Origin of the sequence: Saccharopolyspora shandongensis (genome assembly GCF_900106995.1) — a bacterium.
Lineage (GTDB): Bacteria > Actinomycetota > Actinomycetes > Mycobacteriales > Pseudonocardiaceae > Saccharopolyspora > Saccharopolyspora shandongensis.
The window spans coordinates 1-56,319 of record NZ_FNOK01000003.1 but is presented as its reverse complement, the minus strand read 5'-3'; the positions used below and the strand labels follow the sequence as shown (position 1 = coordinate 56,319).

Below are 56,319 nucleotides of genomic sequence, written 5' to 3'. Positions count from 1 at the left end.
GGCGCGGAGATCCCGGTCCGGCGGGAAACTGCGGTCACGGCGAGCGCCCCGGCGAGCAGGGCCATCAACGCGGGTAGGTCGTGCATGCTGTCTCCGGTCGAGGGCGCCTGCGGAATCCGCAGCCGGTGGCTTACGTTCGACAGCACATTGTCCTTCGAGCCGCAGACGCCGCGCTTCCGCATCGCGTTTTAAGCGGCGGCAGCCGCTTGTGGTGCGGGACTCAGCTCGCACCGCCGCGGGTTCTCAGGCGTCTTCTCGCGAGGACAGCCCCGGCGTGGTGAATTGGCATTCATGATGTCGGGGATCCCACAGCGAGAAGGCGCCTGAGGTTCCGCCACCGGAACCGCTACGCAAAATGAGCTTGGAAACAGTCCCTTGGAGGTTCTGATGAGTTGTGCGCACTTGCAGGAGGCGGCGGTCCTCGCGCCGACGCCCAGCCGCGAGGACGGTTGCGAGGACTGCCTCGCCGTCGGCCAGCACGTTTGGTCGCACCTGCGGATCTGCACGGCGTGCGGGCACGTGGGGTGCTGCGACTCCAGCCCCAACCGGCACGCCACTGCCCACTTCCACCGGACCGCCCACCCGGTGGTGCGCTCCTTCGAGCCAGGTGAGTCCTGGGCCTGGTGCTACGTGGACGAGCGGCTCGGCTGAGGTCAGCCCTCCCCGGCGGTCTTCTCGGTGCTCTCGGCCTTGCCGAGCCTGCTGTGCCTCCTGCTGAACATGAAGTAGACGACCAGGCCGATCAGCATCCAGATGCCGAACCGGATCCACGTCCAGCCCACCAGGTTGAGCATCAGGTACAGGCAGGCCGCCGCGGCCACGATCGGGATCACCGGCACCCACGGCACCCGGAAGGCCCGCGGCAGGTCCGGCCGGGTGCGGCGCAGCACCAGGACGCCGATGGACACCAGCACGAACGCGAACAGGGTGCCGATGTTGGTCATCTCGGCGAGCACGTTGATCGGCGTCAGCGAGGCGATGGCCGCCACCACGATCCCGGTGATCACGGTGATCCGGTACGGCGTCCGGAACTTCGGGTGCACCTTGGCGAACCACACCGGCAGCAGGCCGTCCCGGCTCATCGCGAACCCGACCCGGGCCTGCCCGAGCATCAGGATCAGGATCACCGTGGTCAGGCCGGCGATCGCGCCGAGCGAGACGAGTCCGGCCGCCCACGGCGCGCCGATCGCCTGGAACGCGGTGGCCATCGGCGCCGCGGTGTCCAGCTGGTCGTACTTGACGACGCCGGTCATCACCAGCGACACCAGCACGTACAAGATCGAGCAGACGGCCAGCGAACCGAGGATGCCGATCGGCATGTCGCGCTGCGGCTTGCGGGTCTCCTCCGCGCCGCTGGCGACGATGTCGAAGCCGATGTAGGCGAAGAACACCAGCGCCGCGCCCGCCACCAGGCCGCTCAGCCCGAACGACCCGGTCTGCCCGAAGAACGCGTTGACCAGCGGCTCGTCCAGCGGTGCCGCCACGGCGCCGGGCTCCGGCGGCTGGTGCGGCGGGATGAACGGGGTCCAGTTGGACGCCTTGATGAAGAACGCGCCGAAGATGATGAAGAACAGCACCACGGCGAGCTTGATCGCCACGACCACGTTGGTCACCGCGGCGCTGAGCCGGATGCCGATCACCAGGACGGCGGTGAGGATCAGGGCGATGATCGCGGCGGGCAGGTTCACCACGCCGCCGGCGCCCGGGGCGGCGGTCAACGCATCGGGCAATCCCAGGCCGATCGTGTCGAGCGCCGCGACGAAGTACCTGGACCAGCCGACGGACACGGTGGAAGCGCCGAGGATGAACTCCAGCATCAGGTCCCAGCCGATGATCCAGGCCAGGAATTCGCCCATCGACGCGTAGGAGAACGTGTACGCCGAGCCGGCCACCGGCACGACCGACGCGAACTCGGCGTAGCAGAGCGCGGCCAAGCCGCACGCGAATCCGGAGATGACGAACGAGATCGCGATGCCCGGTCCGGCATCGGTGGCCGCGGCGACACCGGTCAGCACGAAGATGCCGGTGCCGATGATGGCGCCGATGCCGATGCCCAGCAGATCGACCGCGCGCAGCACGCGGCGCAGGCGGAATTCCGGGGCCTCGGCATCTCGGATGGATTGTTCGACCGACTTGACACGCATGATTGACATGGGTGGCCCTCCTCACCCAGGCGCCCGGGCGGACCGTCGGCCCGCTCGCGCCACATCGGCGTACCTGAGGACAGGATTGTGTCTCAGGTCACTCTCGGCAAGATGTGTCGACTCATCGTGAGGCGGCCGTGATCAGGGCGGCGGCGCGGGCGCCGGATCCGGCGCCCGCGCCAAATCCGAGCACGGCGTGCTGCTGCCGATCCGCTGAGCCGGGGAGCGGCTCAGCGGATCCGCGGCGTCAGGCGATCCGCACGCCGCGGGTGAGCCCGCGAACCGGCGTGCGCAGCCGGTTCGCGCTCAGCCACAGCGCACCGGCCCCGAGCAGCACGTTGAACCCGAGCCCGTAGGGCCACACGGCCGGGCTCGCCGCCAATGCGTCCTTGTCGTAGTTGTCCTGGTCCGCCCGCATGCTGCGCGCCATCAGCCCGATGGTGCTCAGCGGATCCATCTCGATGATCGGCTCTTCCTCGCCGGTGCGCGGGTTGATCCGGCTCGGCGGGGCGGGGGCGGCGTCGCCGAGCACGACGAACGGGTTCGGCGCCATCAGCCACCAGACGTACTGCGGCTGCGGCGCTTGATAGGTGTAGGGCTCGCCGCCGTAGGAGGCTGCCTCACTGGTCGGCGTGTACGTCTTCTCGTGCATCGTCAACGACAGGGACAGGCCGAAGACGATCACCGTGCCCACGGTCAGGGCGAACACCAGCAGGTAGGACATCAGCGTCGAGGTGATCCCGCGCGCGAACAGCGCCGAAAGGCCCTGCGCCATCGCGCAGATCACGCCGATCAGCAGCGCGACGACCGCGAGCACCGCGAGCGCGCGCAACGGCCCGACGCCGCCCTCGAACAACGCCCACACGACGAACGGCAGCGTCAGCCCGAGGAAGACCAGCCCGGTGATCCAGGCGGCCGCGAACTTGCCCAGCGTGATCTCCCACGCAGACAGCGGCGTCGCCTGCACCGTGGCGAGGGTGCCGCGCTCGCGGTCGCCGTTGATCGACTGCGCCGTCAGCGCCGGCGCCACCAGCAGCGCCAGCGCGAGCACGAACAGCATCACGCCGCCGAACAGCGGGATGCCGGTGTTCCCGGCGGCGATGTCGGAGTCCTCGCGCACGACCGCCAGCGAGTACCTGAGCAGGGCGGCGAAGTCCGCGACGACGACGAACCACGCGGCCAGCAGCCACCGCCACCGGCCGGTGCGCAGCCGCACCCGGAACTCCTGCTTGGCCACGATCTTGATGCCGCTCAAGGTCATCGGCGCTCCTCGGTGTAGGCCAGGTAGGCGGATTCCAGGTGGTTGCCGGTCGGGGCGAAGCTCGACACCTGCACGCCGTCGGCGACCAGCCGCGCGAGCAGTTCCGCCGCGGCCTGCTCGGAAGCCACCTGCACGTCGGCCCCGGCGGCGTGGGCGGCGTGCTCGATCCCGTGCCGTTCCAACGCGGCGACCAGGTCGCCGGAGAGCGCGCGCACCCGCCACACCGCGCGGTGATCGAGCTCGTCCATCCGGTGCTGGCCGGCGGTCCGGCCGCCGTTGACGAACACGACCCGGTCCGCGACCTCGGACAGCTCGCTGAGGATGTGGCTGGACACCAGCACCGCGGTGCCTTCCGCCGCCTGGGCGCGCAGCAGGTCGCGGAGCTCGACGCGGGAACGCGGATCGAGGCCCGACGCGGGCTCGTCGAGCAGCAGCACCGACGGCCGGTGCACGAGCGCGCGGGCGACCGCGAGGCGCTGCTTCTGCCCGCGCGAGAGCACGTGCACCGGTTGGTCGGCGAACTCCGCCAGGTGCACCAGTTCGAGCAGCTCGGCCATCCGGGTCCGCGTGTCGGCGGCCGGGAGGCGGTAGGCCGCCGCGAAGAAGTCCAGGTATTCGCGGGCGGTCAACTGGTCGTACACGCCGAAGGCGTCCGGCATCCAGCCGAGCCGGCGGCGCACCGCCAGCGGATCCGCCACCGGGTCCAGGCCGGCCACCCGCAGCTCGCCCGAGTCGGGCGCCAGCAGGGTGGCCAGCATCAACAACAACGTCGTCTTGCCCGCGCCGTTCGGTCCGACGAGCGCGGTCACCTCGCCGTAGGGAACGTCGAGGTCCAGCCCGCGCACGGCTTCCACCGGGCCGAATCTGCGTCGCACGTCCCTGGCTAGGACTGCGTGGTCCTGCGTAGCCATCGTGGCACTCCTGGTTGTGGATCTTGCGTCCGTAGGACGCGGCGGAGTGCGTTCAGGTTGCGTGCGGTCGGTCGCGGATCAGACCTGGCGGGTCGACCGGTCGTCGCTCCACTTCTCGTCGAGCGCGTCGAGAGCCGAGGTCTTGGTCTCCTGATCGACGGACTTGGCGGCGTCCATCGAGGGCTGGAGCAGCGTGTCCGACGGCGGGGCCGCCACGGGTTCGAGATCGGGCCGGGTGCGCTCGCGGGGCGGCAGCGGGATCCGCGGCCGCGACTCCAGCGGCGGTCGCGACGGCTGCCGCGGCGGCGCGGCCGGCTGGTCGGCGCTGATGTAGAGGGATTCCAGGATCAGCACGATGACGCCGACGGCGAGCGCGCCGATCCCCAGCCACAGGCCGCTCGGGTCGCCGCCGAACCACCACAGCCCGCCCGCTATGCCGCACGCGGCACCGGCCGCGATCGCCAGCAGATGGAACAGCAGGTGGACGGTGTAACCCCTCACGACCCGATTACCTCCCCTGATAATCGCGGCCCGCAGACGATCCCGGTGCGAACAGCGGGCCGCTGTGGAACACGCGCGCCGATCGCGGCGGGTTGCCCGGCGCCGAGCCTTCTCGCGCGCCGGGTGCCGGCGGTGGCCGGACCGTTTTCGATGGTAGCTCCGGTTCCACGCGTTTTGCCCGATCAAGGACTGTCCGGCCGATCACGTCGGGCCCGCCGTCCGGTGCCCCGGCGAACCTGATCACTTTTCACCTGTTCGGGCGAGTGGGGCGGTTCACGCCCGGCGGTCATGAAAGTCCCGAATTACGGTGAATCTCCAAGGGCCACAGCGAAAACGGCATTGGTGCGGTGCCGTTTCGCATCGACGGCAACGTCGCTGGAACCGGTGGCCCGCTGCGGCGTGGGGGGTGGTGCCGGTGATCAATTCGCTGGCAGGGTTCACATGGGCTGCCTCGATCGGCATCGGAGCGATCATCGGCATGCTGATCGCGATGTCCTGGGTGGAGCGCAAGATGCTCGGTTCCGGCGTGCCGCGCCGCGAAACCGCGCGCGGCCGACATCGCGAGACCGGCAGGCTCGTCGCCGAGTACCGGCAGCGAGCGGTGCCGGGCGGGCGACCCCGGCGCAACGCCCTCGCCGCCGTGGTCCTCGCGATGCTCCGGACGCCGGCCGAGGCGGTCCGCGGCCGGGACGCGGCACCTGCCGGCGGTCCCGGCGCGATGCGCCGCCCCGGACCCCGGCACTCCTTCGACCGGCCTACAGGACGCGGAAGTCGGCGAAGTCGAATCCTGGCGAAACAACGCAGCTGACCAGTGTCTCGGCCGTCGCGGCGGCCTGTGCGCACTGCCAGGTCCCGGCCGGGACCACGGCCTGCGGCGCCTGGCCGGCGCCCGCGCCGAGCACCAACCGCTCCGGTTCGTCGACCGGGCGCGGCCCGTCGCCGCCCAGGCTGAGGGTCAACGGCCCGCCCCGGTGCCACAGCCACAGCTCGTCGGAGGCGACCGTGTGCCAGGCGGACAGCTGGCCGGGCGGCAGCAGGAAGTAGATCATCGTCGCGCTCGACCGCGTGCCGCCGTTGTGCTCGATCCGGACCGGCCCGGCCCAGGTCTGCCGGTACCAGCCGCCCTCCGGGTGCGGCAGCAGGTCGAACTCCTCGGCGGTCCGGCTGCGCGTCTCCAAGCTTAGGTAGCGGCCCGCCGCGTCGCGCCGGGCGTAGCGGACGCCGATCACCGCCTCCCGCTCCAGCGGCCCGTAGACGTGCGGGAACAGCGCATCCGACGGCGTGCCCGCCGGGGGCGCCGGGATCGGTTCCTCCCAGCGCACCGGCGCCGACAGCTTCGCCGGGTCCAGTTCCAGCGCCACCATCGGTTCGGTCGTTTCGCGGTACAGGGTGTTCGCCACCGCGAGCACGGTGCGCTCGTCCGGCGAGCAGTGCACGAAGCCCTCGGTCTCGAGGCTGGCGGATCTGACGGGGGAGTCCCGGTCGGCGTGGAAGGTTTTCAGCGGCAGCAGGTGCAGCAGCGTCGATCCAGTCACGCCGACAGTCTCTCCTGCTCGAACCGCCCGACGCGATCGAGTACCGCCCGTCCTGGTGCGGGGGAGCCCGGACGAGTTGCTCCGTCGTGACCAGCCGAACGCGCAAATGGGGCACTGAGACGGCTTCGGTCTGGATGTGAATTCGGTCTTGACGAGAGCAGAGACGCACATCACAGTCGTACCAACCGGTCGGTCTGAAAGTGATCTTGGTCTCCAGTCACCAAGCCAAGGGAGTCTGTCGATGACTGCGAGTGACCCGACGACGCACGCCAACAGGACCCCCAAGAAGCTGATGATCGCGGCGCTGATCGCCAGCTCCATCGAGTGGTACGACTTCTTCATCTACGCGACGGCCGCGGCCCTGGTCTTCGGTCACCTGTTCTTCCCCGGCGCCAGCCCGCTGATCGGCGTCCTGCTGTCCTTCGCGACGTTCTGGGCGGGTTTCATCGCCCGGCCCGTCGGCGGCCTGATCTTCGGGCACCTCGGAGACAAGATCGGCCGCAAGCCGGCGGTGGTGACCTGCCTGATCATGATGGGCACGGCGACGTTCCTGATCGGCGTGCTGCCGGGCGCGGCCTCCATCGGCGTGTTCGCGCCGATCCTGCTGGTGACGCTGCGGTTCCTGCAGGGCATCGCGGTCGGCGGGCAGTGGGGCGGCATCGTCCTGCTGCTCACCGAGAACGCCGGCCGCGGCCGGCGCGGGATGGCGGGCACCTTCGGGCAGATGGGCGTGCCGTTCGGCGTGATCCTCGGCAACATCACGTTCCTCGCCGTCGGCGCGGCGCTGAGCCCCGAGGCGTTCCAGGCGTGGGGCTGGCGGATCCCGTTCCTGGCCAGCGCGGTGCTGGCGCCGGTCGTGCTGTACATCCAGATGAAGATCGAGGACACCCCGGTGTTCCAGGAGCTGAAGGAGCGCAAGGAGAAGGCGGACGCCGAGGTCGTCAAGGCGCCGCTGATGGAGGTGCTGCGCTCCAGCAAGCGGACCGTGCTGCTGGGTGCGGGACTGCTTTTCGCCACCAACTCGATCTTCTACATCAGCATCTCGGGCCTGCTCGACTACGGCACCCGCGAGCTGGGCATGCCGCGCCAGTCGCTGCTGGCGGTGACGCTGGTGTCGTCCGCGGTCGGCATCGTCGTGATCTTCGTCAGCGGCGCGCTGTCGGACCGCTGGGGCAGGCGCCCGCTGATCGTGGCCGGCGCGGTCCTGCTGGCGGTGTGGGCGTTCCCGTTCTTCTGGCTGGTCGACACCGCGTCGATCGCCGGGGTGGCGATCGCGGCGACGGTGGGCAGCATCGGGTCGAGCCTGACCTACGGGCCGCTGGCGGCGTACCTGAGCGAGCTGTTCGCGCCGCGCGTCCGCTACTCGGGCGCGTCGCTGGCCTACCAGTTGGCCGCGATCCTGGTCAGCGGCGGCACGCCGTTCATCATGACCGCCCTGCTGGCGGCCACCGGCAGCTCCGCGTCGGTGTCGGTGTACCTGCTGCTGATGGGCCTGTGCACGCTCGGTTCGGTGCTGCTGCTGCGCGAGACCAACAAGGCCGGTTCGGCAGAGCCCCAGCACGCCCGCGAAGCGGTGGCGGAAGCCTAGGTTTCGGCCTGGTCGGGCCCCGTGAGCGCGTTGGGTTGCTGTGGCGCCCCAACGTGCTCACGGGCTTTTCGCCTGCGGAAACGCCTCAGTCGGGGGCGACGTCGAGGAGCCCGGCGATCTCGCGGAACGCCTCGGCGGGATCCCGGTCGCGCGCCGCCGCCGGGAGGTTGCCGGTCAGGCGGAGCGTCGCGAAGCCGTGCGCGATGGACCACGCCGCGAGTGCGGCCCGGTCGGCTCCGGCGTCGTCGAGCGCCGCGGGCAGGCCCGCCCGCAGGGCGTCCCAGGCCTGGGCCTTCGCGGCGAGCAGGTCGGGATCGTCGGGGTGGCACCGGTCCGGCTGGTGCATCACGTCGAAGTGGCACGGGTGCGACACCGCGAAGCCGACGTAGCGGGCGCCCAGCTCGATCAGCGTCAGGTCGTCGGCCAAGGCCTCCGCGAGCAGCCGGTAGCCCTGCGCGGCCAGCGCGGTGAACAGCCCGGCCTTGTCCTTGAAGTGGTGCCGCGGCGCGGCGTGCGAAACGCCGGCGCGCCGGGCCAGGTCCCGGAGGCTCAGCTGCGCCGGGCCGTGCTCGGCGATCATCTCGACCGCCGTGTTCAGCAGGGCCTGGCGGAGATCTCCGTGGTGGTAGGGCCGCTCCGTGCTCATGCATACATCTTGCCATTGACAAGATGAGGCTGGCAGGGTCAATCTTGTCAGCGACAAGATTGGGGAGGGGTCATGGCTGACGAACTGGGCCTGGCAAGGCGGATGTGGTGGTTGCTGGAGCCCGTGCACGCACTGCTCTACTACGCGCCCGAGGCGTTCGAGCAGGCGGAAGAGCTCGGCTACCGGATCGACGAGCGCTGGCCGAGCTACTTCGCCTGGCGTTCCGCGCCGCTCGGCGCCGCCGGCGCGGAACTGGTGGCCGCGGCGTTCTACAGCTTCGATCCGCAGCTGGTCCGCGAGCACGTGCCCGCGGCCTGGGAGATCGCCTCGCCGGAGCGGGTCCTCGCGGCGCGCGCGAGCGCGATGGACCGGACCTTCCGGCGGCTGCTCGACGGCGTTCCGGTGGCCGAGGCCGCGAAGCTGGCCCGGCGCGCGGCGGAGGCCGTCGACACCGCGGGCCGACCGCTGGCGGCGGCGAACGCGGGGCTGCCCTGGCCGGACGAGCCGCACCTCGTGCTGTGGCAGGCCGCGACGATCTTGCGGGAACACCGGGGCGACGGCCACGTCTCGGCGCTGCTGAACGCCGGGCTGGATCCGGTCGAGGCGCTGGTCTCGTTCGCCTCGGTGGGCGCGGCGCCCGCCGAGGTGTTCGCCAGCCGCGGCTGGAGCGACGAGCAGTGGTCCGCCGCGCGGGAACGCCTGCTCTCCCGCGGCCTGGTGGACGCCGAGGGGGCGGCGACCGAGAGCGGGCGCCGGCTGCGCGCGGAGGTGGAACGCCGGACCGACGAGCTGGCCGCCGGCCCCTGGCGAGAGCTGGGGGAGGCGAGCGCGGGAGCGCTGGCCGAACTCGTCGAGCCGGTCTTCGGCAAGGCCATCGGCTCCGGCCTGCTACCCGCCCGCAGCACGCTGGGAGTCGGAATGCAGTTCGCCTGAGGCGCGAGCTACCGATCTTCCCGCAATTTCAATGGAAACTGCGGTCCTCCGGCGTGTCAGACCCCGACACGCCGGAGGCGGAACCTCGATCAGGCGTCGGTGGCGAGCTGCTTGACCTGCTCGATGAGCTTGGCCCGGCCGACCGCGTCGCCCGCCAGCGGCGTCACGTTGAGGGTCGTGACGCCCGATTCCTTCAGCGCCGCCAGCCGCTCCTTGACGTGGCTCACGGTGCCGACCAGCGAGGTCTTCTCCAGCAGCTCGCGGGGCACCGCCGCGGCGGCCTCCTCCTTCTTGCCGCTGAGGTAGAGGTCCTGGATCAGCTCAGCCTCGGCCTCGAAGCCGTAGCGGCGGGCCAGGTTGTTGTAGAAGTTCTTGCCCTTCGCGCCCATCCCGCCGACGTAGAGCGCCACGTGCGGCCGCGCGAAGTCCAGCAGGTCGTCGAGCCCCTCGCCGATGGCCAGCGGCGCCTGGGCGACCACGTCCAGCGGCGGCAGCGACGCGTCGCGCTTGGCCTTGCCCGCCGCCAGCGGCTCGCCCCACACCTCGGCCGCCCGCTCCGGCAGGTAGAAGATCGGCTGCCAGGCTTCGGCGATCTCGGCGACCAGCTCGACGTTCTTCGGGCCGATCGCGGCGATCATGATCGGGATCCGGTCGCGCACCGGGTGGTTGATGATCTTCAGCGGCTTGCCCAGCCCGGTGCCCTGGTCGGCGGGCAGCGGGATGCGGTAGTGCTTGCCCTCGTGCTGGACCTTCTCGCGGCGCCAGACCTGGCGGCAGATGTCGACGATCTCGCGGGTCCGGCCCAGCGGCGCGTGGTACGGCACCCCGTGGAAGCCCTCGATGACCTGCGGCCCGGACGCGCCGATGCCCAGGGTGAACCGGCCGTCGGAGACGAAGTCCAGGCCCGCCGCGGTCATCGCGGTCAGCGTCGGCGTGCGGGTGTAGATCTGCAGGATGCCGGAGGCGATCTCCAGGCGTTCGGTGCGGGCGGCGATGAAGCCCATCTGGCTGACCGCGTCGAACGAGTACGCCTCCGGGACGTACACGATGTCCAGTCCGGCCTTCTCGTAGGTGGCCAGGTCGTCGACGGTTTCCTTGAACCCTCCGCTGTAGTTCAGCGGCATCCCGATGCGCATTGGCCGAACCCTTCCGGTCTGTGGCGAGCGGCGAGGCCGGGGCGTCGGCCACGCCGCCGAGGTAGCCCAGAGGCTACCGCCGAGTAAGTCGCGCCGGGAGACGGCGCCCGACCCCGGGAATGTGACACAACTCTCAATAAAACCTTGGTGTAGCGGGATTTTCGGTCGAAATGACCCCGACAATGGGACCATGCCGCCGATTACCTCCACCACGCCGCGCCACGAGCCGCGTGGTCGGGCGGTCGCGGCATGAAATTGGCTCTGCTGGACATCGGGTCCTCTGCTGCGCGCCTGGAGATCGTCGACCTCGATCGGTCCCGGATGCCGCGCGCCGACTGGAGCGTGAAGGCCCGGACCAGGCTCGCCGAGCACACCGGCGCGGACGGTCTGGTCACCGAGCTCGGCGTCGAGCACGCGGTGCGGGCGGTGCGGCACTGCGTGAACGCGGCCATCGACGAGAAGCCCGACGCGCTGATCGCGTACGGGACCTCGGCGGTGCGCGACGCGGTCAACGGCGCGGAGCTGCGGCAGCGGCTGAGCGAGGCGGCGGGCGTGCGCATCGGCGTGCTCAGCCCGCGCGACGAGGCCGCCGTCACCTACCACGCCGCCCGCCGCTGGCACGGCCGCTGCGGCACCGTCCTGACCATGGTGGACATCGGCGGCGGCACCATCGACGTGGCCACCGGCACCGGTGGCGAACCCGCCGACGTGGTCTCCCTGCCGTTCGGCGCGGCCCGGCTGACCAGGCAGTACCTGCCGGACGATCCGCCGCTGCCGCAGCAGGTCGACGAGCTGGTCGCGGCGGTCCGCGGCACCATCCCCGGCTCGCTGCGCACCTTCTCCGACCGCGACCTCGGACATCCGGTGGCGCTGTCCAAGGTGCTGCGGCAGCTGGCCGTGCTCACCGAGAGCTCGCCGGGCAGGATGGCCCGCCACCCCGACCGGCTGCTCCGCGCCAAGTTGCGCCCCTGGATCCCGCGGCTCGCGGAGCTGGACCAGAAGCAGCGGGCGGCGCTGCCCGGCGTGTCGCGCAGCCGCGCCCGCCGCATCCTGGCCGGGGCCATCGTCGCCGAGCTGATCCTGCGCACCATCGGCGTGGACGAGCTGGAGATCTGCCCCTGGGGCCTGCGCGAAGGTCTCGTCTTCCGGTTCGCCGAGGCGCACGACGACACCGACGGCGACGCCCTCCGGCTGATGGCGACCCTCTTCAACTGAACCGGAGATCACAACGCCGCGCGAGCGCGCGACGCCCGGACACCGGTAGCGTCGATGATGTTCGTGGCGGAAGCCGGCAGGGAGGGGCGCGTCGTGGCAACGCTGCTGTACATCCTGATCACCATGGTCGCGGTGTGGATCACCACCGCGCTGCCCGGCATCACGCTGGAGGGCGAGGACACCACGGCGAAGGTCCTCACGCTGCTGGCGGTGTCGGTGATCTTCGGCATCATCAACGTGGTGCTCAAGCCGGTCGCGAAGACGCTGGGCTGCCTGCTCTACCTGCTGACGCTCGGGCTGTTCGGCCTGGTGGTCAACGCGCTGCTGTTCTGGCTGACCAGCTACCTGGCCGGCGAGCTGCGGCTGCCGTTCCACGTCGACGGCTTCTGGTCGGCGTTCTGGGGCGCGCTGATCGTCACGATCGTCAGCAGCGCCCTAGCCGGCATCGTGCGCCGCACCCGACCCCAAGTCGAAGAACGCTGACACCTGTCGATCCCGGCCAAAACGCCGCGAAGCGGGCAGCGCCCCGGATATCCTGCCGCCCACAGGGGATCTTGATGGACCACGGAGCCGGCGATGCGATGCAGCCTGCGGGAGTTCGGCGGCCTGTTGCGCGAGCACGCGGTCGGGCCGGAGGTCGCGGCGTTCCTGATCGCGCGGCCGCAGACCGCGGACGAGCCGCCGGGCGGGCCCTGGGACGAGCTGGCCGCGAACCTGGCGCGCGCATCGGTGTTCGGATTCGCGCAGGTCGACGTCCCCGGTGAGGCCGAGCGGCGCGCCGTCGTGGCGGTCGGCAACGGACACGCGGTGCGGGTGCTGGTGCAGGACGGGTCGGTGACCGCGAAGGAGGTCCGCCCCGATGCGCCGTGGCCGGCGCTGGTGGGTTGCCTGCCGGACCGCGAACCGGCCGAGGGCTGCGAGGTCACCGTGCCGACCCGCGTGCTGGCCGAGGCGCGCGCCGACGCCGAGCAGCGCGGAGACCGCCAGGTGGACTGGCTGGCCTACGAGCTCAAGCGCCGCCGCGTGCCGCCGGAAGACGCGCACGCCATCGGCGACCTGCTGCGGCGCGCGGACGGGATGACCGCCCGCCTGACGGTGGGTTTGCGCGTCCTCTCCGGCGCGGTGCGCAACGGCCCGTTCGGGATCGAGGTGCACCACGCGCCGTCCGGCCGCTCCGCCGTGATCCCGGAGTCACCGGACGACACGTTCACCGTGGTCGCCCCGGCGGGCGCCTACCTGCTCGGCAGGACCCTCCAGCAGTACGTCGAGGACCTGTGGGCGGGCACCGGCGAGCGCACCCAGCCCCTGCCCCGCTGACCCTGTCCACTGTGGATTCCGTCGGGTCGGGATAGCCTGGCCTGGAGTTGTCCGATGGGAAAGAAGGCCGACGTGGAGTTGCTGCTGCTGTCCAGTTCGATGAAGCACGGCACGGGTTTCCTCGAACACGCCATGCCTGCCGTGACCGAGCTGCTGGCCGGTCGCGGGCGGCTGCTGTTCGTCCCGTTCGCCAAGCGCGATCACGACGGCTACGCGGCGACGGTGCAGGCCGCGGTCGCGCCGCTGGGCATCACCGTCGACGGCATCCACCGGGCCGACGACCCGGTGGCGGCGGTGCGCGAGGCCGAGGCCGTGTTCATCGGGGGCGGGAACACCTTCCGCCTGCTGTCCACGCTGCACCGGCTCGGCCTGGTCACCGCGCTTCGCGAGGCCGTGCGCGGCGGCACGCCGTACATGGGCGCGAGCGCGGGCACCAACATGGCCTGCCCCAGCCTGCGGACCAGCAACGACATGCCGATCGTCGAGCCGTCGTCGTTCGAGGCGATCGGGCTGGTGCCGTTCCAGATCAACCCGCACTACCTGGACCCCGACCCGGGCAGCACGCACATGGGCGAGACCCGCGAGCAGCGGATCGCGGAGTTCCTGGAGGACAACGACGTGCCCGTGCTGGGCCTCCGGGAGGGCGCCTGGCTGCGGGTCCGCGGCGAGCACGCCGAGCTCGGCGGCAGCACCGGCGCCCGGCTGTTCACCCGCGGCGCGGAGCCGCGCGAGCTCGGGCCCGGCGACGACGCCACGTTCCTGCTCCGCACCGAACCGCGCTACGACGCCTGACCGCGGGCAACGGTGATGAAACGTTTCCGTGTTTTCATGATCACCCTGTGCTAGTGTTTGGCCGCGCGACCGCCCGCGCTGGTGCGGGAGCGGGCTGGTCGCAGGGGGTTCGACATAGCGGAGCACTGTGACGCGGACGAGCAGTTCGGGTAGTGACTACAGGACGATCCGAGCCCGCCTGACGCGCATCGGCGTGGTGCCGAGCGTGATCCTGCTGGCCCTCTGGCTCGGATTCTCGTCGCTGACCGTGTACGACGGTTACAGCGCGAGGGTGATCGCGGTAGGGGTGAAGAACGCCTCGATCCCGGCGGTGAACAGCCTGGCGGCCCTGCAGAAGGAGCGCCAGTTGGCGATGGAGCGGCTCAGCCGCCCGGACATCGACCCGGCCGCGCTGATCGCGCAACGCGCGATGACCGACAGGGCCGTCGGCGAGATGCGCGCCAACCTAGGGCAGCTGGCCGAGGAGGCACCGTCGCGGATCGCGATCCGGGCGCGCGACCTCGATGCTCTGCTGATCCAGCTGCCGCAGCAGCGCGTCCGAGCGGATGCCGGGAACTCGTCGAAGGCCGAGACATTCCGCTTCTACAACCGGCTGCTCGACGCCGGCGTCAACCTGTTCGACACCCAGTCGCGGGTGACGCCGGACCTGGCCGTCAGCCAGGCCGCCCTGGTGGCGACCGACGTGTTCCGCGCCGCCGACCAGATGTCCCAGGCCGCATCGCTGGGTGGTGCCGCGCTGGTCGGCGGTGAGTTCAACACCGAGGACCACCTGTCCTTCTCCGCCCTGGCCGGCGCCTACCACTCCAGGCTGGAAAGCGCGGTGCCCGCCGCCGCACCGAGCACGATCGACATGTACCGGCGACTCATCGCCAGCCCGGACTGGCAGCGCCTGGTCGGCTTCGAGAACGCGCTCGTCGAGCATCCGCCGCAGCGCAGCGGGAAGTTCGCCGTTGACGAGGAGGAGTGGCGGCAGTCCACCAACGCGGTCGCCGAGGACCTGGTCGATATCGCCATCGAGCAGGCCAAGACCACGTCCGACCTCGGCCTGAAGAACGGGACCGACCGGTTCGTCCAGGTGATCGTGGGCAGCCTCGCGGCGCTGCTGGCCGTGCTGGTCGGCATCGTGCTCGCCGCGCGCAACGCCCGGCGGCTGGTCGACCGGACGCTGGTGACCAGGCTGGCGAAGCTGCGCGACGACACGCTGCGGCTGGCCAGCAAGCGGTTGCCCGACATCATGTCCGGGCTCAAGCGCGGCGAGCAGATCGACGTCGAGGAAGAGCTGTCCCCGCTGGAACACGGCAACGACGAGATCGGGCAGGTGGCGGAGGCATTCAACACCGCGCACCACACCGCGGTCGCCGCGGCGGTGCGGGAGAACCAGGCGAAGTCCGGCATCAACAAGGTCTTTCTGGGCATCGCCCACCGGAACCAGGGGCTGGTGCACCGCCAGTTCAAGGTGCTCGAGGAGTTGACGAGAGGGGAGGAGCACCCGCAGCGGCAGGACGCGCTGCTGCGGCTCGACCACCTCGCCACCCGAGCCCGCCGCAACGCGGAGAACCTGATCATCCTGGCGGGCGAGCAACCGGGGCGGCAGTGGCGAAAGCCGGTGCGGCTGGCGGACGTGGTGGGTGCGGCCGTGGCCGAAACCGAGCTCTACGACCGGATCCGGATGCACCCGATGCCCGAGGTCTCGCTGGTGGGTGCTCCGGTGGGCGACGTGATCCACCTGCTGGCGGAGCTGATGGACAACGCCACGTCGTTCTCCTCGCCGCGCTCGGAAGTCCAGGTGTACGGCAGCAACGAGCGGCGCGGTGTGCTGGTGCGGATCGAGGACGAAGGGCTGGGAATGCGCCCGGCGGACCGCGACGACGCCAACGTGCGGCTGTCGACGCCGCCGCGGTTCGAGGACATCACGTTGCGCGGCGATCCCCGGCTCGGGCTGTTCGTGGTGTCGCAGCTCGCCGCGCGCCGCGGCATCAAGGTCGTCCTGCAGGAGGCGACTGGGAACGGCACGGTGGCGACGGTTCTCCTGCCGACCGAAATCCTGGCGACCGAGCCGATGTTCGACACCAGGATGGATTTCACCCGCCCGGCGGATTGGGAGGAACTCGAGCCGAGATTGCCGACCCCGCCGAGAATTCGCCCGGATGCCCGCAATTCGGAGTCGGGTGACGGCGATTCCGGGCGTGCCGGGCACTCGCCGGAGCGAAGCCGTGGCAACATGGCCGCTTTCCAACGCGGCACGCGCGAGGCGCGGCAAGCGGAGGAACCGGAATGACCGGTCCGACGAAGGGGAAATGCGCGGATGACGGACAGGATCGGCCCCGATGGTGAGCTGAACTGGCTGCTGGACGACCTGGTGACGCGGGTGGTGGGAGCCCGTGACGGAGTGGTGCTCTCGGCGGACGGCCTGCTGATGGCCCGCTCGGCGGGTCTGTCCACAGCGGACGCCGAGCACCTGGCGGCGATGGCGGCGACGTTCCAAAGCCTGGCGAAGGAAACGGGAAGGCATTTCGGCGGCGGCGGAGTGCGCCAAACGCTGGTGGAGCTGGACCACGCGTTCGTCTTCATAACTGCGGCGGGAGCCGGAGCATGCCTAGCGATACTGGGAGAAGAAGAAGCGGACGTGGGAACGATCGCCTACGAGATGGACCTCCTGGTGACCAGGGTGGGAAATTACCTGAGCTCGGCCCCCAGAGCAGAAGTCCCAACCCAACAACAAAGGCCCTGAAAAACCCCACGAACCCCAACCGCCACAACAAGAACAGAACCAGCGCTGCTGCACGAAACCCGAAGCGCCCACAACGCAGACCAACCCGAGCGCACCAAAACGAACCCGGCCCAGAAGGGCCGAAGACGAAGCCACCGAACCAACCCATTGCCAAGCCTGCCGAGCCGCCCAACACGCTCCACGCTGATGCGAAGCGGCCGAGGGCAAGGGCTGGTCGGAAACCCAGGCCGGGAACGGCTCCCGACGCAAGGAGCCGATGAAACGGGCCACCGCATCGTGGGGGTGTGGGGGTTCGACCCCCACGGCAAAATACAAGTGAACCCTGTCTGCCAATGGCAGACAGGGTTCACCTATGAACGCGTGGGCGATACTGGGATCGAACCAGTGACCTCTTCGGTGTGAACGGAACACGAAACACCACGCTGACCTGCGAAAATACACTTCTGTGGGTCAGTGTGGGTACGTTCAAGTCAGTTGAAGTCCGTTCACAGCCGTTCAACGCACAGTGCTGCTCCCCATTTGCTCCCCGCCGTGCTCCCGCCAAACCATCGCAGGCTGTACCGCACCCAGACTCGAACCTATGGCCAGCGTCAACCGCGATGACGCAGGCCGCGCACACTCCGGTGTGCGTTCGTGCCCCCGGTGCGAGTCGAACAGCATTTACATGAACCATGGGAACCAACCACCCCGTTGCCGCACTGCTCGCGGAAGCCGACCCCCTGATGCTCTCGCTGCTGGCCGGTTTCGACATCGACACTGACGAACTCCAGCAGGCGCTCCTGGAAGACGTCCGCGGCCACGTTCGTTGACTTGCGTCCACACTCGACACGTCGGCTACGCGTGAACAACACGCCCTCGCCGCATAAAGTCCCGAGGCCCGGTCACGGTGCGGAACCTCGTTGTCGGCCACCACCCGCTGTGGCCTGGTACGCGGGCGCCAAGTCGATCACCACTCTGATCGCCTCACCGACCGGCCCGGTCTGCTGATGCCGCGGTACCTCCCCGTTGACGATCATGCTGAGGACCACCAGCGGATTGCTGTTGTCGTACGGCAGATGTCCTTCAGCAGCGCCGAACAGCGTCATCCCGAGGCTCCACAGATCCGCCGACGGCGTGGCCGGGGCCCCCGGCGACCTCCGGTGCGAGGTACGCGGGTGTACCCATCAGATAGCCGCTGCGGGTGAGGGTGGGGTCGACACCGTTGCGGGCAATGCCGAAGTCGCCCAGCTTGATCTCCCCGAGCTCGCCGACCAGCACGTTGCCCGGTTTGACGTCGCGGTGCACGATGCCGATCCGGTGCGCGGTCTCCAATGCCGCCGCGTCTAACGCGGGGATTTGGTGTTTCCCGTCCAGTCTGAAGCCGCTTTCGCCCGCGACGGGGGATGCTTGCGGTGCAAGGCACGCCAGTCGGTTGGCGTGCAGCCCAGGGCGTTGCGGAAACGGCGGGAGAAGTGCGATGCGTCGACGAACCCGCAGGCGCGGGCCACCGCGGCGATGGTGAGGTTCGGCTGCGCGAGCAGGCGTCGCTGAGCGATTTCTAGTCGCAGCTGCATGATTGTTTCGTTGAGGGAAAGCGGTTGGGACTGCCACAGCTGGAACAGCTTGCGGACCGAAATTGCGTGAGCTGCAGCGATCTGGTCAGGGTTGATGTCCGGGTCGGCGGCGTGCATGCGCACGTAGAGCGTGACCCGGCCCAGGAGATGGTCGTGGACAGCGGCGCGGCGTTGGTAGTCGTCCTGTGATGTGCTGGCCACCAGTCCCTTCAGCAGGGTGACGGTCGCTTCAGCGGTGGCCTCACGGGCCTGGTGGCTGGTCAGCAGCGGGGCGTAGGTGGCCAGGGAAGCCAGGTGATCGTGGACCACGCCGTACAGGGGGCTGGTCGCGAGACGGTGGTCGGCCGAACGGATGGTCTCCACGCTCGCTTCCAGTTGGGAACGCTCGACCTGGATGCTAAAGCCCGTGCCGGTGCCCTGACAGCTGTAATTGAATGCAGCGTTCAGATCCGTGAGGAAGAGATTGCCGCGACGCAACGGTCGGTGGTAACCGTGGTGCTCGTAGTAGCCGGGCGCACCGTCGAACAGGACGAACGCGATCCGGTCTGGTCCGGTCCGGTTCCGGTGTTCCTCGGCACGTTCGTGCACGGCACTGGTGTGGACGGTATGTACCAGCGTGACATTGCGGTGGAGTTGGGTCCCAGATACACGGGCTTGAATGGACGCCGGGTGCTCGGTGAGGAACCGGACCCGGGTTGGTGATACGGCACTGGCGAACGCGGCCTCGAAAGCCGCGGCGCGATCCTTCGGGGCGAATTGCCCAGCGTCGAAGAGGATTTTCATGTGCCAGTCTCCATTAGGCGCAGCAGTCGGCAGCTGCTGCGGATGCCTCCCAGCTTCGACCGAAACCCTACGGGCGCGCGGCGCACAGAGCGATACTCTGTGCGCGCTCCGGGTCTCGGCAGAGTCACCCAGCTTGGGTCAGGTGGTGATGTGGAGGGCTGCGTGCAGTGTGGCGGTGGCTTGGTTGATGGCGGCATCGGCGGCGTAGGTTTCGCGTAGGGCGTTGAGCATCACGAAGTCGTGGATGATGCCCTGGTAACGCGTGGCGGTCACCGGGACGCCGGCCTGACGCAGCTTGTTGGCGTATGCCTCGCCCTCGTCGCGGAGCACGTCGGCCTCGCCGGTGATGACCAGCGCCGGCGGCAGGTTTTTGAGTTGCTCGACGCTTGCGCGCAGCGGGCTCGCAGTGATCTCCGCTCGCTGCGCGGGGTCGGTGGTGTACTGATCCCAGAACCAGTACATGGCGTCGCGGCGCAGGAAGTAGCCCTCGGCGAATTCGTGGTACGAGTCGGTATCGAAGGCTGCGTCGGTGACCGGGTAGAACAGCACCTGTTGCACCAGCGGCACGTCGCCGCGCTCCTTTGCCATGAGCGTCAGGGCAGCGGACATGTTGCCGCCCACCGAGTCGCCGGCGACGGCGATGCGGGTGGCGTTCAGATCTTTGCTCGCGCCGTCGGTGACGATCCAGCGGGCGACGGTGTAGTTCTGCTCGATGGCGACGGGGTAGCGGGCCTCGGGGGAGAGGTCATACTCGGGGAAGACCACGGCCGCATTAGCGCCGACGGCGAGTTCGCGGACCAGCCGGTCGTGGGTGTGGGCGTTGCCGAACACCCAACCGGCGCCGTGGAGGTAGATGATCACCGGGAGGACACCGGTGGCCCCGGCGGGCTTGACGATGCGGGCCTCCACCGATCCGGTCGGGCCGCCGTCGACGGTGATCCATTCGTCGTCGACCGCGGCCTTGGCGATGTCGCTGGACTGGACGTCGTCGACGATCTTGCGGCCGTCGACCGGGCCGAGGTCGAACAGAAACGGCGGCTTGGCAGTCGCCGCCGCGAACTCGGCGGCGGCCGGTTCGAGCACCGGTGGCATCGGAACGTACTCAGACATGATTGCGACTCCTCATCTGGGTGCGGATGACGATGTTCGGTTGACCGGGTGAGCTACCGCCCGGAAGAACCGGCCTAGCAGGGCGCTGGCCTCAACCCCGGGCGCGGTGGCACCCGGACACAGGTCCGGAAGATGCGCGACATGGCCCTGGATGGTCTCGGAGGCTAGCGGCCGGACGCCGCATCCTCCATCCGCGAATGAATCGTTTGCACGCCCAGCTTTTCAAAGACCGCAGAGAACCGGGTGTGCTGAACGTGCACGTCCTAAGTCCAAGAACGCAAACATCGGTGCACAACCCGCCGAAACGGACCTTCGACAGGCTCGCTTCGCCCGACGGGTCGCACAAGCACACGCGGCGTAGGCCGGTGCGCCCCGGGTCTGCCCAGACTTTGTCACGACGACCGTCCGGTAGAACCATCCGCGCAATGCGCGGGGCCGACCGCCCCGCAGGTAGACGCCATTCTTGGCGCGAATTTTGGTCGAGGGTGTGACATCTGGCCTCCGTCGGTCATATCGAGATGACAGCGGAACAACGACCGACGAACGGATGCCAGTCATGATCTTGATGGGTTTTCTGGCCAACGCGCCGTGGCCAGTAGGGCTCGCAGCGGCGATGCTGCTGGCACTGGCCATCGAGCGATCACGAAGAAAAACCTACAAGTCGGTCCTTTCCACCGCCCCTGATGGAACCCTGCTGATTGACAAGTCCCGACGTGGCCGGGCGCTCATCATCGTGCGCGTGCCCGATTCCCGCCTCGGCGAGGGTCTAGTGGCCGAGGCGGAGCGAGATGCCTGTAGACGATGAAGACCTACGGCGTGACTTCGAGGCGTTTATGAAGGAGAACGACAGAGAACTGGCGTCCGTTGCGAGGCGGTACGCCGGTTTTAGCGGGCTGCCGGAGGCCGCAGGGAAGGACATCGCTCAAGACGCCCTGTGCATCGCGTGGGGAGCGTGGGGAAGGGAACTGGCCAATGCGGATTGCGGACGGCGCCTAGCCTTCGTGTACGTCGCGATGAGCTATAAGGCTCGGGAGGAACAGCGATCTCGGCGCCGTGCCGGCGAACTCCACGATCCCTTGGACATGGTGAACCTCGAGGAAAAAGAGGCAAGCTACGAGGACCGTCACCTAGCGCGTAGCGCCTTGCGTGTTCTCGCCGACGCGATGGCAGAACTGTCGGATGAGGAGCGGTTGATCCTTGACCTTGCGATCGCGTGTGTGCCGCGTGGCCAGATCGCCGCTCAACTTGGCCTGACCGCCACCAACGTTACGACAAAGCTTCACCGAGCCCGGGAGAAGCTCCGCCGATCCATTGGCCCTGACGTGCTCGCTGAACTGGGCATCGGGCGCGTCAGGAACCCGACTGGAGGTGCGCGATGACCACCGACGACGACCGGATGGCGAGCCCTGCCTCGGCGGCCGGGCCTGAAATTCCCGTAGTGACCGGAGATGCCGACATCGACCGGCTCTTGTCCGCCGCCGGTCGGCACCTGGATGCCACCGCCACAATGACGTCGATAGACCCAGCCGAGGTCATCGACCGAATCTTCCACGATGACAAGGCCCGCGAAACTCGAAACTCCGCACCTACGGTCGACCTGACCGCACTGCAGGATGACGACGCATTACTCGACGCTCTCGGTGGGACCAACCCCGATGTGTCCATGCCGACCGAGTCCACGCGTCCGAGCCTGGAGTCGCTGCTGGTCGCCTGGCGGCAGGATGCCGACGCGGTGCCGATCGGCGATCTGGTCGACACTGACGCCGCGGTCACCGCGATCGTCGCGGGAAACCGCCCGCAGCGCAGGCGTGGTCGCCGTCATCTGGTTCCGGTGGCCACCGCCGCCGCCGTTCTGATGATCTCCTTCACCGGTGTCGGCATGGCCGCTCGCGATGCGCAGCCCGGCGACATGCTGTGGGGCGTGGCCCAGGTTCTCTACGCCGACCACACCCGCGCGGTGCAGGCCGCGAGCTCGGCCCGCGAGGACCTGAACACCGCCGAGGGCGCGATCGAGAACGGCAACCGCAACGCCGCCGAGGCAGCGCTGCGCTCCGCGCAGGAGCAGATGCGGGGCGTCGACGACGAGCACGGGCTGTCCGACCTGAGGGCAGCGTACGCCTCGCTGACAGCGCGAATCGACGACAACGAACACCTGTCGAACACGCCGAGCCCCCCCACACACCCGACCGCCCCGCCTACCCCGGAGGGCTGAGCCGCGCGCCGCGCGGCCCAGCCAATCCCGATCGCAAGAAACTGAACGGCTCTGCTACTTCGACCAACTCCCGGAGGCTGGTCTGTCGTATCGAGACCTCGTCATGCAGCGCGGGTCGGTCGCGTCGAGCTTGAGTTTCGTGGGGTCGGCGGACTGCCTGATCGGACTGGAGAACGCTGGCTCCTGATCCAGGAGCCAGCGTCTGGCGTGCATTGGCGTGGACTGTCGCGCAAAGAGCGCGGAGAGCTCTGGTCGTTGTGGTGATGCTTCAACGGTCCATGTCAGGCTTGGTAGGACGCCAGCAGATCCGTGAAGAACGTCCGCAACATGATGAACTGCTGTGCGAGTGCTCCCACGCGACCGATCCGCATCCGCGCACTCTTCTGAGCGAGATCGTCCATTATGGATTTTCGTTCCCCGGCGGCGGCGTGGTTGCGCTCAGGCAGCGGCTGTTGCACCTGGCTCGCGGTCAGTGGTGTCAGCTCCTCAGCTTCGGCAGCACTTGCGCGCCGTAGAACTCGACGGCCTGCGCCGGATCGTCCTGTGGGAAGCGCAGAAACGGCGTCACGCCCGCGTCGACCAGCCGCTGGACCGCTCCGACGTGCGCAGCTGGGTCGGTGCCGGTGGCCCAGTTCGCGGTGACGGCGCTCAGCTGGACGCGCTGGGCCGCCTGCTGGATCGCGACCGGGTTCGGCTGGTCGATGCCGCCAGCGGCGACGAACCGCCACTTCTCCGCCGCGCGGTCGATCACGCCCTGGTCGCCGACGACCGCGAACAGCTCGGCCCACTTGGGCATGGCGTCCGAATCCTTCCCGGCCGCGCGCGCACCGTCAGCGAAGGCCGCACGCAGTTTCGGGTCGGTCGCCGAGCCGGCTTCGGTGATCCAGCCGTCCCCGTACTGCCCTGCCACGTAGGCACTCTTCGGCCCACCCGCCGCCACGTACAGCGGTGGCGGCCGGTCCGGTACGTCGTAGAGCCTGAGCTGGTCGGTTTGGAAGTAGCGACCGCGGAACGAAATCCGCTGTCCGGTCCACAACTGCCGGATGAGCCCGATGGACTCGACCATCCGGTCCCGCCGCTCTGCGTAGCGACCGTAGTGCCCGGTGCCCGCCTGCTCGTTGACCGCTTCGCCGGTGCCCACCCCCAGGAACACGCGACCTGGCGCGAGCAGCGCCAGCGAGGCGAACGCCTGCGCGACAACCGAGGGGTGGTACCGATAAAATGGGCAGGTCACGCCCGTGCCGAAAGGGATCCACCGGGTGCGCTGGCTGACCAACGCGAGCGTCAGCCACGCGAACATCGAGTGTCCCTCGTTGTCCTGCCAAGGCTGCAGGTGGTCGCTGGCCCAGAGGTAGCCGAAGCCGGACTGTTCGGCGCGCTCGGCCAAGGACACCAGTTCTGGCGTCCGGAATTGCTCGTGACCAAGTACCAATCCCACCGGGGCAGGTTTCCGCGCCTCGCCAGGCGCCCCCGCAGAACACCCCGCCGCACCGACCGCCTCCGCGATCCCCACCGCTCCCAACGCCCCGAACTGCCGACGCGTAATACCCGCCTCGGGAACTTCGCCACTCATCGTCACGCACCACCACCGCCATCGACGACCCCGCTCGACGCACTCCACGCGGATACCCCACGAAGCGGGCGTCGTCATCACGTTGCGCCTCAGACAACGAACTACGCCCATCCATACGACTACTCCCCGGACGCTGGAACTGAATTTCTCAGTCCAACTTCCGGGGAGCAGTTCAGTTGGTGGTGATCCCGACGCGGAAGATCGCTTAGACGTCGGGCCAGTCTGAGACGTGGGTTTGCCCTCCAGCTAGAGCCTGCGAGGTATGCGTGACCGCGCCAGCCACACAAGATCAGCCGTCAGCGCTGAGCTGAACAGCCTCTGAAGACCTGAGAAAACGCACCCACGAGCGACCCATCTCCTGGCTCAACAATGTCTGGCGAAGTCGACCGAGGGTGGGGTCTACGCCGCGCAGGCGATTACGGTCTTGCTCGCGCCAGGCGGGGCGACCAGCACACCCAGGTCGTGACCGCGCAAGTCGTCGGCCGGTAGCACATCCTACGCGGGGAACAGCCTGTCGTAACTGGCCAGATCCATATGCCCGCGCAGCGCCATAGCCTCCCGCAGCAACGCCGTGCCAAGTCGACGGGCCGTCTCAGCTGGTACGGGTGCGGCGAAGAACATCCACACATGCGCGCCGACCCCTGACCGCGACACTTCCAAAGCGGCGGGTACTGCGCAAGCCCGCGCGGCCTTCAGATAAGCCAATGCGTCCAGCGTTGCTGCCTGCCCATCGAAGTCAGCCGCTAGCCAGCAGCACCGATCGCCGTCCAGTAGCGGATACAACCCGATGTGCATCTCGCCGGATAGGTGGGCCCGCACAACCTCCCGGGTCAGCGGCAGGTAATCCCGATCCTCGTGGCGCATACCCTTACGCCACCCGCCGCGCACCGCTGGCAGCCAGCCCGCCTTGCCAGTGCGCGTATTCTCCCACCGCACCGCATAGATATCCGTGCGGGCAGCGAACAGCGCGCCGAAGAAGTCGACCTTCACTTCTGGTGCCGACTGCCGATCGACCGGACCGGGCCGGGCTTCGAAGAAGCCCGTCTGAACAGGCCCAGGCGGGGACGCCCGGGCAGGCGTCAACTCCAACAGGCGCAGCAACCGTCTGTTCTCCGCTTGCAGACGTGCAGTCAGCGCGCGAAGGCTCGCTACCTCTTCGGCAAGCCCTGCTGCCTCCGCCGACTGGAGTTCGCCACCCATCCGACACATCGTAGAACGAGAACCGTAGTGGTCTGCGACGTGGTGACTGCATGGTTACATCCGATCGCCTCATTGGAATTCGAGGAGTCCTTGTAGTCGTTTGGTGGGCCAGGGTCGTTCGGTGGCGAGTTGGGTAGGGCGCCTGCCTTCACCAAATTGGGCGCACTTCCGGGGCCGATCGGCGCAAAGTGACAACGCGAACGACGCTACTCAAGATCATCATGCTACCTTGGCTGGATAGGGCTATTCCTGGAATATGACAATTCGAGATTTGTGAACAATTGAATCAGTGGTCGAGCGGTTCCGCGGCGGACAAGCGTGCCGTGGACGGATATGAGGTGCGAAATGCCCCAAAAAAGGTGGGAAGCGGACCCGTCGTCCTCGCTTGCACGGCGATGGGGGAAGTCTGCGCACGAGCTCAGTTTGACCTCTGAGGACGACAGTTGTCCCGACATCTGGGAGCTCGATAACGGCGATATCGCAGTCATCGGACGGGATCTCACGGACTCCTACCGGTCGCGGCTCCCCGCAGGTGTGACTGTTGACACGGATGAGCGGCTTGTGATCATCCCACGGGCCACGATCGTGGCTGCGAAGTTGAACATACCCGATGAATGAGCTGCTTGACTGCGCGCGAGGCGATCGGATGCCGCTCGACGAGTACCGCGCTGACTTTCAGCGGCACTTCTGGCGCATCGAGGAACCGGGGTTCTGGAAGCTGGAGCGCCAACAACATTTCAAGGAACCGGGAAACGACAGCTGGGTGGCCTTCGCTAGCGGAGATTGGGCTGAAGCGATGCGCCTGATCGAAGCGCGGCGCAGCAGCCTGGCCGACTACTATCGGCGGATCGCCGAACGGGGGTTTAGTACCTGGCGGGTCAGGGTCGTCGAAGAACCGGTCACTCCCTATCTTCAGTGGGAACTGCATCTGCTGCGAATTCGGCACGAGTACGGCGGCAAAGTCCACGTCGTGGACGTCAAACAGGTCGAGCACTTCGAAAAGGGCGGTCCGCTGCCCGAGATCTACACCCTCGGAAACGACGTCATGTACCAAGCTGAGTACGACGAAGACGGGGTTCTTCAAGCCGGTATCCGATATCAGGACAGGAGCCTGATCGCGCGGTGCCAGCAGTTCATTCAGGACCTTTATGAGATGGGAGAAAGCCTGTCCAGCTATTTCGAACGCAGGGTGGCCTCGTTGGCAGTTCCTCGTGGGGAATGACGAATGCGCAGTGGAGACCCGGACGAATTATCGCGGCACGACAACCACACGGAAGTGTCCGGGTCGGCAGCTGATGTCGTGCAAGCCCGGCATGTCTACGGAGGTGTTCACTTCCACGGAGCCGACCGGTCGTCCGTCCCCACGCCGCAGCAGCTTCCCCAGGATGTGCGTAGTTTCGTCAACCGGAACGCGGAGCTGGAACACCTCGACGGGGTCCTGACCGATGACCGTGATGAACCCATGGTGGTGGCGCTGTCGGTGATCACGGGTACCGCTGGGGTCGGTAAGACCTCGTTGGCCCTGCACTGGGCGCACTTGATGCGTCAGCGCTTCCCGGATGGGCAGTTGTACGCCAACCTCCGGGGCTACGATCCGGGTCTTCCGGTAACGGCCGAAGAAGCTCTCGACCGGTTTCTGCGGGCACTCGGCGAACCCGCGGCCGCGATTCCTGCTGAGCTTGAGGGAAAGGCCGCCCTGTACCGCTCGCGGCTGGCCGGCCAGCGGGTGTTGATCATCCTTGACAATGCCGCGTCGGTCGGGCAGGTGCGGCCCTTGCTGCCCGGAACGGCAGGGTGCTTGGTTGTGGTGACCAGCCGAAGTCGGCTTTCGGGACTGGTCGCCAGAGACGGTGCGCGGCGGCTGAGCTTGGACGTACTCCCCGAGACGGAGGCCATCGCGCTGTTGCGCGCGGTCACTGCGGGCTACCGGGCAGGTGACGACGACGCTGAATTGCGGGAGTTGGCCCGGTTGTGCGCACGGCTACCACTGGCGTTGCGGATCGCCGCGGAGCGTGCTGCCAGTCGGCCGCTGATGCGGCTTGGCGATCTGATCTCGGATCTCCGCGACGAGTCGGCGTTGTGGGATGCCCTCACAGCCGAAGATGACGAGGAGGCAGACGCGGTTCGAACCGTGTTCGCCTGGTCGTACCGGACGCTGTCAGCGGAGGTGGCGCGGCTGTTTCGACTGCTGGGTCTGCTTCCAGGCTCGGAATTCGGCGCAGAGGTAGCCGCCGTGTTGATCAACGATGACGGCAGTCGGGTACGTCGCCAACTGGATGTCCTGGTAGGGGCTCATCTGCTCGAGCAGCGCGCGCCCAGGCGGTATCAACTCCACGATCTGCTGCGCGCTTACGCGGCCGACCAGGTGCTTCACGAGGAGACCCCGGAAAGCCGCCGAACTGCATTGCGGCGCGTGCTCAGCTGGTACCTGCACACACTTGACTCCGCGCTGCACGTCATCTTCCCCGGCACTCGGCGATTCTCCCTCGAACCACCCGAGGTTGATGTCGTTCCCCTGACCTTCGGCGGACGCACTGAGGCGTTGGACTGGTTCGAGGTGGAGAGATCCAATCTGGTCGCTGCTGCTCGTGCTGCCTCGGACGTCCCGCTGCATCGGGTCGCATGGCAGCTTTCGGCCATGCTGCGGAGCATTTACGCGAGCAGGAACATATTCGACGATTGGCTGGCTACCAGTCTCATCGGACTGGAGTCCGCTCGCCAGGCCGGCGATCTCCACGGGGAAGCCGAGATGCTCGAAAGCCTGGGGAAGTCGTCCTTCCAAGCGCGTCGGCTGGCCGAGAGCGAGAGTTACCATCGCGCTGCCTTGACGGTTCGCGAGGAAATCGGCGATCAACCGGGAAGGGCGATTTCCATCAATGCGCTCGGCTTGCTCGGACTCCGGCGGCGAAGGCTGGCGGATGCGAAGTCCTACTTCGAACAGAGCATGGTGATCTCACGAGAGATCGGGGACAGGCGCCGGGAGGGCTTGGCGCTGTGCAATCTCGGGGAGACCTACTACGAGCTCGGAGAATTCGAGGAAGCGATCGAAAACCTGCATGCGGCACTGCGATTCTACCGGGAGCTGGCCGATCGAGCCCGCGAAGGAAACGCCCTGTTCATCCTCAGCATGACTCTGCGGGAAACGGGCGATGTCGAGAACGCGCTTTCGTCGATCCGCGATGCTCTCGCCATTGCCGGCCAGTTCAACAACCGAATGTGGGAAGCGCATTGGTTGGTTGAACTGGCGCGGATTCAGCGGGCCGTGGGCGAACCGGGCGAGGCGCTGGTCTCCTGCCAGGAAGCTGCGATCATTCAGCAGCGCTTGGGCGATCGCAGCCGCGAGGCCATGGCGTTGCACGGCACCGGCCAGGCGTACCAGGAACTTGGCCGCCTCCGAGAGGCAGCTGACTTCCACCGGCGAGCGGCAGCGATCCACCGCGAACTCGGAGATCACTGGCAGCTGGCTCACACGCTTGACGACCTCGCCGTAGCTCTCGCTGCTACCGACGCGGCTGCGGAAGCATCGCACTGCCGGCAGGAAGCCCTGCGAAGCCTCACCGACTTCGAAGATCCGAAAGCCGCCGCGAAACGTGAACGCCTTACCGAGGCGCTGGGCCGTCCGTAGCGGGTGGCTCGGCGGGCACGAATTCGGTCACCCAGAGTGGCCCGTCCGCGCAGTCAATCCGGATGCCTTCCGCCCGGGTAGTACTGGTCTGGAGGATCTTCACCCACCGGCCGTCGATCTGCCCGAGCGGACCGCGTCCGGATCCCATGAATCGGAACGTGCGAACCTGGTTGTGAATGTCACGGGCAGTGTGCGCCCAGTCTACGTGCGAAAACCCCGGTTCCATGAACCCTGCGTAGGAGGCCTCGGAGTCGTCCTGCGGGATCCCGGGGAAACCTGTCACGACGCGTTCGAGCGCGATGCCGAGAAGATCACTGATCACCGGATTGATTCGCGCCGAAAGACTTTCCTGAGTTATGTCGTCGTCCAGCGGAATGCCGCCTCGCTGAATGATGATGTTCCCTGTGTCGAATTCGCTGTCCATGCGGTGGATCGTCACGCCCATGTCGGCATCACCGTTGCGGATCGCCCACAGGACCGGCGCGGGCCCCCGGTACCGCGGCAGCAAAGAAGTGTGCACGTTGATGACGCCGTACCGGGGCAAGCGCAGTGCGGCTTCGGGCAGCTTCCACGAAAACCCGTACACCACTATGAGATCGGGGTGATACCCCGACAGGGCGGTGGCCAGACCGTCGGCGCTGCCGGGGAGCAACAGGTCCATGCCGGGTGGAATGACATCGAGAACTTCGCCGACAATCCTCCCAGAGTTCGGAGAACTCCGCTGCCGCGGTCTCTTGGAGCGGGAGTAAGCGTAGGAAACCGGCACGAATCCGGCTTGTTCGCATGCGGAGTGGAGTGTTGCGAACTGGTCAGGACCGAATGAGGCGAGCACGACGCGCGGCGATTTCGACATAACCAAGATCATCTCACTGATCACCGAGCACAGAAGGGCAGCGCGCATGGCCTTTTCGGTTGATTCTGGGCGTTTCGCCGACTTTGCCGCCAAAGGCCGCCGGCCGACGGCTGTTGCGGGATCCGCCATGTAGGCGCGTCCAGGCGCCATGCTGGTTCGACGCCGCCGAGGCCGTGTAGATGCTCTACGGCGCGGCCCGCTCCCGTACCGAGAACAACGTGCCCGGTTGTGCAGTACGGCCAAGGGATTGGCCAGCCGTCTCAGCGGCAAGATCACGAACGAGGGTGCATTTATGGTGCAGAATCGTCGCCGATTGGGGGCGAATGTGGGCGAATCAAGACGTGAGCAATTGCAAATATCCCAGCTAGATCGACCGAGAGCGACTGGTGAATACTAACCGGTCAGTTAACCGAAGGGTTACTGGTTCGAGTCCGGCCGGAGGAACAAAAACCCAGGTCAGGAGGCCTGGTCCCTTTTCGCGTCCGGATTTGGCATCGAGGGTGCAGAAGAGGTGCAGAATCGCGGCGCCCCGTCTCCGGGACAGCAAGCCGGGCTGCGGCGAGTCGTTGTGTAGTGTGCTGCACACTTGCAGCTCACTGGTGTGGAGACCGTAGTAGTTGCGGCCGGGTGAGCCGGCAGTGACACGCCCTCCTGCGGCCCGGTCGGCGAGCAGTCCGGAAGAATTTGCTCTGACTGATCTACGGCCTCGTCTGCGCATGTTGTTGCCATCGCGCTTCACGCGCGCGTGCGCGCTTTTATCTTCCGAATCCTGTGTGCGAAAACTGCCTCGACTGCGGCCGGGCCACGTTGGCGAGAAAAAATTCGAGGCCCGGTTGTCCCCAACCGGTGTTTATTTCGGAGTTCAGAGATGTCACCAGCACACAACGCGCAGCACCACCGCGGAGGCATCCCTGAACTCGCCCGGTCATTCCCAACCCGCTCGTCGACGAGAGGACTCCGCGTCGAGTCTTGCCCTCGCATCCTGGCGTGCAACGGCTCGCGGCGGCGTCGAGTTGTTGTCGGCGGCCTGGCTCCGCCCGCCGCCGTACCCGGACCGAGCCGCGGTCTTGGGCCATTTCCGGTGCGCCGACTCCCGCGTCGGTGTGGGCATGCGGGCCCCGGCCGATCGATGCCGTGGCCGTGTGACCGACCGCGGTCGTGGAGAAGATCGTCGCCTCCTTTACCTGGCCGGGCTAGCGGGTCGTGCTGCTGGCCGGACCCGGCACCGCAGCGATCCCCGACCAGCCCGCCAGCCCCGTCCTGAAAGCGAGCCGCACGGCCAGGCGGCCCCGGCGGGCAAGGAGGCGGCGTTGACCGCCGTGAGGGCTCTTGATCGCACCGCCCGGGCCGCCCACCTCACGCCCACTCCGAAGCCGGCCTCCCGGCCGTACTGGGCTGATCTCGTCGACGGGCCACCGAGTTTCGACGACCCCGATCCCGCAGTGCCAACCAGCGCCTTGCCCGACGACCTCGGCGATCATGCCGCGGAGGCGGATGTGGTCATCGCCAGCTTGTGCCCGAAGCACAGCGGCGAGGCCGTCATTGAGATCGAGAAAGGCTCGCTGGTGCCCAAAAACAACACCGATGACACGCCGACATGCTGCCCGTGACGCTGAACCTACGAGGAGATCACTCGATGCCCCTTCAAACCCCGAAGCGCAAACCCCCGGTTCAGCCACGCACCGACGCCCCTCACGACGGCGCCACCCCTGCCTCGCGATCCACCTTCCTGTACAGGCCCGCCGAGGCAGCGAAACACCTTGCCGTCAAGGAATCCTGGCTACGCCGCAAGGCCAGTCTGCGCGCGATTCCCTGCACCTTCCTCGGTAAGCACCTCCGCTTCTCCGACGACGACGTTAGGGTGCGCTTTTCCTTCCACAGAGCGTGGATATGGCCGTGCCGAATTTCCGGCATGGCCGTATCCACGCTTTCATGAAAGGGAGCCAACAATGGCGTGGGTAGAAAAACGCGGAGACGGTTTCCGTGTCCGCTATCGTCTGAACGACGGAACAATCTTCACTGAGAACGGATTCGCCACCCAGCAGGATGCGGACAATCGCGCGGCCGATGTGGAGTCTGACCAGCGACGCCGCCAGTTCACCGACCCCCGGCTCGCGCAGACCACGATCGACGAGTGGATTCGTGCCTGGTCGGACGCGCACCGCGTCGGCGACGTGACCTGGGCGACCTACGACTCACACATCCGCAATCACATCCTGCCCCGCTGGTCCGGCACCGCCCTGGGCGACATCGCGCGTATCGCGGTCAAGGGATGGGTGAACAAAACGCTGCGCCCGAACCTGGCGGACAAGAGCGTCCAGGACATCCTCATCCTTTTCTCGATGATCCTTGGCGAAGCCGTGGACGAGGGATTGATCGGCGCGAATCCGTGCCGGAAACTGCGCATCAGCTTCGACGACCGACCCGAACGGCCCCACGCCACTACCGACGAAGTCGACGCGCTGGCCGGGCGCATGGCACCGGATGCCGGGATGCTGACCATCACCGCCGCCTACACCGGCCTGCGGTGGGGCGAGCTGGCCGGGTTGCAGTGGATCCGCACCTACCTCGACGACGACCCGCGCATCGAGGTCGACCCGGAATTCGGCGCCCTGCACGAGGTTCGGGGGCGGCTCGAACTCGGTTCGCCGAAGACCCCGGCCAGCGTCCGCACCGTGCACCTTCCACCGGTCCTGGCTGACCAGCTTGCCGGGCACCGGGAGCGCAATCCCGACGCGCGGTTCGTGTTCACAGGGGCCGACGGGGGAATGCACCGCCGGTCCAACTTCCGCCGTCGGGTCTGGCTGCCCGCCCTCGCCGGGGACGAGGAGCGGGGGTGGACACCGCTGAACCAGGAGATGCACTTCCATGATCTTCGCCATACTCACGAGACGTGGCTGATCGAAGACAAGGTCCCGCGCATCCTGCGACTGGTGCGCCTCGGGCACAAGCGTAAGGACACCGACGACCTCTACTCACACGTGACAGAAGTGATGGTCGAGGAGATGCTCGTCGTCCTGCAGCGGCGGTGGGAGCAGGACGGTGGATGGACTTGGGACGACAGCCAAGGCTGCGGCGTGACCACTTCGGATTCGTGCGTGTGGTCAGGACGCCGTGCTCCCAATCTGCTCCCAAAACACCGATGGCCTGTCGATGAAAATCATCAACAGGCCATCTGATCAGGCAAAACACACTGTGGGCGATACTGGGATCGAACCAGTGACCTCTTCGGTGTGAACGAAGCGCTCTCCCCCTGAGCTAATCGCCCTTGTTCTGTTGTTTCGTCCCCGTTCCCGGCGACGAGAAGAACAATACACGATCGTTTTCAGGGGCCGAACAGGGGGGAGGCCAACCACGTCCAGTGCAGGCCGAGCCAGCCTCCGGCGGTGTTGAACAGGCCCAGCAGCCACAGCGTCGTGAGGACGACGAGGCAGGTGGCGCCCATGACGGCGAGCTTCGTGGCGAGGTGCTGGCGGCCGAGCCAGCGCACCCAGCGCTGGTAGTGGCGCTTGGCGAACTTGTTGACCCGGTGGGCCCAGTGGAACTCGGTGGCGAGGATCCCGAGGCCCGCGAAGACGACGAGCCAGCCGGGGCCCGGGTACGGGATCATCAGGATGCCGGCGAGGAGCACCGCGGTGCCGAAGACGCCGAGCACGACGCGGTAGGTGATGTTGAGGCCGGGCTTGCTGCGGATGCGTTCGCGGACGGCGTGCAGGCGCCGGCGCAGGGCGTGCAGCCGCGGGGCTCGCTGCTGGTCGGTGGTGGGTTCCGCGTCGGTTTCGCGGTGTCCCGACTTGGTCGTGTCGTTCAGGGCTGTCCACCTGCCGGTTGCGAACGTTCGTCGGTGTTGGGCACCTCTCGTCGGGCGGTGGTCGCCCGCGGTGCCCGATGTGCGTCAGAATACGGGTCTGGGCCGGTTGTGGCCGTGACCGCGCGGTTAGGGTGTCAAGCGCGCAGTTGGCCGGTGCGGGTTCGCCCGCCGCGGTTCGAATGTGACCGGAATCATCGCCGGTAGTGGGTGGTGTCGGGTCTTTCGGCCCTGTCGCCGGTCTTCGATCCTGGTCACAGTGTGACGCCACTCTCGACCGGGCGTTCGGGCGTACGCGTGACCGATAACGGAGACGGTTCGGACCATTAGCCCGATACGGGGAACTGTGGTGGTGAGCGTCTCATCGGCGGGCCCCGCTGCGAGAATGCCGGGTGGTTCGATCGCCTATCCTTGAGCGGACGTCAAGCGAGCTCGACGAAGCGGTAAACCCGGTGGTCAGACCGGGCGCGGCAGAGGGTTCCGCAGGACGAGGGCGACGGATCGAAGGCCCGTTGCAAGAGCGGTTCGCTCGGTTACGGAACGTAGTGGAGTTCGGTCACCGAGTGGGGTGCGGGTCCTGCGACTCAACGTCCTGGAGTCGGGTTGTTCGCGGTGGATCTTCCTCCGGTGTGGACTTCGGTTCTGGTCCGTCTCGCAATGGATGACCGGATCCGTGTTCGCCCCGAAACCGGAGCTCTGCGAACACGCTGTGCGTTCGCTTGATTGCCCAGCGAATTGGGGCCTGCCCCGTACGGGTGATCTATGCGGGAGTTGCGAGCGTTTCGGCCCGATGAGGCGTCACAACTGTGTTGCTCGGTCGATAAACGGACCGGGAAGGAGCGGAAAGGGGAGGACAATGCGTAACGATCACGTGACACTCCGTTCGACGGCCGTGTTCGATCTGTTGGCTCCGCAGGCACCTGCCGTGCCGGTTCAGGTCGAGCTGCGTTACGACACCCGGGATCCGTACGCGGTGGTGGCCGCGTTCCGCACCGGCCGCGCCGGCTGGGTCGAGTGGGTGTTCGCCCGCGACCTGCTCGCCGACGGGCTGATCGCGCACGCGGGCGAGGGCGACGTGACGATCCGGCCGGTGGTCGACGACCCCGAGGTCGTGGCGATCGAGCTGAGCTCGCCGTCCGGCCACGCGGTCTTCGAGGCCTCGGCGCAGGAACTCGCGGACTTCCTCGACCGCACCTACGACGTCGTGGTGCCGGGCAACGAGAACCTGTGGGTCGACGTCGATGAGGCGCTGACCCGGCTGCTGCCCCACGACCTGGGCTGATCCAGGGGGAAGATCGGCCCGGCGCGGCGGCGCGCCGGGCGATGTGACCCCCCTTTGATCGCGGTCGTGGGCGTGGTCTAGAGTTCACTGTGCAACGCGGCGGACGGGCCGGAGGTTCTCCGGCTTCGAAGTCGCAGGCAGGCGGACGTAGCGCAGCTGGTAGCGCATCACCTTGCCAAGGTGAGGGTCGCGGGTTCGAATCCCGTCGTCCGCTCTGGATTCTCTGGCGGTCCAGCCGACTTCGGCGTGGATGCGGAGTCTGGCGGAGTGGCCGAGTGGCTTAGGCAAGGGCCTGCAAAGCCCTGTACGCGGGTTCGATTCCCGCCTCCGCCTCGCGCGATTAGCTCAGTGGGAGAGCGCTACCTTGACACGGTAGAGGTCACTGGTTCAATCCCAGTATCGCGCACCATATCTTTTGCGCAGGTCAGCGGCCTTGTTCCTCGTGGAGCGGGCTTGCTGTCAGCTCGCGGATGGCGATGAAATGGCGATGCCGTCCGGAGCGATCTCACTCCGAGCAGGTTCGGTGGCCTCCCGTAGCTGTGGGAACCACAACATCAGTCGCGCTCGGTCTCGTGTGTTCAGTGCTGCCATGGAGGCCACCCAGCGGGACTCCTGCGCTTCAAGCAGGTGCTCTTCCATCGCAGGGGTCACGTGGTCGTAGACCCGGGCAATGCCCTTCATCTTCTGCCCCAGTCGCGCGCGGCGTGCCACCTCTGACACCCCGTCTTCGGTCAGCCACGAGCTGTGGGTGTGCCGGCCTTCGTTGAAGGTGAACCACGACAGGATCGCCGGGACGTGATCTTCGGCACTAGGCTGGTCCGGATTCACGCCGTCCCAGGCAGGGCGCCAGTAGCGCAGGCGGAAGTTCGACCTTCGCCATGGGTTCCCGTCGGGCGTGCAGAACACGAACGGGTTGTCATGGGAGTCCATGGCCCCCTCGTAGAGGGCGGCGATGCTCGGGGGCAATAGAACGTCACGAGTTCCGGCTGGACTCTTCGTGCGTCCCTTCTTCCCTCTGCCAGGCCGCCCGGAGGGCCTCCTTCGGGGTGCTGGGCCTTCGGCAACGCCGCCAGGACCGATAGGACGGCCACCTTTGAACAGCCGTCCACCGATCTCTTTCAAGGGCGCCTCAATCCGGATCGACCGGAGCTCGCGGTTGTACTCGTGCCGCTGCTGACCGGCCAGCTCGCCCCAGCGTGCCCCGGTGTAGGCATCCATCACACCAAGGACGAAGCTCGGCGGGCCAGCCGTCTCGTAGAGCCGCATGGCTGCCCGCAGTACTTGCACGGGAGTCGCGACGAGCTTGCTTGGCTCGAACTCGCCGGCAGTGACGCGGATGCCGGAGCACGGATTGGCAGGGATCATGTGGGCCTTGACAGCCGCGTTCAGGAATGTGGAAAACGTAGCGAAAATCGACGACACCGTGGACTCCGCATAGTCGTCGTGCAGCTCCGAGACCCACTTCTCGATCTCAACATAGCTGTTGAAGATGCCGATCAACGGCCACGCCGCCCATTGCGGCAGGAGTTGGTTGCCCAAATGGCACCGATACTTCGCCAGAGTGCTTGGCTCCAGCCTTGGTCCCAGGGCGGTCAACAGCTCCTCCGCGAACTCCCCAAACGGGGTTTCAGCGTCCCGAGGGTCGATCCACATGTTCCGCCGGATCAGAGCTTCCTGCTCTCTACCCCAGTTCTCGGCAGCCGTCTCCGAGGTGAACCCGGACTTGCTACCCCAGTTTCCGTCTGGTCGCTTATAGCGGGCGCGCCAAGTGCCTTTCGCGCTTCCGTCAGGTTCGCCGTAGGCCATGCTCACTTCCTTCCTGCGTTCTTTTCTTACCGAACGTCCCGGCTGGTGCCGGGACGGACATTTGTGTGCTCTCGGTCTCGGTCACGCGATGCGGAGGCGTGACCGTCCTGGCGTTGCCGTTCGGCCGGCTCGTCGCACGATTTCCGCGGCGTCTTCTCGGCTGAATCGGTAGTGCTTGCCGAACCTGCGATGGGGGATTGCGCCAGCCGCTGCCTGCTCTTTCAGCGTGCGCGGCGAGAGCCGCAGGAGATGCCCGAGTTGTTCGGCGGTGAGCAAAGCGTCGGGATCACGGGGAGCATGCTCAGCCAATGCTCGGATCGCTTCGGCCAGCTCGTGTGCCGCCTCTGCTAGCTCGGCCGCCGCAGAAACGGCGTCAGGGTTTGGTGCATTCGCGTCTCCACATGAATGGTGCTTGTTCATGCTGCATCTCCCCGAAAACCGGAGGTGACGCCGAGTGCAGGCGCCCTTCCATAATCGCGAAGCCCCCATTGGGGTGATGCGATGATGCAATCCGCAGAAGCGTTCGGCGCACATTTCATGACTTGAATTGCGTCGCCAGCATACAACTCAATGGTCTTGCCATGGTAGTAGAGGCTGTTCATACGACACCTCGTTCAGGAGCGTGTGCGCGCTGTACGGTCGTCGGGAGTTGAAAGACGAGCACGTCAAGATGAGCCGCGAACGCGGTGGGCTGGCCGTGAAGGTCCGTGTTCTCTGGGGTGTTCCCGGCGCCGGTGATGACTCTCGGGCGTATCCGGTTTCCGCGGACAGGCGCGGTCAGAGCGATGCAGTGGTCGGCGGGAATGAGGCCGATTGCGTCGGCGGTGTCGTAGATCTTGCCAGGTAGGTCGAGTAGTTGTCCGTGTCGGCGCCAGGGGCGGCAGGTGACCACGATGTGAGCGCTGGGCCAGAGCCAGTCGGCGACTGCGACCAGGTCTTCGTAGAGCTCCACCAGGACGTGACTCGGGTCGCTGGTCGGGGTGTGGCGAAGGCCGGTGAGCACGAGGTCGATGGCACCGGGCAGTGTGGCGGCGCGGGGATCGTCGACGCTGTCCAGCAGGATCGCGGTCTCGACCGCTCCTGCCATTCGCGCGAGGTCAAGGTTGGCCGCCAGTGCTGATTCCCACCGAAGCTGCGTGATGAGACCGAGTGCGTTACGGCCGGCACGGACGGCTTCAGCGAGGACCAGGCCTGGCCCCGGGTTGGGGTCGCACACGGTGTCTCCGGGGGCCGTGTAGGTAGTGATGATGTGCTGCGTGACGGCCGGGGGCAGGGCGGTGTCTGCGCGGGTGGCGCCGACGTGCCGGTCGGCGATCTGTAGGCGCGGACTGGTGTGACCGGTGTTCCAGACACTGCCGGGACGCAGGGAGGTCTTAGGCATCGCGGACCTCCGACTGCGGGTTCGAGTGGCGGAACACCTGGGCGGCCGTGTGGATACGGCGATGCCCGCCGCGTGCGATCGCCCGGCGGTCCTGTCCGGTCGGGGGCCGAGCGGCGGACGGGAGTTGGTGGGCCAGGATCAGCCGGTCGGTCAAGATCAGTCCAGCCTGCGCCGCGAGATGTGTCAGGTGCCTCGAGCGGAGGGATCGTCCACTGCGCTGATCGCTACTGCGTGTAAGCACGACGACGGCTCCGCCTGCGGCAAGATCGAGCGCCGAGTCGGCCAGTGCCCACGGCTCGACAGGGCAGTCAGACCATCCCGCAATGATCAATGCGAAGCCGTCCGAATTCGAGCCGGAAGGACCGTTGAGAGACGGGCGGTCGGTCGGGTTGCTGACCGGCTCGATCAGGCGGTCGTGGCGGGGTCCGAGTCCGGACCCGGACCTCGAAGTGCCGCTCGAGCATCCGCCAGAGGTTCCTGACCCAGGGCTGCGGCGAGGTGAGTGGTCTGCGGTCGTGGTCGCGCCGCGGCCGAGTCGGAGGATGGACTCTGCGAGTCGGTCCCGGCATTGCCGACTTGTCGAGGTCGGGACGGCGGAGGTGGCGAGCATGATCCGGTCACCGGGCACGGTGTAGGTCCTCGTGATCACTGAGACCGCAGCGGTGACGATCTCGTCTGCCCCTGCTGCAGGGTCGACGAGGCACAGTCGCACTGTGGCCGATGCCGACGGGCCGGAGCGTTCGCGGCGTGGCTCACGTGCTGCGGCGTTCGAGTGGCTCAGTCCGTTGGCTTCCACGGTGTTGGGCGGTGGTGCGTCCGGGATCGGGAGGGCAGGCATCGGGTGCTCCGTTGATCGTCGGGTTGTGCCAAGAGCACTCCTGAAGTCCGCGAAACCTGCCCTGATCGGTCGTCGCTGGGCTGCAGAAAATTCTCGCCTTCACACATGCGGAACGGACACCCTGCGTCACTGGATCTTTCGGTCCATCGCCCCATGTCGACGTCCAAGCGGGTCGTTCAAGGTCGGCGGAGAGCAATGGTGAGCAGGGCCCCACTAGGCCCTCCGGCATGCCGGTTCAAGATCGCCCCGGAACTTCCCCAAGATCTTTGTTCTTGCTCCCGCTCTCGTCCCGTCGAGGCGACAGCGCCGGAACAGTGTCCGACTAACACCGCAGCGCACAGGACTATTGCTCGCCCAAGGGGCAATCGTGAAATCTACCGTAGCGCGATCTTCTTGTTCGCGAACAAGAAGATCGTTTTAGCTCTGTCTTAGTACGGAACCGTGCGCTGCGCTGTTTCGCGCCTGGCTCTCTCGACGGCGTCATTGACCGCCGTTCGAGAGGAGCCGAGACATGGCACTCCCACCTAGCTCCGAGCACAAAGCGTGGCCGGGCAACCCCCTCGACGCCGCGCGTGAGGCATTCAGGCGGCTGACTACGGGCGATCACCCGGTGATCGTGGACGGCCGCCTGTTCGATCACCTGCCTGCCCGTGAGATCCCCGTCGACGAACTCCGGGACATGCTGCTGGCCAAGGGGTGCCCGCGGCGGGTATGGGACCAGGTGTGGACGCATGTGATCAGCCGCGCCCGGATCGAGGGCGGTACGTGGATCGTCGCCGCCGTCGGGTTGGCGCTGCCGATGCTGACCTCGCTGGCTGCCCGGCTGACCGAACGCTACGCCGATGACCCGGCCGACATCCACGCCGAGGTCCTGCGCGGGTTCCTCGACGCGCTGCACACGGTGGATCTTGCCGCCGGGCGGATCACGATCCGGCTCCGATGGGCCGCCTATCGCGCCGGGCACCGGGCACTGCTGGACGGACTGGATGGGCCGATCCCGAAGCCGCCGGGGTTTCACTCCAGCGAACCCAAAACCCCGGCCGGCCATCCGGATCTGGTCCTAGCTCGCGCCGTCGAAGCCGGGGTCCTCACCCGGACCGAGGCTGAGCTGATCGGCGCCACCCGGCTGGAAGGCATCGAGCTGGCCGACTGGCCGCACCACGCTGAGCTGACCTACGAGGGACTGCGCAGCATCCGCCGTCGGGCCGAAGCCCGACTCGTCGCCTGGCTGATCGAGTCCGGCATCGGCCGGACCGACGGCGATCCGACCGGCGAGACCGCTGCCGCCCGGCTATCGCTCAAGCAGACGTCGAGAGCGGCGAGCCGGTCACGTTCTGTAGCGAAAGAAGTTGACCGCTCGGTGACCGATGAGGGCCCGAATTTCGGACTTCAGGGCTGCGACTGATCCCTGCCCGCTTCCCAGGCTCGTCGCCTGCTGATCGCCTCTGGAGGTTCCGTTCATGATCACGATTCACCCTCGCCGTCGTTTCCCGACAAGCCCGCAGCCCTCCCTGCCCGCACTGTCACGATGCCGTCGGAGGTGGACGGGGCTGCTGGTGGCCGCTGCGCTCGCCGTCGCGCTTGGAGTGCTCGCCGTCGCTTCGGCAACGGCGGCTCCTCCTGTCCTAGCTCAGGCCCCGGGACCGTCGATCACCGACGTCCTCAACAACGCCCGGAACTGGATCATGGGCATCCTCGCGGTGCTCGCCACCCTGTTCCTCACGGTGGGCGGGGTCCGCTATCTGATGGCCGGCGGGAACGCGGGCGAGGTGGAGAAGGCCAAGCAGGCGTTCAAGAGCGCCGGGATCGGCTACGGGTTGACCGTGCTAGCGCCGGTGGTGGTCGAGATCCTCAAAGAGATCCTGGCCCAGCCAAAATGACCACCACATGGTCCTGGATCTGGCGGACGGGAGTTCGGTGTGTCGTCCTCGCCGGGCTCGTGGTGTTGCTGGGCGTCACAGGGTTCGGTTTCACCGGCACAGTCCGGGCCGAATCCACGTCGGCGCCCGCACCTCCGTCTGGCGAACCGCTCCCTCTGCCACTTCCGCCGGCTGAACCGGCGTGCGGCCCCGACCAGCCACAGGCCCCGGCATGTCTCCTGCCGACGGTGGCGCCGAGCAGCCTCACCTCGCCCGCACCACCGGCACCGCCGAATCCGACGCCAGAACCTGAGCCTGCGTCCGAGGAGCCGGAGAGCTCGTGGATCGGGGAGTTCCTCACGGGGTGGATTCGCGATTTCTTCGCCGATGTCGCGCGTTCGGCTCTCGAAGGGGTGCTGGGCATGCTGGCAGATTCCCTGCTCTCTACCCCGCAGTTCGACCAGCTTCCCGTCATGGGCCAACTGTGGAACAGTTCCCGCAACATCATGATCGCCGCGTATGTGTTGGTGACCACGATCGCCGGGGTCGTGGTCCTGTCCTATCAGACATTGCAAACGCGGAGTTCCGTGAAGGAGATTCTGCCGCGGCTGGTGATCGGGTTCGTGGCCGCGAACCTGTCGCTGTTTCTGGGCGGAAAGGCGATCGAGTTCGCCAACGCGCTGTCCCGGGCGTTCTTGGGAGATCAGACCGGAGCGGAAGAAGCGTCCCGCGTGTTCGTGGACACGCTGCTCGGTAAGGTGCCGGAGGAAGGTGATGACTTCTCGCCCTACGGCGATCTGTATGTCGTTTTCACCGTCCTGGCGCTCGTGGTCATGATTATCGCAGTGCTGCTGACCTATGTGGTCCGGATTGCGCTGACCGTGCTCTTGCTTGCCTCGGCTCCGCTGGTGTTGATGTGCCATGCCTTGCCGCAGACCGAGTCCATTGCGTTTTGGTGGTGGCGTGTCTTCGGCGCGGTTCTCGTCGTTCAGGTCGCACAATCTCTCGCTTTCATCTCGGCCTTGAAGATTTTCTATCTACCCGGCGGAATCACCATCTTCTGACCTGCCACACATTGCCCGTATCGCGCCAGGGGGATGGTCCATGATTCCTTTTCTGACTGCACTTGCCTTGTGTTACATCCTCGTCAAAATCCCGTTCTGGGTCATAGGGGCTGCCCGTGGAGGCGGCGGCAGATCCTTCATCGGGAGGCTCGTCCGGGCCTTCATTGCCTACAAGACCTTCGGGCTGATCCGGGGACGACGCGGCACGCCACCGGGAAAAGGACACCCGAAAACCTCAGCGGACCCGTACGAGTCGCCGAAGACGACTACTAGCGGCCAATACATGTTGCCGTTGAACGTGACACGTCAACGGCGTGGCCCCTCGGCGCGACAGCCGAACTTCCCGAAACCGAAGACCGCACAGCCAGGCCGAACCGAACAGGGGCAACAGCTGAAGTTGCCGCTCGATGGGGAATGGCCGGAGAACAAACCCCGGCTTGGCCGGGATGGGCAATACCGCCTGCCGCTGAACGTGCAACGCCAACCCGCCCCCCAACGTCCCACACCACTGCCACCACCGAATCCGCCACGTCGGCGATCGAGAACAGAGCAGCTGCGTTTCCCCGTCGATGGCCAGTGGCCGGAAACCAGACCCGTACTCGGTCGAGATGGGCAGTACCGCCTGCCGCTAGACGTCCAGCGCGTCCGGCGGCCAGAAGCCGCCCCCTCGCCACCGAAGCCGCAGCCGACTTCCTCGCTGCGTCCCGCGGCCCGGCAGCTGAAGCTGCCCGCCGACGGCGGGTGGCCGGAGAACAAGCCCCGCCTCGGTTCCGACGGGCAGTACCAGTTGCCGCTGCAGGTCCAGCGAGCCCGCCGCCCCGCGGCAGCGCCACCGACTCCGCCACCGGAATCACCGGCTTCGCGGCCGAGATCAACGCAAGGCAAGCAGCCGTCGCTGCCACTGAAGTTGCCGAAGGTCCATCCGCCCCGCCCCAGTACCCGCCGCCGAGGAGGTGACACAGGATGACGCGCAGCGTCCGCATTCCGGCCGATGTCGACCGTGAGGACCGCATTCTCGCCGGGTTCACCGCGCGCCAGGTCGCCGTCATGGCTGCCACCGGCCTTGTCCTCTACTGCGGATGGCTCGCGACCCGTGCGGTGCTCCCGGTGGTGGCGTATCTGGTCGTGGCTGCGCCGATCGCAGTTGCGGTCGTGTTGCTGGTGGTGGTCACCCGCGACGGGATCACGTTGGATCGCCTGCTGCTGGCGGCGCTGCGCCAACGTCTGTCACCACGGCGCCGCGTCGCCGCCCCTGAGACTCCGGCGGCGGTGCCCGAGTGGCTGTCCACGTTCGCCGATGAAGCCGACGACGGCGCCCTCGGGGGCCTGGAGCTTCCCGCGCGAGCGGTGAGCGAGGCCGGAGTGATCGACCTCGGGCGGGATGGTCTCGCGCTGGTGGCCGCGTGCTCGACGGTCAACTTCGCGTTGCGCACCCCAGCCGAGCAGGAAGCACTCGCGGCGGGATTCGGCCGCTACCTGCACAGCCTGACCTCCGGTGTCCAGATTCTCGTGCGCGCCCAACGCTTGGACCTCACCAGCCACATTGACGATCTCCGACACCGTGTTGCGGCGAGCCTGCCCCATCCGGCACTGGAGGACGCCGCGCTCGATCATGCCGACTACCTGCAACACCTCAACGAGCAGGCCGAACTCCTGCGCCGGCAGATCCTGCTCGTGGTCCGCGAGCCTGCCGGGAGCGCCTCCACGGACGCGCTGAGTCGGTCCCGACGTCGGCACCGAGAGAACACCGAGGGCCGAGAAGCCTCGGCCGGGGCGCGCCGTGCTGCGGCCGCCCGGCTGGTGCGGCGGATGCAGGAAGCCATCGAACTACTGGCACCCGCCGGAATCGAGGCCACCCCGCTGGATGCGGGGCAGGCCACGGCGGTGCTGGCGGCCGCCACCAACCCGGACAGTCCAGTGCCGCCCTCGCCGGAGATGGCCGGTGCCCACGAGGTCATCACCATCAACCCGGACTGGGACCTCAGCGACGAGGAGGACACACCCTGATGCGCACCCGGAATCACCGCCGCACGACACGGGCAACTGGCAGCGCATTCACCCCGGACGCAATCGAGGTCGGCGCCCGCCATCTGCAGATCGGCGACGACTGGGTCGCCAGCTTCGCCATCACCGGCTACCCACGCGAAGTCCACCCCGGCTGGTTGCAACCCCTGCTGACCTATCCGGGGCGACTGGACGTGTCCCTGCACATCGAACCGATCGAGCCGCGCGTGGCCGCCGACCGGCTGCGCAAGCAACTCGGCAGGCTGGAGTCCGGCCGCCGAGATGACGCCGCACACGGACGCCTGGCCGATCCCCAGGTCGAGGCGGCGACCGAGGACGCCTACGACCTCTCGGATCGCCTCGCCCGCGGGGAAGGACGACTGTTCCGATTCGGCCTCTACCTCACAGTGCACACCGGCTCCGAGGACGAACTCATCGAAGAGATCAGTGCCGTGCGAGCGCTGGCGGCCAGTCTGCTGCTGGACGCCAAACCCACTACCTACCGGTCCCTGCAAGGCTGGGTGACCACCCTGCCGATGGGCCTGGACCACATCCAGATGACCCGCACCTTCGACACCGCCGCCTTGGCGGCGGCGTTTCCCTTCACCAGCCCCGACCTACCCCCACCGGACGTGACCTCCTCTTCCGCCGCTGGTGGCGTGCTCTACGGCTACAACCTCGGCAGCCAGGGCCTGGTGCACTGGGACCGGTTCGCCTGCGAGAACTACAACTCCGTCATCCTCGGACGCTCCGGCGCAGGCAAGTCCTACCTGGTCAAGCTCGAAGCACTCCGCAGCCTCTACCGCGGTGTCGAGGTGGCCATCATCGACCCCGAGGACGAATACGCCCGCCTCGCCAACGCCGTCGGCGGCATTCACATCCCCCTGGGTGCCGACGGCGTCCGGCTCAACCCGCTCGACCTGCCGATCCACACGCGTCCCGACGGGCGCCGTTCTGCCCCGGCCGATGCGCTCACTCGCCGCAGCCTGTTCTGCCACACCCTACTCTCCGTCCTTTTCGGACAATCACTGACTGCCGACGAGCGAGCAGTACTCGATCTGGCGGTCACCGCGACCTACCAGGCTGCGGGGATCACCGAGGATGCCCGCACCTGGACACGCCAAGCACCGCTGCTGCCGGACCTGCAAGCTGCCCTCGCAGCAAGCCACGATCGGGTCGCCCACGATCTCGCTGCTCGCCTGCGCCCCTTCACCGAGGGAGCATTCTCCGGGCTGTTCGACGGGCCTTCAACGCAGACGACTGAGTCGCACCTGCTGGTGTCCTCGTTGCGGCATCTCCCGGACGAGCTGAAACCCGCGGGCATCCTGCTGACGCTGGATACGGTCTGGCGGCGCATCTCCACTCCCGCTGCACGCCGACCCAGATTGTGTGTCGTCGACGAGGCGTGGCTGCTGATGCAGCAGCAGTCGGGAGCGGAGTTCCTGTGGCGCATGGCGAAGTCCGCCCGCAAGCACTGGGCAGGTCTCACCGTCGCCACCCAGGACGTCGGCGATGTCCTCGGTTCCGATCTCGGCAAAGCCGTGATCGCTAACGCTGCCACCCAGGTTCTCCTTCGCCAAGCGCCGCAATCCATCGACGACATCGTGCGCACGTTCGCGCTGTCGGAGGGGGAAAGGCAGTTCCTACTTTCAGCCGGCACCGGTCAGGGCTTGCTCGCGGCCGGGACGCAACGCGTCGCCTTCCACGCCATTGCCTCCGACGCTGAACACCTGTTGATCACCACAAACCCTGCCGAACTGGCCGCCATGACCGACGACGATTCGCCCACCGGTCATGACTTCGCCGCCGAGCTGCATCAGGACATCGTCCTCGACGACTAGACCAGGAAGGAGGAACGCACGTGTATGCCCTCTTCGCCACCGGCGACCCCAGTCAGCACATTCCCGGCTCGCTCGTGCACGCCTTCGGTCATGACTTCCTGCTCTCGTGGGCCATTGCCACAGGACTCGTCGCCGCAATTTCGATCGCCTGCGTCCTCATCATCCTCGCTGGATTGTCCATCGGTGTCCTAGTCGTGCGCGGCATTCGCGGACTGATCCGGCTTTACACAGGCCGCGCCTGTCCTCGCCACAGCCTCGAGTATGCCCAGCTGATCACCGTGCACACCGATGGCGTGGCCACCACGGTCATCAACCTCGATCACTATCGCCGTCAGCGCCAACACCGCCATGAGGTCACACAGATCACGACTCACGAGGCGGCGAACCACCCCGAACCCGGCGACGACCCCGCATAGCCCACCACCAACACCGCCCCTCCGCACCGCATCGGATGGCAGTTCCGTCATCTCCTCGTTCTGCCCCTTGCCTTTCCTTCTTGCAGAGGTATCCCTATGCCTTCCATCGACACCGCTCACACTTCGAGCTCTGCAAATCCATCGCCCGCTCGTCCGCGGCGATTGCTTACCCAGAACAGAGAAATGCGTGCCATCGGCGCGTGGAACTGGACTTTGCCCGCCTGGGCGGGAAGATTGCCCGACGGCCGTACCTACAACACCTGTCCGTCGGCAGGTGTGTGCCGAGAGGTCTGCTACGCCCGTCACGGCGCCTACCTGTGGCCGGTCGTGCGAGCCAAACACCAAGCGAACCTGCAGTTCGTGCTCGACGACCTGTCCGGCTGGGAGCAGGCCATGCTCGGTGAGCTTGCAGCGCCCCGGTTCCGCGGCGGCTGGATCCGGATTCACGATTCCGGCGACTTCTTCTCCGACGCCTACCTAGCGTCGTGGCTGCGCATCATGCGCCAGCGGACAGGGGTGAATTTCTACTGCTACACCAAGGAAATTCGTCGCTTCAGAGCACTCGTCGAGCCTGACCCGCCTGCGAACTTCCTGTGGGTGTACTCCTACGGTGGCACACAGGACTCCGAGCTGACCGCCTCCGACCGCGTGGCCGACGTGTTCCCCGACGAGGCCTCCATCGACGCCGCGGGTTGGTCGTCGCAGGATGCCTCGGACTTGCTGGCCGTACTCGGACCCAAGCTGGTGGGAGTGCCGGCCAACCGCATCCCGCACTTCCTGCGTCGCTTGCAGGGCCGCCGGTTCTCCGAATGGCAAGCCGAGGTCGACGCCGAACGACACACCCGACGCACCGCGCGGGTGCAGGCGATCACCAGCGCGCGATCCGCGCGCCGTCGAATGCCGCCTGAATCGGGATCGAAGGCTGCCTGACCTGCTCTCGTGTACGAGCTCACTTCTTCGCGGAGGAAGCCGCTCCATGATATTGAGACGCTCTGTTGTGGACAGTCTGGTTGGTGAGTTGCTGACCGATCCGTGGGGCACGATCCAGACGGTCCTCACCACGGTGTGGTCGTGGGTCCGCTCATGGGGGTTCGTTGCGTTGCCGGCGCTGCTTGTCGTCGTGGTTGGGTTGTGGGTTCAACATCGCTGGTGGTTTCGCCGGTGCCAGGACGCGCTTCACGATCGGGCCCGCGTGGTGACGATCCTGGCGCCGCCGACCGTCGACCCGGGCGGGGCACAAGCGGTGTGGTCGAACCTGGTGGGATTGCTGCGTCCGATGCTGCAGCGCATAATGCGCGGGCAGCCGCACCTGGCCTGGGAGTTTGTCTTCGATCACGACGGCGTCCAGATTCGGTTGTGGGTGCCGGGCACAGTCCCTCCCGGAATGGTCGAGCGCGCCATTGAAGCAGCCTGGCCCGGTGCGCACACCCGCAGCGCGCCCGCCAGCTCACCGCTGCTTACAGAGCCCGCCGATGGGCACCACCATCTGGTCACCGGGGGCGTGCTGCGCCTGGCACGGTCGGAGGCGTTGCCGATCCGCTCGGAGTTCGACACCGATCCGATCCGCGCGCTGCTCGGTGCACCAGTAGGCCTCGGGGTGCACGAGGTCGCCTGCGTGCAGATCCTCGCGCGCCCGGTCACAGGACGCCGGGTCAAGCGCGCTCGACGAGCCGCCCGCCACCTCGATGCCGGGCGGTCCACACGGATGGTGGGCCGCATTCTTGATCTGATCACCCCCGGACCTACGACCAGAGCGACAAACCAGGCTGGTCTGACGAAACTTGATCCGCAGACCTCGCTGGAGTTCAACGCCCAGAACCGCGCCATCGTGGCCAAGCAGCGCGGATCCCAGTGGGAAACCATTATTCGGTACGCGGTCGCGACAACCGTGCCCGCCGAGGTGTCCGCGGCGCAGGTCGCTCGGCGCCGCCAGCAACTCCGGGGCAGGGCGCACGCGATCGCCAGCGCGTTCTCCGGTTTCACCGAACACAACCACTACCGGCGCCACCGGCTGCGTGCCCCGCTGACGTCAATGGCTCAACGCCGGTTGCGACGCGGTGACCTGCTGTCGATTCCCGAACTAGCCGCCGTGGCGCATCTACCCACCGACGAGGGGCTGCCCGGCTTGGCCCGCGCCGGAGCAAGGGCAGTCCCGCCGCCGCCAAAGACGCCCACCGAAGGCGAGCTGATCCGTCCTGTCGGGATCTCCGACACCGGACACGCCCGCCCGGTCGGATTGCAAGTCTCCGACGCCCGCCACCACCTCCACATCCTCGGCGCCACCGGGTCGGGCAAGTCGACGATCCTGGCGCGGATGATCCTCGCCGACGCCGAGCACGACCGCGGCGCCGTGGTCATCGACCCCAAAGGCGATCTGATCACCGACGTGCTGCAACGGCTCCCCGAGCACACTGCCGAGAAGGTCGTACTCTTCGACGCCGACACCCGCGGTCCTGTGCCCTGCCTCAACCCGTTGGAAGGGCCGAAGGAAGCCGCCGTGGACAACCTCGTGTCGGTGTTCTCTCGGGTGTTCTCTTCAGCGTGGGGACCGCGCACCGAGGACATCCTGCGGTCCGCGTGCCTGTCGCTACGGGCTGCCTCGGAGACACCGACTCTGGCGAAGCTGCCTGACTTGCTCACCGACCCCGCCACCCGGGCACGGCATCAGGAGAAACTCAAGGATGACCCGACGCTGCGCGGATTCTGGAACTGGTACGAACAGCTCTCCGACGCCGCCCGCGCTCAGTCCATCGCCCCACTGCTGAACAAACTGCGCGCATTCTTGTTGCGGTCATTCGTAGTCAAGGCCATCGCCGCCGGTCCTTCCACAGTGGATCTTTCTACGGTGCTGGATGGTGGCCTGTGCCTGGTGCGTATCCCCAAAGGCAGTCTCGGCGAGGACACAACCCGGTTGTTGGGCTCACTCATCGTCGCGCGTGTCTGGCAAGCCACCACCGCCCGCGCGAAGCTGCCACAACGCCAGCGACGGGACGCCGCCCTCTACGTCGATGAAGCGCACAACTTCCTCAACCTGCCCTACGCCATGGAAGACATGCTCGCCGAAGCACGCGGCTACCGGCTCGCGATGACGCTCGCACACCAGCACCTCGGCCAACTCCCGCGAGATCTCAAAGAAGGAATCTCCACCAACGCCCGCTCGAAGATCTTCTTCAACGCCTCACCGGAAGACGCCCGCGAACTCGCCCGCCACACCGCCCCCCGGATCTCCGAACACGACCTAGCCCACCTCGGCGCCTTCCACGCCGCCACCCGACTGGTCGTCAACGGCGAGGAAACGCCACCGTTCACCGTCACCACCCAACCGCTCCCACCGGCTATCCGCGGACGAGCCAAGACGGTCCGCCAGGCAGCGGCACGCCACACCCGGCCCCTGGCCTCCAGTGCCGACCGCGCACACGACGACGAGCCGGACGCCAGTGGCTTTGACCCGCGCCGCGCGAGCTGAAACACCCAGTCCCAAGGCAACCCCGCATCACTGGGCGGCGCGCCGTTGTGCGTCTCCGCGATCCCGTTCGGAGGACTCTGCATGTTGGAACCCATTAGACCGCAACGTGATTTTCGCGCTCCGGTACCTGGTCGCGTCAGCTCACGGCTGGCCGCGTCCACCGAACATCAAGCCACCATTGCCGCCCACCTCACCGCTCGCGACCGGTGGATCGCGCGCATGCTCGCCGAACACCGCGTACTGACCACACACCAGATCACCGCGATCGCGTTCCCGTCCGGCCGCGCCGCCAACCACCGGCTGCGCCGGCTCTACCAATGGCGCGTGCTCGACCGCTTCCAGCCCTACATCGGACGGGGACGAGCGCCGATGTACTACGTCCTCGACACCGCCGGCGCCCATGTCCTTGCCCACGAGGACGGCCTCGAACCGCGCGAGCTCAAATTCCGCGCTGAACGCTCCGTCGGCATCGCCTACTCACTACGCTTGGCTCACCTGCACGGCGTGAACAGCTTCTTCACCACACTCCTCGCCGACGCTCTCGCTAGACATGACTGTGCAGTGACCGCATGGTGGTCCGAGGCCCGCTGCGCCCGCCATTTCGGTGACCTCGTCCGCCCCGACGGCTACGGCCGCTGGCGCGAAGGCGACCGTGAGATCGAATGGTTCCTGGAGTGGGACACCGGCAGCTACCAGTTGTCCCGCTTCGTAGCGAAACTGCCCGGCTACTTCGAACTCGCCACCACCACCCGCATCATCACTCCGCTGCTGGCGTGCTTCGCCACTCCACAACGGGAAACCCACGCGCGGAACTTGCTGACCGAGCACCTGAAAACCCACGTCAGGCCGCACGACCTACCGATCGCCACCACCAACGCCCAACACCTGCAGCACGTCGGCGCAGGCGCATCCCCCGAAATGTGGTTGCCTCTACGGAATTCTCGAGCCGGGCGCCGACGGCTGATCGAGCTGCTCGCCGCCTGGCCGCAGCTGGCGCCACCAGCAACCGCCAGCAACACCTTCCCCGAGGCCATCGAGCCGACATCGCAGCCACGCCTGAGCCCACCCGCACCGATGCCACCCTGGCACGCCAGGGATCTGACATGGTCCCCAGCGTGGTGATCCGCACATGCTCAAAACTCATCACCACGGTGCTGGTCGGCGCCATCGCAGTGATCGTGCTTGCTGCCGCCGCGTTGTTGGGAATCGCAGCCACCCTCTTCAACAGCGGCGGTTCTACGAACTGCACTCCAACCGACTCAGCTACGGCGAGCCACGGGTACGGACCGGACCAGATAACGAACGCTGCAACCATCGTCGCAATAGGGAAGCAGATGAACGTCCCAGAACGCGGCTGGGTGATCGCACTCGTGACCGCGATCCAAGAATCCCGGCTGCGCAACCTCGATCACGGCGATCGAGACAGCCTCGGACTGTTCCAGCAACGCCCATCCCAAGGATGGGGCACCGTCGACCAAGTCATGAACAGCACCTACAGCACCACCCAGTTCTATCGGCATCTTCTCGCAGTTCCCGGCTGGCAGAAGATGACCATCAACGATGCTGCACAAGCCGTCCAGCGCTCCGGATTTCCACACGAATACGCCCAACACGAACACGCTGCGCGCCAACTCCTCGGCATCGTCCACGATGCCACCTGCACCGGCACGCCCTCCGGGAACTGGACCGTTCCCGCGCAGGGGCAGTGCACCTCCGGTTTCGGTCGGCGAGGTAGCGAGTTTCATCGCGGTCAAGACATCGCCGCACCGATAGGCACACCCATCCTTGCCGCCAGCAGTGGCACGGTCATCGACTCCGGCCCCGCCCGTGGCTACGGACTCTGGATCCGCATACAACACTCAAACGGCGTCGTCACCACCTACGGGCACAACAACCGCAACATAGTCCAGAAAGGCCAAGGGGTCCACACTGGACAACCCGTTGGCGAGGTCGGCGATCGCGGGGAATCAACAGGCCCGCACCTGCATTTCCAGGTCGAAGTCGACAGCCAACCCGTCGACCCGGTCACGTTCTTCCGGCAACAGTCAGCATCACCGCTGTGTGGCTGACGTCCGTACCGAGCTCGCGCCCCGCTACAGCACGGCACTGGTCGGCCTCTGCTCCACCGATGCGGGACACTCGCGCAAAGCGTTCAGAGCTACGAATCGGAGGCGTTTCCGTCCTCCAGGAGCTTGTAGACGTTGCTGCGCTGCATTCCGACTTCCTTGGAGATCGTCAAACGCGGGATCTTAGCGGCGTCAGCGTCGAGAACCGCTTGATGCCGTTCCTTACGCGCCTCGCGCTGCCGTGCGAGGAGGTTGGTGATCTTCGCCTCGACCTCGGCTTGCTCCTCGCGAGCTTCCTGTAGGTCCCTCTTGATGCCATCGAGCTTGGATCTGCAAGCGCGTAACTGCAGGACCTCCTTAGGTGTTTCGTCCGGCTGGCTCACGTAGACGCCACCACCTATCGGGATCACCGCGGCGAGCGAACCTCGTCGTCGTCGCCTGTCTACCATGCATGTCTATCACTCCTCTCAACAGGACGCATGGTTGGACCCGACACCTGTATAAGGTGCGCGGCGCTGTACGTAGGATGCCCGTCGCTTCACTGATGAGGCCGGGCGACGCGTTGCCTCGCAACTTGTGCCGGATCAGGTCGGTTGGCAGTCGCCCATCCAGGCCCGTCGACCGGCCTGGGCCAATGCTTCCTTGCGCTGGCGCCAGTTGGGCATCCACAGGTTCATCTGGTGTTGCCAGGCTGGCCCGTGGGGCTGACCCGACGGGCGGGTGGCGTGGGCGAGTTCGTGAACGAGAACGTACTCGATCAGCTCGAGCGGTAGTCCGAATACCGGCCAGTGGAGGCTGACGAGGTGCTTGGCCGGGCTGTAGGCGCCCCAGCGGCGACGGCCGAGGCTGCGGACTTCATATCGCACGCCCTGGATGCCGCCGCGGCGTTCGTACCGCTCACCATGCTCCTTGGACCACGTCAATCCACGGTCGCGGTAGAGCGTGATCACCGCATTACGGGTCGCCTCGAGCCGGGTGTGCGGAATGTAGAGGACATCCGTGACTCCCAGGACGTGGACCACGCGCTCGGTTCGTGCAGGCGTGCCGTCCTCGGTGAGCCGGAGCCGGTAGGTCCGGCCGAGAAGATCGAACTCCTCACCATCGACGAAATCCTTGACCGCGAAATCTGGGGCAAGCTGCCGGGCCTCGGGTATGTTCTTCGCGAGCCAACTCCGGCGAACGCGGACGAAATTCGCGACTTGTTCCGGGGTGGCGTGCGGCGGCGCCAGCACCCTTACTGGTTCGCCCGGCTTGAGTTCGAGTCCGAGAGTGCTACGGCGGGGCCGGATCTCGACACGAAGGTCCCAGTCTTTCGGAAGGTCGAGGCTAGCCACCGCCTGCTCGATGTGAGCAGCCAGGTCGAAGTGTTCGGTCATCGGATGCCTTCCTGATGGGTGATGTGGTCGGCTGCGGCGATAGGAGTGGCAACGCCGGCCCGAAACAGGTCAGTTACGCCGGTCGATGCGGCGGAGGTGATCGGGCCGGGAACGCCGTAGACGCGACGGCCCAGCGCCGCGGCGGTATAGGCAACGGCCACAGCACCGCTGCGGAGGCCGGCCTCTACGACGACGGTCGCCACCCCGAGGGCTGCCAGCAGCCGACCCCGGGCTGCGAACCGGGGCCGAGTGGGCCTCGTACCGAAGGGGTACTCGCTGATCAGCAGTCCGTTGTGCGCGACCGAATCCAGCAACCGGGCATGTCCCTGGGGGTAGGCGACGTCGACGCCGCAGGCCAGGACCGCGATCGGAGGTGTGGGGCCGAGCAGCGCGCCGCAGTGGGCGTGGCCGTCGATGCCGTAGGCACCGCTGGCCAGGACGGTGACACCTGACCGGGACAGATCCATGCCAAGGGTCTTGGCGACGTGTTCGCCGTAGCCGGTGGCCGCGCGGCTGCCTACCACGGACACGGCCGCACGTGTGCTTTCAGCCAGGCCGGCGTTGCCACGAACCCAGAGACCTAGGGGAGCGCCGAGGCCGTGTTCCGACAGGCTGTGGAACGCACCGTGCGGCCAGCCGGGATCGTCCGGAGTCAGCAGCCGGCCTCGGCCGGCGTCGATCGCCGCCAGGTCGTCATCGATACGGGACCGAGGGTTGCAGATCTCCTGCAGGACCGCCTGCGGTGCAGCCCCGGACCGGATGCGTTCGACCGCTTCCACCGGGCCGTGTGCGACGACGAACGCGCCGACAGCTGGAGCGGGCGGTTCGGTGGCGCGCAGGAGAAACGCACGAGCGGCAAGAAGGTCGGTGATGGTCATGGGTGGCGCTCCTTGTCACGAAGCGAATAAGGACGGAACAGGCCGCGCCGATGGGGAAACCCGTGTCGGCAGAGCCCATGTACGAGGGAAGGAAGGAGCGGCGCAGGATCCGCCTTACTCGGTGCGGTCGTGCAGCGGGATCGGCAACGAGTGGCCGACCAGCTCGGCCCACCGGGAATCACTGGAGTGCAGGAAGGCACCGGACGCCATGAACCACCGGCCCGGTGAGTCCGCCGGGCGCGCGACATGCCTGCCGCACTCGGACCGCAGCGACACCGCCGGAGCATCCTGGCGTGGCTCGGTGAGGCGTGCGAAGTCGGGAACATCGTCGCCGTCGATTTCGACGATCACGACCCCGCGGACTCGTGAGGACAACCCTCCATTGGAACAAGACCCATACGGTCCTGTGAGGATGTTGAAGGGAAATCCCTTCCTTGTCGCGGGAATAGCGATGCTTTCGTCACCGATACCCGGAATCTGGTCCAGAGAAGTGATACCCCACGATGTGTCCACCCAGGACTGGAGTCTCGTACGTCTTGTACTCGATTCCTGCGATACGTATGGCCCGCGTGGCTGCGTCGGGAAGTCGTCTCAGGGCTTCGTTACGCAAGTGGCGAGACCATGCCCTGGCCGGGCTTTTGTCCCATCCTCGGCTCTCGCTCGTTTGGTAGTCGTAGCAGTCGACTAGCTTGAGGATGGCGACCAAATGGAACAAGAACGACGCGGTCTGAACGGTGTAGTCGGAGGGCGGCGCCTGACTGGACCCGTCCGAAACCTCAGCTTCGTATGTGGTGGTCGAACATGGAAGCCAGCGAACCGCCACGACCGTCCACCGGCTGCGCCGGGTGGAGGTCGTGGCGCTCGAGGTTGGGACAAGCAACGCTGCGACTGTCAGCGCGTGATGAAGTGAGCGTTGACGGTCGCTTCGGCTTGGGTGGGGTTTGCGACGTCGACGACTTCGGCGAATCGGGTCCACTGGCCCCAGTCTCCGGATCTGGTCCGTGTTGAAACCTCCCTTGGGCGGCCGTCAAAGACGGCCGAAATGAGCACGGTGTCGCCGACGGGTGAATCCTGACCCTGTATGGGCGGGCGAAAATGGACCCACTCCCTGACAAGTAGGGAGTGATCAGTGTGGAGGACTGGGCGGAGATCCGTCGGCTTCACCGGTGTGAGGGCATGCCGATTCGGGCGATTGTTCGGAAGATGGGCGTCGGGCGGAACACGGTGCGGCGGGCGTTGGCCTCGGACGGGCCGCCGCGATATCAGCGGCCGGCGAAGGGCTCGATCGTAGATGCGGTGGAGCCGCAGGTGCGGGAGTTGCTGGCGGAGTGGCCGACGATGCCGGTGCCGGTGATAGCCGAGCGGATCGGCTGGCAGCGGGGTCTGACGGTGCTCAAGGACCGGGTGCGGGAGTTGCGTCCGTTGTTCCTTCCGCCGGATCCGGTGTCGCGAACGGTGTATCAGCCCGGTGAGCTGGCTCAATGCGACTTGTGGTTCCCGCCGGTGGACATCCCGCTGGGGTGCGGACAGGTGGGACGGCCGCCGGTTCTGGTGATGGTGTCGGGGTATTCCCGGGTGATCACGGCGCGAATGATCCCGTCTCGGCAGGGCCCGGATCTGCTGGCCGGTCACTGGATGCTGCTGTCTGGCTGGGGGCGGGTGCCCAGGACGCTGGTATGGGACAACGAGTCCGCGGTCGGGTTCCGCAAGGCCGGTCGGCCGGTGCTGACCGAAGCGATGAACGCCTTCCGCGGAACGCTCGGGATCGCAGTGATCCAATGCCGGCCCGGTGATCCGGAGGCCAAGGGCCTGGTGGAACGAGCCAATGGCTATCTGGAGACCTCGTTTCTGCCCGGCCGCAGCTTCACCGGACCAGCTGATTTCAATGCCCAACTGGCCGAGTGGCTGACGCGGGCCAACCACCGCCACCACCGCATCCTGGAGTGCCGGCCGGTCGACCGGTGGGAGCATGATCGCCAGGCCATGCTGGCCCTGCCGCCGGTGGCCCCGGTGACCGGATGGCATGCGGGTATCCGGTTGCCGCGTGATCACTACATTCGCTTGGACGCCAACGACTATTCGGTGCACCCGTCGGCGATCGGTCACCGCGTCGAGATCACCGGGGACCTGGAGCACGTGGAGGTGATCTGCCGGGGCCGCCTGGTCGCCCGGCATGACCGGTGCTGGGCGGCGCATCAAAGCATCACCGATCCCGAACACGCCACCGCTGCAGCCAGGCTGCGGCAACACGCCCGCCGGCCAAGCCTGCGCCCGGTCGACACACCCGTCGAGCACCGCGTGCTGGCCGATTACGACCACGCACTCGGCCTCGACGCCCCAGAGGGGGTGGCGTGATGGGGCCGGCAAACCCGCCAGCACCGACAACCGCAATATAGCCTCCGAAATCGCCTATCTCGCCAGGGCGTTGAAGGCACCGTCGCTGGCCGGGGCGGTCGAGCGCCTGGCTGAACGGGCCCGGGCCGAGGACTGGTCTCACGAGGAATTCCTGGCCGCTTGCCTGCAACGCGAGGTCGCCGCTCGCGAGTCCCACGGCGGTGAGGGACGTATCCGCACCGCCCGGTTCCCGAGCAGGAAGTCCTTGGAGGAGTTCGATT

General features: G+C 67.1%; 54 protein-coding genes and 4 tRNA genes (1 of these 58 only partly in view). 34 read left to right on the top strand and 24 right to left on the bottom strand.

Going from position 1 to position 56,319, the window contains the following annotated elements:
* Positions 1-86, bottom strand: partial view of a Na+/H+ antiporter gene (locus BLW84_RS03625; RefSeq protein WP_093261250.1) — the 5' portion only. 1,480 nt of this gene lie to the left of the window's left edge; only the first 86 of its 1,566 coding nucleotides appear in the window; its start codon is at positions 84-86; its stop codon lies beyond the left edge, outside the window.
* Between the two features lie 301 nt (positions 87-387).
* On the opposite strand from BLW84_RS03625, the gene BLW84_RS03620 reads away from it, so the two are divergent.
* Positions 388-651: a UBP-type zinc finger domain-containing protein gene (locus BLW84_RS03620; protein ID WP_093261704.1), complete on the top strand. Its 264-nt coding sequence runs from the start codon at positions 388-390 to the stop codon at positions 649-651.
* Positions 652-653: 2 nt separating this feature from the next.
* Here the strand turns inward: BLW84_RS03620 and BLW84_RS03615 are convergent, their stop codons facing one another.
* The 4 genes from BLW84_RS03615 to BLW84_RS03600 form a co-directional block, all read right to left on the bottom strand.
* The gene (locus tag BLW84_RS03615; RefSeq protein WP_093261248.1) at positions 654-2,153 is read right to left on the bottom strand and encodes an amino acid permease; all 1,500 of its coding nucleotides are present in this window, start codon (positions 2,151-2,153) and stop codon (positions 654-656) included.
* A gap of 238 nt (positions 2,154-2,391) precedes the next feature.
* A complete protein-coding gene (locus BLW84_RS03610) occupies positions 2,392-3,405 on the bottom strand; it encodes an ABC transporter permease (protein ID WP_093261246.1) in 1,014 nt (337 codons plus the stop codon).
* The gene (locus BLW84_RS03605; protein WP_093261244.1) at positions 3,402-4,316 is read right to left on the bottom strand and encodes an ABC transporter ATP-binding protein; all 915 of its coding nucleotides are present in this window, start codon (positions 4,314-4,316) and stop codon (positions 3,402-3,404) included. The genes BLW84_RS03610 and BLW84_RS03605 overlap by 4 nt, the downstream gene beginning before the upstream one ends.
* Before the next feature lie 78 nt (positions 4,317-4,394).
* Positions 4,395-4,817 carry a hypothetical protein gene (locus BLW84_RS03600; RefSeq protein WP_093261242.1) on the bottom strand — a complete coding sequence of 141 codons (423 nt, stop codon included), beginning with the start codon at positions 4,815-4,817 and terminating at the stop codon, positions 4,395-4,397.
* 415 nt (positions 4,818-5,232) lie between these two features.
* Here BLW84_RS03600 and BLW84_RS45990 point away from each other — a divergent pair, with 415 nt between their 5' ends.
* The gene (locus BLW84_RS45990) at positions 5,233-5,625 is read left to right on the top strand and encodes a hypothetical protein (RefSeq protein ID WP_143060854.1); all 393 of its coding nucleotides are present in this window, start codon (positions 5,233-5,235) and stop codon (positions 5,623-5,625) included.
* On the opposite strand, the gene BLW84_RS03595 is transcribed toward BLW84_RS45990, so the two are convergent.
* Positions 5,573-6,352 carry a cupin domain-containing protein gene (locus tag BLW84_RS03595; RefSeq protein ID WP_177226265.1) on the bottom strand — a complete coding sequence of 260 codons (780 nt, stop codon included), beginning with the start codon at positions 6,350-6,352 and terminating at the stop codon, positions 5,573-5,575. The genes BLW84_RS45990 and BLW84_RS03595 overlap by 53 nt on opposite strands.
* A 241-nt stretch (positions 6,353-6,593) precedes the next feature.
* On the opposite strand from BLW84_RS03595, the gene BLW84_RS03590 reads away from it, so the two are divergent.
* Positions 6,594-7,940, top strand: a complete 1,347-nt coding sequence (locus tag BLW84_RS03590; RefSeq protein ID WP_093261238.1) for an MFS transporter — start codon at positions 6,594-6,596, stop codon at positions 7,938-7,940.
* 85 nt (positions 7,941-8,025) lie between these two features.
* Here BLW84_RS03590 and BLW84_RS03585 read toward each other — a convergent pair whose 3' ends face one another.
* Positions 8,026-8,586 carry a TetR/AcrR family transcriptional regulator gene (locus BLW84_RS03585; RefSeq protein ID WP_093261236.1) on the bottom strand — a complete coding sequence of 187 codons (561 nt, stop codon included), beginning with the start codon at positions 8,584-8,586 and terminating at the stop codon, positions 8,026-8,028.
* A gap of 72 nt (positions 8,587-8,658) precedes the next feature.
* On the opposite strand from BLW84_RS03585, the gene BLW84_RS03580 reads away from it, so the two are divergent.
* On the top strand, positions 8,659-9,519 hold the full coding sequence (locus BLW84_RS03580; protein WP_093261233.1) for an SCO6745 family protein: 861 nt from the start codon (positions 8,659-8,661) through the stop codon (positions 9,517-9,519).
* Positions 9,520-9,608: 89 nt separating this feature from the next.
* On the opposite strand, the gene BLW84_RS03575 is transcribed toward BLW84_RS03580, so the two are convergent.
* The gene (locus BLW84_RS03575; RefSeq protein ID WP_093261231.1) at positions 9,609-10,655 is read right to left on the bottom strand and encodes an LLM class F420-dependent oxidoreductase; all 1,047 of its coding nucleotides are present in this window, start codon (positions 10,653-10,655) and stop codon (positions 9,609-9,611) included.
* A 249-nt stretch (positions 10,656-10,904) separates the two neighbouring features.
* On the opposite strand from BLW84_RS03575, the gene BLW84_RS03570 reads away from it, so the two are divergent.
* The 7 genes from BLW84_RS03570 to BLW84_RS47215 all read left to right on the top strand — a co-directional run bounded on the left by BLW84_RS03570 (position 10,905) and on the right by BLW84_RS47215 (position 17,519).
* Positions 10,905-11,870 (top strand): Ppx/GppA phosphatase family protein, encoded by a 966-nt coding sequence (locus BLW84_RS03570; RefSeq protein ID WP_093261228.1) that lies wholly within the window; start codon positions 10,905-10,907, stop codon positions 11,868-11,870.
* Positions 11,871-11,963: 93 nt separating this feature from the next.
* Entirely contained in the window at positions 11,964-12,353 is a 390-nt protein-coding gene (locus BLW84_RS03565; RefSeq protein WP_093261702.1) for a phage holin family protein, read from the top strand.
* Between the two features lie 93 nt (positions 12,354-12,446).
* The gene (locus BLW84_RS03560; RefSeq protein WP_093261226.1) at positions 12,447-13,187 is read left to right on the top strand and encodes an ESX secretion-associated protein EspG; all 741 of its coding nucleotides are present in this window, start codon (positions 12,447-12,449) and stop codon (positions 13,185-13,187) included.
* A 54-nt stretch (positions 13,188-13,241) separates the two neighbouring features.
* Positions 13,242-13,979: a dipeptidase PepE gene (gene pepE, locus BLW84_RS03555; protein WP_245760913.1), complete on the top strand. Its 738-nt coding sequence runs from the start codon at positions 13,242-13,244 to the stop codon at positions 13,977-13,979.
* Between the two features lie 205 nt (positions 13,980-14,184).
* Positions 14,185-16,257 carry a sensor histidine kinase gene (locus tag BLW84_RS03550; protein ID WP_093261698.1) on the top strand — a complete coding sequence of 691 codons (2,073 nt, stop codon included), beginning with the start codon at positions 14,185-14,187 and terminating at the stop codon, positions 16,255-16,257.
* Between the two features lie 27 nt (positions 16,258-16,284).
* Positions 16,285-16,710, top strand: a complete 426-nt coding sequence (locus BLW84_RS03545) for a roadblock/LC7 domain-containing protein (protein WP_093261223.1) — start codon at positions 16,285-16,287, stop codon at positions 16,708-16,710.
* Positions 16,711-17,381: 671 nt separating this feature from the next.
* Positions 17,382-17,519, top strand: coding sequence for a hypothetical protein (locus BLW84_RS47215; RefSeq protein WP_177226264.1), 138 nt, complete (start codon positions 17,382-17,384; stop codon positions 17,517-17,519).
* A gap of 72 nt (positions 17,520-17,591) precedes the next feature.
* Here BLW84_RS47215 and BLW84_RS50115 read toward each other — a convergent pair whose 3' ends face one another.
* The 4 genes from BLW84_RS50115 to BLW84_RS03530 form a co-directional block, all read right to left on the bottom strand.
* Positions 17,592-17,795: a hypothetical protein gene (locus BLW84_RS50115; RefSeq protein ID WP_342743097.1), complete on the bottom strand. Its 204-nt coding sequence runs from the start codon at positions 17,793-17,795 to the stop codon at positions 17,592-17,594.
* Positions 17,773-18,021: a protein kinase domain-containing protein gene (locus BLW84_RS48865; protein WP_342743096.1), complete on the bottom strand. Its 249-nt coding sequence runs from the start codon at positions 18,019-18,021 to the stop codon at positions 17,773-17,775. Before BLW84_RS48865 ends, BLW84_RS50115 begins: the two co-directional genes overlap by 23 nt.
* An 11-nt stretch (positions 18,022-18,032) precedes the next feature.
* Positions 18,033-19,046 carry an AraC family transcriptional regulator gene (locus BLW84_RS48860; protein WP_093261221.1) on the bottom strand — a complete coding sequence of 338 codons (1,014 nt, stop codon included), beginning with the start codon at positions 19,044-19,046 and terminating at the stop codon, positions 18,033-18,035.
* Positions 19,047-19,184: 138 nt separating this feature from the next.
* A complete protein-coding gene (locus BLW84_RS03530) occupies positions 19,185-20,156 on the bottom strand; it encodes an alpha/beta hydrolase (RefSeq protein WP_093261219.1) in 972 nt (323 codons plus the stop codon).
* Positions 20,157-20,712: 556 nt separating this feature from the next.
* On the opposite strand from BLW84_RS03530, the gene BLW84_RS45985 reads away from it, so the two are divergent.
* From BLW84_RS45985 to BLW84_RS03520, 3 genes are read left to right on the top strand one after another with little or no spacing between them, the layout of a single operon-like run.
* Entirely contained in the window at positions 20,713-20,961 is a 249-nt protein-coding gene (locus tag BLW84_RS45985; protein ID WP_143060853.1) for a hypothetical protein, read from the top strand.
* A complete protein-coding gene (locus BLW84_RS03525; protein WP_093261217.1) occupies positions 20,945-21,535 on the top strand; it encodes an RNA polymerase sigma factor in 591 nt (196 codons plus the stop codon). Before BLW84_RS45985 ends, BLW84_RS03525 begins: the two co-directional genes overlap by 17 nt.
* A complete protein-coding gene (locus BLW84_RS03520) occupies positions 21,532-22,368 on the top strand; it encodes an anti-sigma-D factor RsdA (protein WP_245760912.1) in 837 nt (278 codons plus the stop codon). The genes BLW84_RS03525 and BLW84_RS03520 overlap by 4 nt, the downstream gene beginning before the upstream one ends.
* A 478-nt stretch (positions 22,369-22,846) precedes the next feature.
* Here BLW84_RS03520 and BLW84_RS03515 read toward each other — a convergent pair whose 3' ends face one another.
* A complete protein-coding gene (locus BLW84_RS03515; RefSeq protein WP_093261215.1) occupies positions 22,847-23,941 on the bottom strand; it encodes a F420-dependent hydroxymycolic acid dehydrogenase in 1,095 nt (364 codons plus the stop codon).
* Positions 23,942-24,436: 495 nt separating this feature from the next.
* Entirely contained in the window at positions 24,437-25,141 is a 705-nt protein-coding gene (locus BLW84_RS03510; protein WP_143060852.1) for a TOTE conflict system archaeo-eukaryotic primase domain-containing protein, read from the bottom strand.
* Between the two features lie 646 nt (positions 25,142-25,787).
* Between BLW84_RS03510 and BLW84_RS03500 the strand changes: the two genes are divergently transcribed.
* Together BLW84_RS03500 and BLW84_RS03495 are read left to right on the top strand one after the other, a co-directional pair.
* The gene (locus BLW84_RS03500; protein WP_245760911.1) at positions 25,788-26,363 is read left to right on the top strand and encodes a DUF6879 family protein; all 576 of its coding nucleotides are present in this window, start codon (positions 25,788-25,790) and stop codon (positions 26,361-26,363) included.
* 3 nt (positions 26,364-26,366) lie between these two features.
* Entirely contained in the window at positions 26,367-28,766 is a 2,400-nt protein-coding gene (locus BLW84_RS03495) for an ATP-binding protein (RefSeq protein ID WP_093261206.1), read from the top strand.
* Here BLW84_RS03495 and BLW84_RS03490 read toward each other — a convergent pair.
* On the bottom strand, positions 28,741-29,748 hold the full coding sequence (locus BLW84_RS03490; RefSeq protein WP_245760910.1) for a methionyl-tRNA formyltransferase: 1,008 nt from the start codon (positions 29,746-29,748) through the stop codon (positions 28,741-28,743). The two genes, BLW84_RS03495 and BLW84_RS03490, sit on opposite strands and share 26 nt — an antisense overlap.
* Before the next feature lie 1,181 nt (positions 29,749-30,929).
* Here BLW84_RS03490 and BLW84_RS03485 point away from each other — a divergent pair.
* Positions 30,930-31,229, top strand: coding sequence for a hypothetical protein (locus BLW84_RS03485; protein WP_093261202.1), 300 nt, complete (start codon positions 30,930-30,932; stop codon positions 31,227-31,229).
* A 339-nt stretch (positions 31,230-31,568) separates the two neighbouring features.
* Positions 31,569-32,798, top strand: coding sequence for a tyrosine-type recombinase/integrase (locus tag BLW84_RS03475; protein ID WP_093261199.1), 1,230 nt, complete (start codon positions 31,569-31,571; stop codon positions 32,796-32,798).
* 17 nt (positions 32,799-32,815) lie between these two features.
* Here BLW84_RS03475 and BLW84_RS03470 read toward each other — a convergent pair.
* Positions 32,816-32,887: transfer RNA gene (locus tag BLW84_RS03470), tRNA-Val, on the bottom strand.
* 57 nt (positions 32,888-32,944) lie between these two features.
* On the bottom strand, positions 32,945-33,313 hold the full coding sequence (locus BLW84_RS03465; RefSeq protein ID WP_281247360.1) for a TIGR02611 family protein: 369 nt from the start codon (positions 33,311-33,313) through the stop codon (positions 32,945-32,947).
* A 970-nt stretch (positions 33,314-34,283) separates the two neighbouring features.
* Between BLW84_RS03465 and BLW84_RS03460 the strand changes: the two genes are divergently transcribed.
* The 4 genes from BLW84_RS03460 (at position 34,284) to BLW84_RS03445 (ending at position 35,118) form a co-directional block, all read left to right on the top strand.
* Positions 34,284-34,709 (top strand): SsgA family sporulation/cell division regulator, encoded by a 426-nt coding sequence (locus BLW84_RS03460; protein ID WP_093261194.1) that lies wholly within the window; start codon positions 34,284-34,286, stop codon positions 34,707-34,709.
* Between the two features lie 141 nt (positions 34,710-34,850).
* A tRNA-Gly gene (locus tag BLW84_RS03455) sits at positions 34,851-34,923 on the top strand.
* Between the two features lie 47 nt (positions 34,924-34,970).
* A tRNA-Cys gene (locus BLW84_RS03450) sits at positions 34,971-35,042 on the top strand.
* Position 35,043: 1 nt separating this feature from the next.
* Positions 35,044-35,118 (top strand) — tRNA-Val (locus tag BLW84_RS03445).
* Between the two features lie 50 nt (positions 35,119-35,168).
* Here the strand turns inward: BLW84_RS03445 and BLW84_RS03440 are convergent.
* The 3 genes from BLW84_RS03440 to BLW84_RS03430 form a co-directional block, all read right to left on the bottom strand.
* A complete protein-coding gene (locus BLW84_RS03440) occupies positions 35,169-36,515 on the bottom strand; it encodes a tyrosine-type recombinase/integrase (RefSeq protein ID WP_342743095.1) in 1,347 nt (448 codons plus the stop codon).
* A gap of 81 nt (positions 36,516-36,596) precedes the next feature.
* The gene (locus BLW84_RS03435; RefSeq protein WP_093261190.1) at positions 36,597-36,935 is read right to left on the bottom strand and encodes a helix-turn-helix domain-containing protein; all 339 of its coding nucleotides are present in this window, start codon (positions 36,933-36,935) and stop codon (positions 36,597-36,599) included.
* A 178-nt stretch (positions 36,936-37,113) separates the two neighbouring features.
* Entirely contained in the window at positions 37,114-37,896 is a 783-nt protein-coding gene (locus tag BLW84_RS03430) for a TRM11 family methyltransferase (protein ID WP_093261188.1), read from the bottom strand.
* 1,349 nt (positions 37,897-39,245) lie between these two features.
* Between BLW84_RS03430 and BLW84_RS03425 the strand changes: the two genes are divergently transcribed.
* From BLW84_RS03425 to BLW84_RS03375, 10 genes are all read left to right on the top strand, one after another.
* Positions 39,246-40,139 (top strand): hypothetical protein, encoded by an 894-nt coding sequence (locus BLW84_RS03425; RefSeq protein WP_177226263.1) that lies wholly within the window; start codon positions 39,246-39,248, stop codon positions 40,137-40,139.
* A gap of 151 nt (positions 40,140-40,290) precedes the next feature.
* A complete protein-coding gene (locus BLW84_RS03420) occupies positions 40,291-40,614 on the top strand; it encodes a pilin (RefSeq protein WP_342743094.1) in 324 nt (107 codons plus the stop codon).
* 227 nt (positions 40,615-40,841) lie between these two features.
* The gene (locus tag BLW84_RS03415) at positions 40,842-41,657 is read left to right on the top strand and encodes a TrbL/VirB6 family protein (protein WP_245760908.1); all 816 of its coding nucleotides are present in this window, start codon (positions 40,842-40,844) and stop codon (positions 41,655-41,657) included.
* Between the two features lie 963 nt (positions 41,658-42,620).
* The gene (locus tag BLW84_RS03405; protein WP_093261185.1) at positions 42,621-43,664 is read left to right on the top strand and encodes a PrgI family protein; all 1,044 of its coding nucleotides are present in this window, start codon (positions 42,621-42,623) and stop codon (positions 43,662-43,664) included.
* Positions 43,664-45,502, top strand: a complete 1,839-nt coding sequence (locus tag BLW84_RS03400; protein ID WP_093261183.1) for a VirB4 family type IV secretion system protein — start codon at positions 43,664-43,666, stop codon at positions 45,500-45,502. The genes BLW84_RS03405 and BLW84_RS03400 overlap by 1 nt, the downstream gene beginning before the upstream one ends.
* 20 nt (positions 45,503-45,522) lie before the next feature.
* Positions 45,523-45,918: a hypothetical protein gene (locus BLW84_RS03395; protein ID WP_093261181.1), complete on the top strand. Its 396-nt coding sequence runs from the start codon at positions 45,523-45,525 to the stop codon at positions 45,916-45,918.
* Positions 45,919-46,014: 96 nt separating this feature from the next.
* Positions 46,015-46,848, top strand: a complete 834-nt coding sequence (locus BLW84_RS03390) for a GP88 family protein (RefSeq protein WP_177226262.1) — start codon at positions 46,015-46,017, stop codon at positions 46,846-46,848.
* Positions 46,849-46,894: 46 nt separating this feature from the next.
* Positions 46,895-49,384, top strand: a complete 2,490-nt coding sequence (locus tag BLW84_RS03385; RefSeq protein WP_093261178.1) for a type IV secretory system conjugative DNA transfer family protein — start codon at positions 46,895-46,897, stop codon at positions 49,382-49,384.
* Positions 49,385-49,603: 219 nt separating this feature from the next.
* Positions 49,604-50,506, top strand: coding sequence for a replication-relaxation family protein (locus BLW84_RS03380; protein ID WP_342743093.1), 903 nt, complete (start codon positions 49,604-49,606; stop codon positions 50,504-50,506).
* Positions 50,488-51,453: a M23 family metallopeptidase gene (locus BLW84_RS03375; protein ID WP_093261174.1), complete on the top strand. Its 966-nt coding sequence runs from the start codon at positions 50,488-50,490 to the stop codon at positions 51,451-51,453. The genes BLW84_RS03380 and BLW84_RS03375 overlap by 19 nt, the downstream gene beginning before the upstream one ends.
* Before the next feature lie 89 nt (positions 51,454-51,542).
* Here BLW84_RS03375 and BLW84_RS03370 read toward each other — a convergent pair whose 3' ends face one another.
* The 4 genes from BLW84_RS03370 to BLW84_RS03355 all read right to left on the bottom strand — a co-directional run bounded on the left by BLW84_RS03370 (position 51,543) and on the right by BLW84_RS03355 (position 54,079).
* A complete protein-coding gene (locus BLW84_RS03370; protein ID WP_143060851.1) occupies positions 51,543-51,833 on the bottom strand; it encodes a hypothetical protein in 291 nt (96 codons plus the stop codon).
* Positions 51,834-52,034: 201 nt separating this feature from the next.
* Entirely contained in the window at positions 52,035-52,826 is a 792-nt protein-coding gene (locus BLW84_RS03365; protein ID WP_093261170.1) for a M48 family metallopeptidase, read from the bottom strand.
* Positions 52,823-53,704, bottom strand: coding sequence for a DNA-processing protein DprA (locus BLW84_RS03360; protein WP_093261168.1), 882 nt, complete (start codon positions 53,702-53,704; stop codon positions 52,823-52,825). The genes BLW84_RS03365 and BLW84_RS03360 overlap by 4 nt, the downstream gene beginning before the upstream one ends.
* Positions 53,705-53,818: 114 nt before the next feature.
* A complete protein-coding gene (locus tag BLW84_RS03355) occupies positions 53,819-54,079 on the bottom strand; it encodes a hypothetical protein (RefSeq protein ID WP_143060850.1) in 261 nt (86 codons plus the stop codon).
* 747 nt (positions 54,080-54,826) lie between these two features.
* On the opposite strand from BLW84_RS03355, the gene istA reads away from it, so the two are divergent.
* Complete coding sequence (gene istA, locus BLW84_RS03350) at positions 54,827-56,059, top strand: IS21 family transposase (protein ID WP_093261164.1); 1,233 nt, start codon at positions 54,827-54,829, stop codon at positions 56,057-56,059.
* A gap of 70 nt (positions 56,060-56,129) precedes the next feature.
* Positions 56,130-56,319, top strand: a 190-nt coding sequence (locus BLW84_RS48315) for an ATP-binding protein (protein ID WP_281247355.1), incomplete at its 3' end; no start/stop codon positions are given.

Coding starts and splice junctions, on each gene's coding strand:
- BLW84_RS03620 (WP_093261704.1), top strand. CDS start 388: ATGAGTTGTGCGCACTTGCAGGAGGCGGCGGTCCTCGCGCCGACGCCC.
- BLW84_RS03615 (WP_093261248.1), bottom strand. CDS start 2,153: ATGTCAATCATGCGTGTCAAGTCGGTCGAACAATCCATCCGAGATGCC.
- BLW84_RS03610 (WP_093261246.1), bottom strand. CDS start 3,405: ATGACCTTGAGCGGCATCAAGATCGTGGCCAAGCAGGAGTTCCGGGTG.
- BLW84_RS03605 (WP_093261244.1), bottom strand. CDS start 4,316: ATGGCTACGCAGGACCACGCAGTCCTAGCCAGGGACGTGCGACGCAGA.
- BLW84_RS03590 (WP_093261238.1), top strand. CDS start 6,594: ATGACTGCGAGTGACCCGACGACGCACGCCAACAGGACCCCCAAGAAG.
- BLW84_RS03585 (WP_093261236.1), bottom strand. CDS start 8,586: ATGAGCACGGAGCGGCCCTACCACCACGGAGATCTCCGCCAGGCCCTG.
- BLW84_RS03580 (WP_093261233.1), top strand. CDS start 8,659: ATGGCTGACGAACTGGGCCTGGCAAGGCGGATGTGGTGGTTGCTGGAG.
- BLW84_RS03575 (WP_093261231.1), bottom strand. CDS start 10,655: ATGCGCATCGGGATGCCGCTGAACTACAGCGGAGGGTTCAAGGAAACC.
- BLW84_RS03570 (WP_093261228.1), top strand. CDS start 10,905: ATGAAATTGGCTCTGCTGGACATCGGGTCCTCTGCTGCGCGCCTGGAG.
- BLW84_RS03560 (WP_093261226.1), top strand. CDS start 12,447: ATGCGATGCAGCCTGCGGGAGTTCGGCGGCCTGTTGCGCGAGCACGCG.
- pepE (WP_245760913.1), top strand. CDS start 13,242: ATGGGAAAGAAGGCCGACGTGGAGTTGCTGCTGCTGTCCAGTTCGATG.
- BLW84_RS03545 (WP_093261223.1), top strand. CDS start 16,285: ATGACGGACAGGATCGGCCCCGATGGTGAGCTGAACTGGCTGCTGGAC.
- BLW84_RS47215 (WP_177226264.1), top strand. CDS start 17,382: ATGGGAACCAACCACCCCGTTGCCGCACTGCTCGCGGAAGCCGACCCC.
- BLW84_RS50115 (WP_342743097.1), bottom strand. CDS start 17,795: ATGACGCTGTTCGGCGCTGCTGAAGGACATCTGCCGTACGACAACAGC.
- BLW84_RS48860 (WP_093261221.1), bottom strand. CDS start 19,046: ATGAAAATCCTCTTCGACGCTGGGCAATTCGCCCCGAAGGATCGCGCC.
- BLW84_RS03530 (WP_093261219.1), bottom strand. CDS start 20,156: ATGTCTGAGTACGTTCCGATGCCACCGGTGCTCGAACCGGCCGCCGCC.
- BLW84_RS45985 (WP_143060853.1), top strand. CDS start 20,713: ATGATCTTGATGGGTTTTCTGGCCAACGCGCCGTGGCCAGTAGGGCTC.
- BLW84_RS03525 (WP_093261217.1), top strand. CDS start 20,945: ATGCCTGTAGACGATGAAGACCTACGGCGTGACTTCGAGGCGTTTATG.
- BLW84_RS03520 (WP_245760912.1), top strand. CDS start 21,532: ATGACCACCGACGACGACCGGATGGCGAGCCCTGCCTCGGCGGCCGGG.
- BLW84_RS03515 (WP_093261215.1), bottom strand. CDS start 23,941: ATGAGTGGCGAAGTTCCCGAGGCGGGTATTACGCGTCGGCAGTTCGGG.
- BLW84_RS03510 (WP_143060852.1), bottom strand. CDS start 25,141: ATGGGTGGCGAACTCCAGTCGGCGGAGGCAGCAGGGCTTGCCGAAGAG.
- BLW84_RS03500 (WP_245760911.1), top strand. CDS start 25,788: ATGCCGCTCGACGAGTACCGCGCTGACTTTCAGCGGCACTTCTGGCGC.
- BLW84_RS03495 (WP_093261206.1), top strand. CDS start 26,367: ATGCGCAGTGGAGACCCGGACGAATTATCGCGGCACGACAACCACACG.
- BLW84_RS03490 (WP_245760910.1), bottom strand. CDS start 29,748: ATGGCGGATCCCGCAACAGCCGTCGGCCGGCGGCCTTTGGCGGCAAAG.
- BLW84_RS03475 (WP_093261199.1), top strand. CDS start 31,569: ATGGCGTGGGTAGAAAAACGCGGAGACGGTTTCCGTGTCCGCTATCGT.
- BLW84_RS03460 (WP_093261194.1), top strand. CDS start 34,284: ATGCGTAACGATCACGTGACACTCCGTTCGACGGCCGTGTTCGATCTG.
- BLW84_RS03440 (WP_342743095.1), bottom strand. CDS start 36,515: ATGGCCTACGGCGAACCTGACGGAAGCGCGAAAGGCACTTGGCGCGCC.
- BLW84_RS03435 (WP_093261190.1), bottom strand. CDS start 36,935: ATGAACAAGCACCATTCATGTGGAGACGCGAATGCACCAAACCCTGAC.
- BLW84_RS03430 (WP_093261188.1), bottom strand. CDS start 37,896: ATGCCTAAGACCTCCCTGCGTCCCGGCAGTGTCTGGAACACCGGTCAC.
- BLW84_RS03425 (WP_177226263.1), top strand. CDS start 39,246: ATGGCACTCCCACCTAGCTCCGAGCACAAAGCGTGGCCGGGCAACCCC.
- BLW84_RS03405 (WP_093261185.1), top strand. CDS start 42,621: ATGACGCGCAGCGTCCGCATTCCGGCCGATGTCGACCGTGAGGACCGC.
- BLW84_RS03400 (WP_093261183.1), top strand. CDS start 43,664: ATGCGCACCCGGAATCACCGCCGCACGACACGGGCAACTGGCAGCGCA.
- BLW84_RS03390 (WP_177226262.1), top strand. CDS start 46,015: ATGCCTTCCATCGACACCGCTCACACTTCGAGCTCTGCAAATCCATCG.
- BLW84_RS03385 (WP_093261178.1), top strand. CDS start 46,895: ATGATATTGAGACGCTCTGTTGTGGACAGTCTGGTTGGTGAGTTGCTG.
- BLW84_RS03380 (WP_342743093.1), top strand. CDS start 49,604: ATGCTCGCCGAACACCGCGTACTGACCACACACCAGATCACCGCGATC.
- BLW84_RS03375 (WP_093261174.1), top strand. CDS start 50,488: ATGGTCCCCAGCGTGGTGATCCGCACATGCTCAAAACTCATCACCACG.
- BLW84_RS03365 (WP_093261170.1), bottom strand. CDS start 52,826: ATGACCGAACACTTCGACCTGGCTGCTCACATCGAGCAGGCGGTGGCT.
- BLW84_RS03360 (WP_093261168.1), bottom strand. CDS start 53,704: ATGACCATCACCGACCTTCTTGCCGCTCGTGCGTTTCTCCTGCGCGCC.